The organism is Pseudomonas sp. P5_A12, assembly GCF_056400685.1.
Genome location: NZ_JBFUKU010000015.1, coordinates 1 through 50,056 on the forward strand (window position 1 = coordinate 1; position 50,056 = coordinate 50,056).

Below are 50,056 nucleotides of genomic sequence, written 5' to 3' on the forward strand. Positions count from 1 at the left end.
CGCCTATTCCTATGGCAACGTCAGCGACACCGCGTATAAGGCGCTGGCCCAGTCAGGTGCCAAGGCGATCATCCACGCAGGCACCGGCAATGGTTCGGTTTCCTCGCGCGTAGTCCCTTCCTTGCAAGCCTTGCGCAAGGACGGCGTGCAAATCATTCGCTCGTCCCACGTCAACGCCGGCGGTTTCGTGCTGCGTAATGCCGAACAGCCTGACGACAAATACGACTGGGTTGTCGCGCATGACTTGAACCCGCAAAAAGCCCGCATCCTGGCCATGGTTGCACTGACCAAGACCAACGACAGCAAAGAGCTGCAACGGATGTTCTGGGAATACTGATTCACGCTCGCCCGACCAGCTCTGGTCGGGCACTTTCTCAATCACTCGTCAGCGTTGACGAGTGATTCACGTCTTGCGCAAAACTCCGATAAAAGCCTCCCTTCTTCCTACACCAAACGGGGAAAACGGCTGTCAGGGGACTTTCTTGAGTTTTAAGCAGTTGCGAAAATGCTTACAGTTAAATACTGTATGCACGTACAGCTAAATAAGGAAAATCCTATGGCCACCACCTCTGCCTCTCCTGACACCTATGCACGCATGGGTCTGCGCGTGCAGAAAATCATCAATTCCCCCACCGCTCAAAAAGCCAAAGCCGCACTGATCTTCCGCCTGCCGGACGAACCGGTGGATGAGTGGGAACAATTGCTCGAAGAAATCGACGAGAACGATAACGTCACCCTCGCCTATCGTGACGATGGCGGTGTGCAGATTTTCTGGGTTGTGCCGAAGGAAGATTGAGTCAATGAGTGTCCGCTGGTTTGCTTTGCTGTTTCTGCTCATCACCCAAGGCGCCCAGGCTGGTGCCCCGCGCACCTTCGACGAAGCCAAAAAAGTTGCCTGGACGCTGTACGCACCGCAATCCACGGAGTTCTATTGCGGCTGCAAATACACCGGCAACAAGGTGAACCTGGCGGCCTGTGGTTATGTGCCGCGCAAAAACGCCAAACGCGCGGCGCGCATCGAGTGGGAGCATATTGTCCCGGCGTGGCAGATCGGCCATCAGCGCCAGTGCTGGCAGAAAGGTGGACGCAAGAATTGCACCCGTTACGATCCGGTTTACCAGAAGGCCGAGGCCGATTTGCACAATCTGGTACCGAGCATTGGGGAGGTGAATGGTGATCGCAGTAACTTCAGTTTTGGTTGGCTGCCGGTGCAGACCGGGCAATATGGCTCGTGCCTGACTCAGGTTGATTTCAAGGCGAAGAAGGTCATGCCCCGCCCTTCCATTCGCGGCATGATCGCCCGGACTTATTTTTACATGAGCAATCAGTACGGTTTGAGCTTGTCGAAACAGGATCGCCAACTGTACGAGGCCTGGAACAAAACCTATCCAGTTGAACCCTGGGAGCGTCAACGCAACCAAAGCGTGGCGTGCGTCATGGGTCGCGGTAACGATTTTGTCGGGCCGGTGAATATGAAAGCCTGCGGTTGATCAGCCGCTGAAAAGCAAAAAGGCCTTGGTGTAGTACCCGAGGCCTTTTACGTTTCTGGCTGCCTGCGTTACCGGACCGCAGGACGCTCAAGCACTACCACTTCGATGTTCTGTTTCTTGGCCCGTACAAGCGCCGCAGCCACCTCAGCCTGCTTGGTATCAGCCTCGGCTTTCGAACTGAATGGCCCCATCAGAATGCGCGTCTTGCCGTTTTCCATGACGACGTTGGAAACGAAGCTATGCTCGATCAACCAGCCACTCAGATCGCTGACGGCCTGGGGTGTTTCGCCTCGCACTTCGAGATCCCATTGCGGCCCGCTAGCCGCCACGGGGGCGGAAACGACTGCCGGTTTAGACTGTTGAGCGTCAACACCCTTGCCCTCACCGCACCCTGCCAGCGTCAATATAGCGATTACCAAGACCATTTTGCGCACAACGGTTCCCTCTTAATGCTGAAAGCGGCGATTTTAACATTCATGAATACTTCCCGAGTGCCGCAAAATGGGCACAAAACAACGAGAATGATAGTGGCGGCCTCTGTATAGTTACGCCTTGGGAATTAATGCAGCATCTGCGCGTCAGAAAGAGGCACCCAAACCGTGAGACTTCGCACTAATCTATACGTACCACCGACCTCTGCACTGTTCAAATCAGGTGCCCTACAAAGCAATCAAGGAGAAGACCATGCTGATACTCACCCGCAAAGTCGGTGAAAGCATAAACATCGGTGACGATATTACGATCACTATCCTGGGCGTGAGCGGCCAACAAGTCAGGATTGGCATCAACGCCCCGAAAGACGTTGCAGTGCATCGTGAAGAAATCTATCAACGCATTCAGGCTGGCCTTACCGCGCCGGACAAGCCGCAAACTCCCTGAATCCCGTTGCAATCAGTAGCCAGCCCGTTCGCCCAGAACATCGGCTGGCTAAAGATTCGAGCGCCATATTGCCCGCCGTTTACTCGTTACCCTCTGTCGACAAAAGTTGCAGCCGATAGTACCGGCCTGCCCAGGCCCTGGCTGTCAGACGTTTCTGATTTGCCCCGAGGAAGGACCAACCGCAACCGGCTAACCAAAGGTCACCCCACGTGCCATGCCGGTCGCCGCTATGACCATCAGCAACACCAGCAATGCCTCGATATGACTGAAGCGGGCAAACAGTTTTGCGTGCACGGTATCAATTGCCGAGCCACGGCCAAGCGCAATTCGCCACTTGATCAGCGCCACCATTGGAGCGACCTCAAGCAGCAGAATCAGTATAAAGAGCGTCATTTTGAGATGGAAAAGTGGCTGATGAAGGTAGTAATCGGTACCTTTTTCGTACCCACCAAAGGCTCGCAGCCCGCCGGTGACCAGGAGGATGGCTGCGCTGATCCCCCACAGATTATCGGCCATCAGCACGCGACGAGCCTCCCCCGTCCCGGCCGCCAGTCGACTGAATGCAGTGCCTCGGGTCAAAACCGCCCAGAAGCCCAACGCAAAAGCCAGCAAATGAATTGCCGCAAGAGACCAATGAACCAGCATCGATAGACTCCCATCAGACCGAGATTGAGTTTGGCCAGTCAGTAATAGCCCAAAAACGCGGGATCTACCCGATTTGAGCGGACGGCGCATTGGTAGGAGTCGAGTAGGGTCGGCAACAAGCGCTCGCGCTTGTGTGACTACCGGCGATGGACGGCATTCGAAGGGCCCAGGAAAAATTTCAGGCAAAAAAAATCCCAAGCAGCTGATGGAAGCTTGGGACTTAAAAATGCATAAACCGTGGTGGTGAACGCGGGGCGATAATATCCCAACAGCTTACTTGTAACAATATATTTGTGCTCACCATTCAGTTAATAACAGTCGTAACTCTTTAAATATCCACACTATTTCTATGGTTCCTTGGAAATCGATAGCTGAGACAAGCCATCGCACGCCAAATCAGCAGACCTGATTGCCTGATTCAGAAACCCACATCGCCCGTCATTGAGGTCGCCAGATGTGACGAGCCCAGCGCGACGGCTGGGCTCCGGTTATTTTCTGTTTTCCATCATCTTGTCAGCGAGGGCCTTGGCTCTTTCAATCAACAGGTTCTGCCTGTCTTCGTGAGTAGCCCCTCCTACGATCGGTGCCGTCAGATTGCTTTCCGCAATCAACGCAGCGCAGAAATATTGATCCCACACAGCCCTGCTTTCAGATGCCTGCTTGTTCATTTGATCGGCGATCATATGCGGCTCCTTTTGGTGAGGTAGCACCGTTATCTTACGCCCGAATCGTGAACAACCTGTGCTACTGAAGCCATTTTGAAAAGCAAGAGTGCCAGGGTGAAGTGGGACCGACCAAAGGGAAACACATCAGGGATGATCAGAGCGGTTTAGTCATCTCTATCGTCACGATCACGATCGTGATCGCGCTCATACCCCTGATCATTGTCGCGACGATCATATCTGCGGTAATGCCCTCGATCATCGTCGTAACCTCGGTCATACCCCCTACCATGATCATAACCCCTATCACGCCCGTACCTTTCTCCATCGTCCCAGTGAGGCCCGCAACCGCTCAACAGGAGAGCGCCTGAAATAGTCATGAACATTATTACTGCACGCTTCATTTCATCGTCCTAAAAGCAAAAGTCGGCGATATGACCGTGAGTCTGTTCAATGATTCACTGGTGAGGTTCAGCAAAGCAGCCACGAGAGCCGGCCATTTAAAAACGAATAAACACAGGTCCAAACGGTGGCATATCAGAGAAGAATTGCCCGCAGAGAATCCCGCCTCCGGCGTTCTGCCGACTAAACACAATCCACCTTGCGCAGTAGTGAACCACTAACGCATCGCTGGAAATCTCGCCACCAGGTTCGCATCAATAACTAGTCCAACACTAAAAAACGCCTATCGTTATATGTATCAGCCCCGCCAGCGCCGCCGAGTCCTTCGTCCACAACCTCAGCTGATCCGGAGGGCCATTGAGCCAACCGTTGATTCGCCGACTGATGAATTCGAACTTGTCGGCATCGGCCGAGGTGTTCAGCCCCTGGTCGCCCAGAAGAAGGCGGCCGACAGGCAGGCATACTGCGGCGGTTCCAAAAGCTCCGACTGAGCAGGTTGTCGGTGAGTATCTGCGTTCACCGCTGGTGTCGCCGTACCTGGCCCACTACAAGTGCAACGGCTAATTTGTCCATGCCATCGCGCTTAAAACGCCACCTACAGGCGCTAAGGCGCCCTCCTACCTGCAACATCCCTCCCTCACCCGTGCCAATGCCGATGCCGATGCCGATGCCGATGCCAATGCAGAGAGCCACTTTTCTACTGCTATGCTGATAGCATCTATTTCCCAAACTAGAGTCGAGGAGCATGGCAGCAGAAGGCAAGCGATCCCCGCTCACTTTCAAGGCTATGGCCTACTCGGCCGGAGGCCTCCTTGTCGCGTGGGCAGTCGCAAAGCTGCTCGACACTTACTTCGCCCTGACGTTGTTGGCAGATACCAAGGGCAGGCTGCTACGTGTTTGGGATTGGCTTTCGCTGGAAACACCAATGCCGAATTGGGCGCTGCTGATGATTATCGCGGCTTTAATCAGCACTCTATCTGTAGCGATTTACTACACCCGCACCACTGACGGAACACACGGCGAGTTACATGAGATAGAGCGGAAAATCTACAAAAAGAACAACCCTCAGTTTCCACAATTGACAGATAACCAAACGCTACTGATGGAAGCTTTAGCCTATCATGCAAACTTTAGAAAGATTGCAAACCTAGACTCGGTCTGCAAACTTGTCTCACTCAGCACATTGGAAGTTGAGGTTGGCCTAAGGCAACTCGAAGCTAAACATCTTGTGAAGCGAAGTGTGACGCGGGGTACGTTCGGCGCCACCACTTTTTCACTTACCTTGGCAGGCAAGGATTATGCATTAGAGCGATTCGAGCTAACGTAATAAAGACGCACGGGACCCAGCCATCCAGCTCCTCAAGGGGTCGTTTGTTCTGGCTAAGCTTGAAGTAACCCGTCCAACCTCGTAGCACCGGATTGATCCGTTCGATGACGCTTGTCAGCTTGTGGCCCCGTGCTCCGCGCAGCAGCTCTCTGAGCCGGTCGCGCAAGCAATTCAAACTCATCGTGGCCACTTTTATCTTCGGCTGTTTGTGCAAGCTCATCCCATAACCCAAGTAATCACAGACCCTAGGCCGTGCTACGCGGCTATTTTCCCGACCAGCGTCAGTTTCAGCCACTGATTCAGGAAACGCTCAATTCATGCCAGCACTCGTCCGCCCGCACGGCGACTGCACACATAGATGTTTGCATTGTTGAGCAAGACGTTCGACAGCAACGGCGAGAGCGGGCCGCCTTTGCGGATGGATCGATCCGACAAAGGCCGGAAATGTGAGTCTCGATACACTCTACAACTACGCTTGGCCCGACGTCGCCAACCACTCCAGTACGATCAAGAAACGTCGTACAACTGCTCGCGGGTCATTAGCTGAGTTAACCGCGATCGGCTGGACTCTGGACGAATACTCCAGAGGAACATAAAGGATTCGCCGGATGCACAGAGGAAGACAATGGAGATCAAAGTCAAGGTCGACGTGTCCGAGTTGCGGTGTGTGTGAGCCAGCAGCGATCAACAGGGTGCTTGTTTCTGGGCACGCTCCAGGCCACGTCCAGCCTTGGTATTGGCAACGACATGCATCAAGCCAGAGCATGAATGGATCTATCAGACAGCTTGCAGGATGATCGAACAGCACTTGGCAGATACATCGTTAAACGTAGGTGCCGTCGCGCGGTTGATCAATTGTTCACGCACCACTGTATACCGTGCCTTTGCACAGCGCCGACAGACAGTGGCCGAAACAATTCGCATGCTGCGCCTGTTACGTGCCAGCGAAATGTTGGGCGTACCGCCCTACAGCATTCCAATCGAAACAATCGCATACCGCTGCGGCTTCGAGGAGGTCAGGACGTTCAACCGCTGCTTCAGCAAGGTCTTTGGCATGTCCGCCGGCCGCTACCGCCAGGCACGAGTCGACGAGAGTCTGAAGGTGCTGCACGAACTTGCTGATCCTTGAGCGGGGCCGTCGGCATTGAAACCGGCGGCCTGCTCAATGCCCGCATCAAGGATGGGCGAGCAACCAACCCTCGTTAAACGCGTATTTGCGGTCCTTGCCCGAAGCAATCTCGGCCGTCAAAGGCGCAATGTAAACCTCGTCGTATTCGTATTTGTGCTGATCACCAACGGGCACCAGCCCGCCGCTGTACCAAAGGATATTGCGAGGCCCGTAGACCTTGATGTCCAGCCCTGCCTGGAGCAAGTGAAAGCGCAAGTCATTGACGAAGCGGCTGATGCTGGCCGGCCCTGGCTGCTGCTTCTGCAGTGCCACACTGCACGCGGCCACCCAGATTTCCCGGGTGCCGGCTTCGCGAATACCCAAGGTTTCGAGCATGGTCGCTACCTGTTGACCGGAATAGCCGTTGAACACCGTCTCGTTGCCGTGGGCGTTTAGCACCAGTATCGACGAGTCACCGCTGTAATTGCTCAGGTACTTGACGGGCGCTTCGTCAAGGGCATTGAGCATTTGCTGGATGGCATGGGGCTGGAACGACGCGTCCGGTGCGAACTCCTTCCACTTCTTCCAGGCGTAGAAATGGCTGCGCAGCGCTTGCAGGCGGCCTGCACGGGAGGCGTTTTCGTCGCTGACGTCTGCACTGCCTTTGGGTTTGCCGAAAAACAACATCATGATGAAACTCCTTCTTCTCGATCAGTTGGCCTGGGCTCTCATCATTCGCAGAATGCCGAGCACAGTGGTCAGGTAGAGGCGCGCGTTTTCAGGCGTCGTCGACGACGCCAAACGGTCCTCGTTATTCAAGTAGCCCTTGAGCAACGCTTGCTGGTTGATCACCCCCTGGAGCCCCTCGGCCATGGCGCTGAGCAGGCTAAGCAGTTGCTCGCACACATCGCTGATACGGATCAGGTTGCTCGCGTCACGGCGTTTGTCACCCAACTCTCGAATCGCATCCTCCAGCGCCGCCTCGGTTGACTTGCCGTGTTGGCACAGGCTAACCAACTCATCGATCGCCTTGGCCGGCGGGAATATCCACGTCCAGGTCGAGCGATTGCGCAACTCCTGGGCCTTGCTGGACAACTCCCGTTGCCGCTCTTCCAGCGCCTTTATTCGCGCGCGTGCTTGCATGGCCTCGCTCTTCAGGGCGCCTGAGTCCTGGCCGAGCAGGTTTCGGAAGTTGCCAATTGTCTGCATCACGCGTTGCAACTCACCGCTGACCAGCTCAATTTCGGCACCTGCCTGTGAGGTGTAGGACTGCAGGGCATTGTTGCTGTCGGTGGTGCTTTGAGTGCTGTGCAACAGTGCTGTGTTGATCAGCTCGGTGGAGCGTTCAATGTGCTGGATGATGCGATGTTGAACGCCCTCCACCTGTTGCATGGCCGCGGGCAACTGATCAATATGCTTCTTGACCTCGCCCAGTTGGCCGGGGGGAGCTGGCAGAGAGCCGGTTTCGTGCACCACGTCGTTAATGTGAGCCGTAATTTCTTGCCACATGATGAACTCCTTGTGTGATCCGTAATGATGCAGTCAGGCTGCTTCTTCCAACGAGCCGGCTTGTTCGGTGATCAGGTCAGCGATGCGTTTTTTGGAGTCGATGCTGGCCCGCGGAGTGGTCATTTGCCGTTTGATCGTGTCAGCATCGGCCTGGACCAGGCGCACGCTGCCCTGGCTTGCGCGGATCAAGAGTTCACGCAACATCGGACTGTCGATCTGCCCGCGCTTGAGTTGGTCACGCAGTGTTTCCAGGTGACTGCCCATGAAGCCCCAGGCGTTCGCCATCAATTGCGCGCCCTCCTGGGCCTGCCCGGCACTGACGCCCAGCTCGCCGAAGCCAGAAGCAATGCCGGTGGCGACCGCGACTTCGGCATTGAGCCGTTCGCGCCGAGTGATCAAGTCGCTTTTCAGATTGAGCAGGCCTGCCAGCGCGATAGAAGACCCCACCGCTCCGGCCACACCACCGATCAACAACGCGCTGCCACCGACGCATAGCGCAGTGGCGGCGCCCCCAGTGACGACGGAACCCACCGCCCCGACCAAGATCAACACGACGCCACCGATGGCCGCTAATCCGCTGAGGGCGATGCCAGTTGCCGCTCCAGCTATCTTGCCGTTGATACCCGACAGCTCGCTGTTGATGCTCGCCAGCACGCCTTGGTCACCATTTACCAGAGCATTGAGATCGATGGTGCAGCGATCGAAAAATGCCTTGTCGTCGCTAAACCCGGTGCGCATTTTCGACAAGTCTGTCTGGATGATGGACGCCTGGCGACGGTACACCTCGACGTTGCTTTCCATTTCCCGCAGCATGGCGATGGCATCGGCGGTGGTTGTGTTGGGCAGCAACATTTGAGGCAGCACGTTGTGCAGTTCGAAGAAGACCTCGATGTTGGCCACCGTGGTGATGATCCGCGGTTGCAGGTCATCGAGGTAGTACACCGCGTTCTGTTTCGCCTTGACCAAGCCACTGTTGATGTCGTTTTGGAGGGGTTTGAGACGTTCATGGTTGCCGAAGTCCACAAACATCTGGTTCTGTACGCCCATGCAGTGGGCTTGAACCAGCATGGCGGCGGAGGATTGGCCCTTGAGCGCGGTGCGTGTCTGGCCGTAGTCTGCATCTTGGGTGGCAATTTTAATGTCGTTCATTTTGTAACTCCTTGGGGTAAAACGACGAGGGCAGCCTTGCGTTGCAACCGAGGGATGTGCCCCTCGGTGCCGGTCAGGGAGCTTTTGATTCTGTCCACCCGCTCGGGTATACGCTCCCAGCCGGCGTCGAGCAGGTGATCATCCACAGCACTGCTGTCCTTGGCCGCTTGCTGCCAGCTGTTATCGAGCTGAGTCCAGGCTCCATTCAGGGTTGAAGCGGCCTCGCTGAATCGCTCGATAGCCACCTGATGATCCAGGCCTTGTTGCTTGATCACGATCGCGACCGACAGTGCAGCTTTCTGGCGGTAGAGTTGTTGATATTGGTCCTGAAGCACATCGGTGAAGGCGCTGAAACTGTTGATGGCATCCACTACTTCAGTGGCGCCGATCGCGATCTCGCCAATTGTCTCGACCGGAAAGGACTCGGTCTTGCCGGGCTCGCCGGGCGTGTCATCTTCAGCCGATGGCTGTTTGTCGCCGGCCTTGGTCTTGGTCTTCTTCGGTTCATACTTGGTCTTCTTCGGCTCATCCTTGGCCCCGAAAAGCGAAAACACCCAGGTGGCAATGGCCTTGGTACTACCCCCAATCGACTGTGAGGCCAGCAGCATCCGGCTGACGGCCTCGTCCATGTCCCGGCTGGTCTTCTGGATCGCCGCTTGAATGCTGGCAATCTTGCCTTTATCACCGGCAAGCTCGGCGGTCAGCGCGTCGATACTTGCTTGCAACCGGTTAATGACCTTGTCCGTTTCTTCCACCCACTGCGCAGTGCGCTCTACCAGTACCGCGATGTTCTGGTGGGCGCGGGAAATATCGGATCTGATCATTTGATAGAACTGCTGCGCGGCAATGGCCATCTCATCGTCGCCGCCAGTCTGTCGAGACGCGCGCAAAGTGCTGATCAACTGGCTGAGGGCTTCAACGTCGACGATGCTGGAAATGGAAGCGGGCATCAGGTTGTCGAGGTAGTCCCTGGCGTGATCCTGCAGCCGACCCTGCAGGCCGCTGATCAACGTTCGTGTGGCGGGGTCATCGATAAAGGCACTGGCGTCTTGCTGACGCTGGGTGACCAGTGCTCGCGCCTGGCCATACAGAGCACAGGTGGCGAACTTCTCGAGTGAAGTGATCAGAAGTAACGAGCCGATGGGTGTGTTCACAGCAACCTCTCCTTTGGTGGTGAGGCTTCATCTTCAAGCGGCATACTCGGCGGGGTAAGGACATGGCGTCCCAAGGCAGGACAATTCGTCTCGTGGTGTACGAGGCCGAAGCTGAGGTGATTGGTCCTTTCAGTTCTGGTTTTGGAGCCCTCGCGAATCCAGAAATCAATAACCGCAGGGGTATCATGGTTGCTCATTTTCAGCGCACCAAAGGCCCATGAGCGAATCCACACCCCTTCCCTAAACCGAGGAGTTCAAATCTCTTGTTCAAACTGCGTGGGCCGGCACAGGCATCGCGGCTGAGTCAATTACCACGACTTTTGACTACCTGAAGGCGATCGATCGGGCGCGCAGCCCCTTCCCTAGGACCTGGACCAACCAGATGAACACCTCAGACGAGTGGATTCATGACGATGTCGATATCAAGGTGACACCATAATCCTGCTCACAGCGCCAGCCCTCGCCTGGATCGCGAACGTGTATTGCTACAGGGGGAGGCGGTGATGATTCCGTCCAAAAAACAGCGCCGGGCGCTGGAGAAAGAAAACGCTGCCGCCGTACCTCCAGCAGGTTCCCGTCGATCAATGGGAGAACTTCAGGCCGCCTGACCTGATCGAGGTTTGGCGGTCGCGGCACTGCCTGATGCAGATTTACATGGAGCCGAACGACTACCAGCGCATGAGCGTCTGCCGCTCGGCTCATAACGGTGAAAGCTGGGTCGACCAGGTGACGTGGGACAAACTGATGCTCCTCAAGCGCGAATGCGGCCGAGGTGACAGGGATGCCATCGAGGTCTTTCCGGCTGATCGCGACATCGTGAACGTGGCGAACATGCGCCATTTGTTCTCCCCGCCGACGGACCTGCCCTTCAAGTGGAGGAAGCCATGACACACCAACACAAAGGCGGCATGTGCACCACCTGCGTTCACGCCCACCGCGATTGCAGCTACCTGCCATTCAGCACCATGCCGGCGCTGGCCCGAGACGCTCAAACCGTGATCGTCTGCTGCACTGACTTCCAGCGCAGCAATCTCCGGCTCACCCCGCCAGTCACCCCAGGAGAGCACGCGGGGTGTAACGCTACTGACGAGGTGAACCATTAAATTTTAGTTCACCGGATCAGCCTGCTTTCACCCCCTCATCTGATTTCATAACCCGCCTATCAGCCGGCGGATGAGGAATCCACATGCCTGAAGAAACTATTTTGGAAATGCTACATGGTCGGTGACTGCGATTGACAAGGCTCGCCCCGACAGCCACCTCAGGGGGGGAGTGTTGCGCAACTGGCGAGGCGAGCCGCTGAACCATAGTTCACCGATTCAACTTGCCTAATGCCTTTCATCTGATTTCCACAACCCACCTACCCGCCTGCCGGTGAACGGCTGGCTACTTATTCCTCTGCCTCCACCCAACTGCCAATAAAGTGCACCCTGAGACGAATAAGCCAAAAGCCAAGTAACCGACCCTGTCGCCCCGAAGCAAATGGTTCAGGCAAACGCCGAACCCGAAAATCGCCAATAGAACCCCAGTGAAAAATATGGGGTTTCGAATCGCCTTATTCATCGCCGCCTCCTGCTCAAGACCTACTTCATTAAACCATAAGCCTGCCGGTGAACGGCGGGGAGGAATCCCTATGTCCCAAGAAACCCTCAAGGCCTATCAGGTTGGTGACAACGACATCGTTGCAGCCTTCGACCCAGCCGGTGCAATCAAAGCGCTCTGCGACTTCAGCGGATACCCGTACAGCGAGTTTGATCTGGAAGACGTGGACCTGGCCCACGAAAACATGCTCGACAACAAGGAGGCCTTTGATCAGGACGAAGGCAAAACCGTCACCCTGGATAAAACGCTGCGCCAAGAGCGTGAAGAACTGACCGAGCCGGCCTACCTGCACGGCTGGGAATAACCCCTCCCCACCTTCTGCCTCCACGCGCGGCATGGAGCATCACAATGGCAAAAATTCTGGCCAAGATCACGGTCAAGTTGCCGCGCCTCATGGAGGCGGGCGAATATAAGAAGCTCCGGTACGCTGGCGGAAAGCCGAGTCTGCAGCTACTGAAAAAATGGATTGAGGACGGGGAAGTGGTAGGCGAGATAAAAGGTGGGATGTATTTCGTCGAAGTGCAGGCAGCAGTGATGGGGTCGAGCGATCCCCTGCTGGCTCAAATGATGGAGATAGGCTGATGGCTGCCCGGCCGCGCACGATCAAAAACAGGAAGTTGCCACCGAACCTTTACCCCAACGAGAATTATTGGCGATACCGCAACCCGATCACCGGCCCGGTGACCAGCATCAACCGGCCGCTGGAAGAGGCAATCAAGCTGGCCCGGGCGGCAAACCTCAAACTAGCTGCGCTGGTTGTCGACGACGGCGCTCTGCTCACCCTGCTGACTGGCGACCGCCTGCCGACAGTGAGCAATCTGCTGCAGCGATTCAATGACGAGTGGCAGGTGGACAAGGGTTACGCGGCGCGCACCTTGGAAGAGATCAAGTTCAAGCTTGAGCGGTACCGGCAGGATCTCGGAAACCGACTGATCGGCCAAATGGACGTACTGACCATGGCCGAATACCTCGACCAGTTCAGCTTGCAATACTTCCGCTCAAAGAACAGTAAACCAAAGCACCCAACATTAAAATGCACCGACAACTTACCGAGAAGTCGATACTAGCAAGCATTGTAAATTTATTCGTACAAAGAGATGACTCCTTTCAACTGATCTGCAAATCCATAGATATCATCCACGGACGCAATTGGATGCCGCGTCTCGTTCTTCTCAGCATCGAAGATACCTATATACTTCTGACTGCGATTGAAGTGAAGACGGCAAATCGGCTTACGGTTGTTATCATCAAGCAAGATCCCGAAATAACTTTTGGTATCACGATGTGCGATTCGCTTAACGTCCACAACTGCCCTGACTATCGCCTTGACTATATGGAAGCCCTCCAACTCTTCAAGAGTAGTTTGGATACGATCCTCACCATCATCAGCAGGCTCAGCTGGCGAGGTAGCTTGAACCGCAGTCACAGCAAACGACGGCTCGACGGCACCGCTCATTGCCGACTTCAGACGATCATTTACTTGATCACCGAGGAACTGGATTGCTGCCTTGCGGGTCAAGGTGGTGAACTGATCCCTAACCTTCTGCGTGATGATCCCGTCGTAAGCACGAACTGCGAAGAACTTAACGAAGTCATCACACGGCTGGCTGAATTGCGTGGCCATCTCTTTCTTGATTTGACCAACGTACTTAAGCTCACCAGCGGCACTGATAATTGAATCAACGTCGAAGGCGGACTTGGTCAACTTCTGAAGCTCAGGTAGCGCGTGCTCGTCCAGATCGAGGAGATCCAACTCTAGGAAGGGCTTCTCATCCATCTTGTTGGGAGCGTCGAGGTCGGTGAAGAACCGGTACACCTGACCATTGGTGAGGATTGAGATGCGAGCGCTGGTGACGTGGAAATAACGGAAGAGCTGGCTAGCATGGTTGATGTGCAGCGGCTCGCCGATCTTCTTGCATTCGATGAGTATCTGGATCTCGCCATTCTTCATGATGGCGTAGTCAATCTTCTCGCCTTTCTTCGTACCCACGTCGCAAACGTACTCTGGAGTGACCTCAGAGGGGTCGAAGACATCGTAGCCCAGGACGGAGTTTATGAAGGGCATGACAAAGGCGATCTTGGTCGCCTCTTCCGTTTGAATTGCCGGGCCCTGCTGGCGGATTTTGGCGGATAACGCGTTCAGTCGCTCTTGAAATTCCATGTCAGACTCCTCGCTCGGAAGCCTGAGCGTAGTAGCAGCCCGCACTACTAGCAAATACCACTCACACCCTACCTGAAATAGCAGTTCAGCAGAGCACCCGACGAATTAATAGCAAGAGACGGCCAACGCATAGACATGCTTGGAGGAAGGTTTATAGCGAGCTTGAATGCAACGCAAGGCTGCACCACTTAGGTGTACCTAAACGCTGTTCCACTTCGAGATTTTTTTACTGATAACGCGTTGATTTACAATGGTTTTTTAGAGAGACGGTAACCCCGCCAGCCACAGCCCGGCACACAATGTCACCGCTGTGGCTAGCCGCCATCACATCACACGCTCACCAAGACCTCTCGACAACACAACGCCCCATTCCCCTCCTGCGACATATAGAAGAATCACAGGTCAGAACAGGTCTTGTAGGCGTTCACATTGCCCAGTGTGAACGAACCTTAATTTTTTGAACGTTCTGCATGAAATCCAGACAACAAAAAAGGGCCCATCTTTCGATGAGCCCTTCTAGACCGCCCAGCAGAGCGGATTTTGTTTGGTAGGCGCGATTGGACTCGAACCAACGACCCCCACCATGTCAAGGTGGTGCTCTAACCAACTGAGCTACGTGCCTGCTGTGAGGCGGCATTCTACGGAATTCCGGAGGGGTGTCAACACCTTTTTTCGAGCTAACCCTATGAATATGCAAAATATTTAATTTTGAGGTTACGAAGAAGATTTTCCGGTGGCTGGCGGTCGATTTTTAACTCGAGTAGGATCAATGCACTCGTAAAATATATTAAACAGAGGCAGCAGGATGGAGAACACTCCCTACCCAGAGTCCTATTACGCCGCATCGGCCAATGCGGTTCCGCCGCGCCCGGTTTTGCAGGGTGAAGTAGAGACTGATGTCTGCGTGATCGGCGCCGGTTACACCGGTCTGTCCTCTGCCCTGTTCCTGTTGGAGAACGGTTTTAAGGTAACGATCCTGGAAGCGGCCAAGGTGGGTTTTGGCGCGTCGGGCCGTAACGGTGGTCAGATCGTCAACAGCTATAGCCGCGATATCGATGTGATCGAGCGCAGTGTCGGCCCCAAGCAGGCTCAGTTGCTGGGGCAAATGGCGTTCGAAGGTGGACGGATTATTCGTGAGCGGGTCGCCAAATATAATATCCAGTGCGACTTGAAGGACGGTGGCGTGTTCGCTGCTATCACTGCCAAGCAGATGGGGCATCTGGAATCGCAGAAGCGCCTGTGGGAACGTTTCGGCCATACGCAGCTTGAGCTGATGGATCAGCGTCGAATCCGTGAAGTCGTGAATTGCGATCAGTACGTCGGCGGCATGCTCGACATGAGTGGCGGGCACATCCATCCGCTCAACCTGGCGCTGGGTGAAGCCGCAGCCGTTGAGTCGCTGGGCGGCACAATCTATGAACAGTCGCCAGCAGTGCGTATCGAGCGCGGCGCGAACCCAGTGGTGCATACACCACAGGGCAGGGTCAGGGCCAAGTTCATCATCGTCGCCGGCAACGCCTACTTGGGCAACCTGGTGCCGGAACTGGCGGCCAAGTCGATGCCCTGCGGGACTCAGGTCATCACCACCGCACCGCTGGGCGAGGAATTGGCAAACAACTTGCTGCCACAGGATTACTGCGTCGAGGACTGCAATTACTTGCTCGACTACTACCGCCTGACGAGCGACAAGCGTCTGATCTTTGGCGGTGGTGTGGTGTATGGCGCGCGAGATCCGGCGAACATCGAAGCGATCATTCGGCCAAAGATGCTCAAAGCGTTCCCAAGGCTCAAGGACGTGAAAATTGACTACGCCTGGACCGGTAATTTCCTGCTGACCCTGTCGCGCCTTCCCCAAGTCGGGCGATTGGGCGACAACATTTACTATTCACAGGGTTGCAGTGGTCATGGCGTGACGTACACGCACCTGGCGGGCAAAGTATTGGCCGAGGCGCTGCGAGGTCAGGCCGAGCGTTTCGACGCGTTTGCCAACCTGCCCCACTACCCATTCCCCGGCGGACAATTGCTGCGCACACCGTTCGCGGCGTTGGGCGCCTGGTATTACGGGCTGCGGGACAAGTTCGGATACTGATACAAAAAAAGGGGCCGCTGAATGCGGCCCCTTTTGTATCAGCTACCCATGTAGGAGTGAGCCTGCTCGCGATAGCGGTTTTCCAGTCGGTATTTCACAGGCTGTCACAGCGCTATCGCGAGCAGGCTCACTCCTACAGGGGGAATCGGTGGTTAGAGTCGATCCCGCGCAATGCCGCTGCGGATTCGCAGAATGTCGGCGAGTACGGCGAGGGCAATCTCGGCAGGCGTCTTGCTGCCCAGATTCAAACCGATAGGCGCATGAATCCGCGCCAGCTCGGCCTCCCCCAAACCACCAATCCTGCGCAACCGCTCGAAGCGTTTTTGCGACGTCAACATGGAACCCATCACACCGATATAAAACGCCTCGGTGCGCACCGCTTCCATCATCGCCAGGTCATCGATGCGCGGATCGTGGGTCAACGCCACCACCGCTGTGTCGCTGTGGCAGCCGCCGTCGGCAATGAACACTGAGGGCAGCTGACGACGAATCTCGACGTTTTCCAGCACCACGCCTTCCAGCACCTCGTCACGCGGATCGCACAGAATCACTTCGAAACCCAGCCCGACGGCAAACTCTGCACACGCCTGAGCGACCGAGGAATACCCGGCCAGCAACAAGCGCTGGGCCGCGCCAATCCGCACGCGCACCCGATCGATTTCACGTTCGATGCGCACACCCTGTTCGCGATCATCGAACAGGCTGCGTGCACCGCTGGACAAGTCAACCTCGCGGATCAGACGACGCTGACCCAACAGCGCCGACTCCAGTTCCCGCAGATGCGCCTGAACCTCGCAAACCGGTTCAAGCTTCTCCACCAGTACATCGAGCACACCGCCACAGGGCAGACTCACCCGGGAACGCGGATCGTCGCCCTCGCCATAACGCACAACGCTGACCGCTTCAAGAAACGCACCCTCGGCGACCCGTTCGAGAAAATCCTCCTCGACACAGCCGCCCGAAAGCGAGCCGATCCATTGGCCGCCGGCATTCACCGCCAGCAGCGAACCCGGCGCACGAGGCGCCGAGCCGTAGGTGGCGAGCACCGTGCAGAGCCAGAGGCGCTGGCCGGCCGTCGACCACTCCAGCGCCCGGCGCACCACTTGCAGATCGAGATGCTGCATGTCAGTGCGCCTTGTGCTCAAGCGGCGGTGCATCGGCCCGCAACGTCTGCACAGCGTTCACCGCCAGATCACCCGGCTGACCACCCCAGCTCTGACGCAGGTAGTTCAGCAGATCAGTGAGCTGCTCGTGACTGAGCTTCTCAGCGAACCCAGGCATCGGCTGCATGTGCTCGAATCCGGAAAACTTCTGCTCACCGATACCGTCATCAATCACCCGCACCAGGTTGCGCGGATCTTCCAGGCGCAGCGTGGTATTGCCGCGCATGGCCACAGCGATGTGCGGCTTGCCGTCACCACCCACCTCATGGCATCCGGCGCAGACGTTCAGGTATTCCTGACGGCCACGCTGGGCACTTGCAGTGAGCTTGTCGAACGGCACGTCAGCCACCATCTTCGCCGCTGGCGGTTGATCGCCCAGCAGGTAGGTCGCCATCGCCGCCAGATCCGGGTCAGTCAGGCCCTGGGTGCTGTTGTGGAACACTGGGAACATCTCGTTGAACATCGTGCCCTGAGCGCTCATGCCGTGCTTGAGGAATGAGCTCAGGTCTTGATGGTTCCAGCCGCGAGCCGCCAGGTCATCGGCCAACAGGCTAGGAGCCAGATAGCCGTTGAGCACGCCGCCGGTCAGGCGCTTATCCTGTTGCATCGCACCCGGCAAACCACGCGGGGTATGGCATTCGCCGCAATGACCGAGCACATCAACCATGTACTGGCCACGCTTGAAGGCTTCGCTTTTGCCCTCGGACGGCGTCAGCTTCACATCCTTGCCATACAGCATGTTCCAGCCCATCAGGCCCAGGCGCACGTTGAACGGAAAGCTCAGGCTGGTGACCGGCGCTGCACGCTCAATGGGCTCGAACGTTTTCAGATACGCGTGAATCGCGTCGGAGTCGTCGCGAGGTATCAGGTGATACGAGGTGTACGGCATTGCCGGGTACAGATTGGCGCCATCACGGCGCTTGCCTTCAGTGAGTGCAGCGAAGAACTCTTCATCGGTGTAGAGGCCGATGCCGTGTTCTTTGCTCGGGGTGATATTGGTGCCGTAGATCGTACCGAACGGCGAGACAATCGGCAGACCGCCCGCGTACGGCGCGCCACCCGGCGCGGTGTGGCAAGCCATGCAGTCAGCGGCACGGGCAAGGTATTCGCCGCGCTTGACCTGATCGTCGGCATGAGCCAGCAACACCGGCGCAGCCAGACCAACCGCCACAGCCAGGCGGGAAAGTAGTTGCTTCATGCTTAACCCTCCTTGACCAGGCCGAGATCGGTCAGCACATTGCGCGTCGCGCTGTAGTAGCGCACGTAGCCGGTGCAGCGGCAGATGTGGTGACCGAGGCTATCCTCAATGACTTTTTCCAGCTGGCTTTTGACGATGGGCTGACGTTGCAGCTTTTCCACCAACACGGTCGCGGCATTCACGAAACCCGGCGCGCAGTAGCTGCACTGGAAGGCGAATTCGTCGACAAAGCGCTGCTGGATCGGGTTCAGCTCAGTGACTCTTCCTTCCTCATCGCGTTTCGCGTGGCCTTCGATGGTCCGTACTTTTTTTCCCTCAAAGTAATGCGCGCCGGTGATGCAGGTGCGCACTTCTTCGCTGGTGCCGTCGGGGTTGTCGACGATCACCACGCAGGCGTGACAGATGCCCTGACCGCAGCCTAAACGAGAGCCGGTGAGGTTTTTGTATTCGTGCAGGTAATCGATCATCGGCAGGTCATCAGGGATGTCCACCGGGCCGACGGTTTGACCGTTGAGGGTCAGTTGGAGCGGACGGTTAGCCATTGAGGGCCTCCTTGATGCGTGCAGAAGTGATAGGCAGGTCGCGGACCCGTTTGCCGATGGCGTGTGCCACAGCGTTACCGATGGCACCAACCACCGGGATCATCACCACTTCGGCAATGCCCTTCGATGGATCGCTCGGCGACAGCGGCGGCAGGATTTCAGACGTCTGCTTCCAGACCGCCACATGGCGCGCCATCGGCAAGCGGTAACGGTTGAAGTTCCAGTCACCCTCCCCCGGCCCGCCTTCGTACAGCGGCATCTCTTCCATCAACGCATGACCAATGCCCATGGCGATCCCGCCTTCGATCTGGCCCTTGACCAGTTCTTCCACCAGCACCCGACCGCACTCGACCCACGAATGATGGTTAAGCACTTGTACTTCGGCCGAGCCTTTGTTGACTTTTACTTCCACCAGCGTCGCGACCGGGCTGTAGTAAGTCACTGCCGCGTTGTTCAGCTGAGTGTCGGGGTAATGCACGTTCTGACGATCCAGCAGATGGAAACCGGCGCTGTTCATCTGCGCCTTTTTCACGCGCGGAGCGCCGTCGCCGTACTTGACCGCCAAGCCATCGAGCGGCAGACGTTCGCGCACGCCGTCGATGCTGAACTCGGCATCGGCCCAGCTCCAGCGGTTGAAACCGTGCACGGTCGCACCAGTGACCAGGCCACGCTCATGGGCGTGCTTGGCCAGCTGCTCAAAGCTCAGCGGCTGCATGCCGTTAGCGGTGAGTTTGCCGTCGACCCAGTGCGCATCTTCGCGACGCACCACGTAAGGGTTGGCCGCACCGCCGTAAGGACCCTGACTCCAGATCTGCATCGCCGCCGGCCACAAGCCGTGGTTGAACAGTACGCGTGCCGCTTCACGGGTGGCGTGGCTGAAGTAGTAGGCGGAGTTGGTGGCCGACGAGGCCGAGGCGATCTTGCCGACCCAACGCGGGTTACGCAGCAAACTGTCTTGCTCGGCCTGACTCATGATGTAGGGGTTGCCGCCGCTGATCAGCTGCAACTCTTTCCATTCGGTCTCGCCGGTCTTCACTTCAGTCGCCGCAACGCCGAGGAAATCGGCCACGACCAAGGCTTGAGAGGTGGACATGCCGGTGCCGATCTCGATACCGATGTGGCGCAGAGTGATGTGCCCTTGCGCGGTGAACTCGACGCTCGCCATCGGCGCTTCGGAACCGGTGCCGAAGTCTTTCTGGCAGATGGCGAAACCGACGCCGTACCAGTTGTCCGGGTCCTGCGCTTCGCGTTGCTTTTTGATCGCATCGCGGTTTTTCCAGACGTCGTGAACGGCGGCCTTGTCGAGAATTTCGTGCAAGCGCAACGCACCCGCTGGCACCGCGCCCTGGGTGTTTTTCATGCCCGAGACCATGGCGTTTTTCTTGCGCAGGTCAATGGCATCGATGCCGAGGCGACCGGCGATTTCATCGACCATCATTTCGGTGGATGCCATGCTTTGCAGGGTGCCGTAGCCACGCATCGAGCCAGCTTCAACGGCGCGTGAATGATAAGCCGTAACCTGCAAGTCGTTCTGTGGCATGTAATAGATCGACTGCGCCGCTGTGGCACCAACTGCCGCCACGGATGGGCTGTAGTTGATCCGGCCACCGCCGTCGACGCTCATTTCGGCGCGGAAAATCTTGAAGCTGTGATCGGTCTTGTCCACGGCCAATTGATAGCGGATGTCGAACGGGTGACGCTTGATACCGCTCTGGAATTGCTCGTAGCGGTCGTTGGCCAGACGCACTGGCACACCCGCGCCGTACAACGCCGCAAGGGCGGCGTAGTAGACGAAAATGTTGTGGTCCTTGGAACCGTAACCCACGGTGTAACCCGGGTGCATATTCAGGTTGGCCAGGCCGAAGCGCGACGGCGCGATCATCTTCGCGGTCTCGGTCGCCGCTTCCAGTGGGCACTGGGTCGCCACCACGAAATGCAGGGTCTTGGTTGCCGGGTCGTACCAACCGTTGCCGTTGTCCGGCTCCAACGCGGCCGGTTCAATCGATGGCGTCTTGTAGCGCTCGTCAAACACCAGCCAGTTGTCCGGCGGCGTGTCGATCTGCTGCTTCATGCGATCAGCGTAAAACAACCCGCGCTCGGTCAGATTACCGTGCAAGTTCGGCTGGGAATTCCACACCGGGCGACGGTTTTTCAGCATCGGGAACAGAATCGAGTCCTTCAGGCTGGCGAATTCATCTTCGTCCGCCGAGGTCGCACCGCCCACACGCACATAGCGAAAGCTGCCGTAGGGGTCGCGTTCGTAGAACGGCGCTTTATCACCGTAGCGGATTGCTTTGTCATTGAATTTCAGTTTGGCCTTGGCCTGACGGAAACGCTCGAAGTCGTTCCAGATAAGGATCGCCACCGGATGACCGATGAACATTGGCACCTTGCCTTCTGGCAGCAGCGGATCCGGCGCGTGTTCTTCCGGGAAGACGATGCCGTCTTTCTCCAGGTCGGTGGCGGTGACGATGCGGTCAGGCTGCAATTCGGCGCCGAGCCACGACAGGTCCATGCCCGCGTAGATGCGGTCGGCCTTGATGGTTTTCAGCAGCATGGCGTGGCCTTGCTGCTGCGGCCAGCCCGGCATGTCCTTGGCGCGGATGTCGCGGGCAAAGACTTTGCTGCCGCAGACCTTCGACAAGGCATCGTTACGCGAGCGCGCCTTGCCGTTGTTGCCGAGCCATTGCTCGGACGGCACGGTCACGCTGTTTTCCATCAAGGCGGCGAGCGCCTGACTGCTGAGCGGTGTGAGCGTCACGCTCACACCCGCCACCAGCCCGCCCTGAAGGAACGAGCGCCGGGATATATCACGGTTGGACATGGATCATCCTCTGGACGGTTAGGGACCCGCCCTTTTGATTATGTACTGGAAATCTCGAGTCGTGCAGAAACCCTAATTGACGAAACAAAGGGCTGAAATGACAGTGCAAAGCTGACCGAAAGGTTAAGTTTATAGGCTTATGCGCTTGCGGCAAACAGCCCAAAGCAAAAAACTGACCAGCGAATCAAAATACTGTGATTATTTATTACAAGAATTGATGAGATCAGCAGGCGTGAGGCCAAGACCCACCCTGCAAGACGTCGTCATCGCGAAAGACCTACAGGCGGTCAAGGAGAAAGGTATGCAGAAAGCCCTGGCAAGGGAGAGTACAAGAGGAGGAAAAGCCAAATTTCAGACACAAAAAACCCCGGTCTTTCGACCAGGGTCTTTGCTATCGACTCGAAGTAAACACCGGCATAACCAGTGGCTTTCTTCGTAGCTCCAAGGCGTTCAGTAGGCCTTGTAGCAGATATGGCGCAGCGGACGGGACTCGAACCCGCGACCCCCGGCGTGACAGGCCGGTATTCTAACCGACTGAACTACCGCTGCGTATCGCTTTGGACTTTCGCCCAAGTAACTCGTCTGATTGAAAACTCAGAAGCTTTTCAATCTCGAACCAGATAACTCTGACCCGGAAAATATGGCGCAGCGGACGGGACTCGAACCCGCGACCCCCGGCGTGACAGGCCGGTATTCTAACCGACTGAACTACCGCTGCGCGTCGGTGGAGGCTTTTTACAGCTTCCATCTTGCTTACGCAAGACTCTCGGAAGTGGTGGGTGATGACGGGATCGAACCGCCGACATTCTGCTTGTAAGGCAGACGCTCTCCCAGCTGAGCTAATCACCCGTTTGCATCTCCGAGGCCGCGAAATTTACGCAGGTACCGAACCTAAGTCAATAGCAGGATTGAAGTTTTTTCAAAACAGCTGCAAGAGGCAAGCTTCAAGCCACAAGCGGAAGCCGTCACGCGTGCAGCCGGCATAACACTGTCGAGCTTTAACTTGCAGCTTGAAGCTTGAAACTGCTTTTCACTGCTCGTATATCATCTTCTTGGTCATGCCGCCATCGACTACAAATTCCTGGCCCGTAACAAAACCGGCATTCTTCGACAGCAACCACGCCACCATCGCCGCGACATCTTCGACCGTCCCTACCCTGCCCGCCGGATGCTGGGCATGATCGGCATCCGTCAGTGGCTCGGCACGCCGCACAGAAGGGTCTCGCGCATCGATCCAGCCAGGGCTGACCGCATTCACACGTATTTCCGGCCCAAGGCTGATCGCCAATGCGTGAGTCAGCGCTAATAAGCCGCCCTTGCTGGCCGCGTAAGCCTCTGTGTCAGGCTCCGACTGCCCGGCACGGGTCGAGGCCAGGTTGACGATTGCACCGCTGTGCGCGCGCAGGTACGGCGCACAGTGCTTGGCCAATAGCATCGGCCCACTGAGGTTCACCGCCAACACGCGGTTCCAGTAGGCCAGATCGAGGCTTTCCAGCGTAATGTTGTGCGGATCGGCCACCGCCGCGTTGCACACCAGCGCATCCAGGCGCCCGAACTGGCCCAGCACCTCGGCAACACCCAACGCCACCTGCCCTTCATTCGAGACATCCATGGCGATAAACCAGGCATTGTCGCCCAGCACCTTCGCCACTTTCGAACCGCGCACCCGATCCAGATCGCTCAGCACTACCTGCCAGCCTTCGCTGATCAACCAGGCCGCAATCCCCAACCCAATGCCGCGCGCCGCACCGGTGACCAGTGCAACACGACCATTGGCCCCGGCTGTCGGCGTGGGCAACTCAATCACAAGGCCGCCAACCCGCGCGCCAGGTCGGCTTGCAGGTCAGCCACGTCTTCCAGGCCGACCGCAATGCGGATCAGGCTGTCACGAATGCCCGCCGCTTCACGCTCTTGCGGCGCCAGACGGCCGTGGGAGGTGGTGCTCGGGTGGGTGATGGTGGTCTTGGTATCGCCGAGGTTGGCCGTGATCGATATCAGGCGCGTCGCATCGATAAAGCGCCAGGCGCCCTCTTTGCCGCCCTTGACCTCGAAACTGACCACAGCTCCGAAACCTTTCTGCTGACGTTGAGCCAGTTCGTGCTGTGGATGGCTTTTCAGGCCGGCATAATGGACCTTCTCGATGCCGTCCTGCTGCTCCAGCCACTCAGCCAGTTGCTGGGCATTGGCGCAATGTGCCTTCATCCGCAGGTTCAGGGTTTCGAGGCCCTTGAGGAAAATCCAGGCGTTGAACGGGCTGAGGGTTGGCCCGGCGGTGCGCAGGAAACCGACCACTTCTTTCATTTGCTCGCTGCGACCGGCCACGACGCCGCCCATGCAACGACCCTGACCGTCGATGAACTTGGTTGCCGAGTGCACGACAATGTCCGCACCCATTGTCAGCGGCTGTTGCAATGCCGGGGTGCAGAAGCAGTTGTCGACCACCAGCATCGCGCCTTTGGCGTGAGCGATTTTTGCCAGCGCGGCGATGTCCACCAGCTCCGCCAGCGGGTTCGATGGCGACTCGACAAAAAGCAATTTGGTGTTGGATTTGATCGCCGCGTCCCAACCGGACAAGTCCGCCAGAGGTACGTAATCGACTTCGATGCCGAAGCGCTTGAAGTACTTTTCGAACAGGCTGATGGTCGAACCGAACACGCTGCGAGAAACCAACACATGGTCCCCGGCGCTGCACAGGCTCATCACCACCGCCATGATCGCGGCCATGCCGGTGGCAGTGGCTACGGCTTGCTCGGCACTTTCCAGGGCGGCAATACGCTCTTCGAACGCACGCACGGTCGGGTTGGTGTAGCGCGAGTAGACGTTGCCCGGCACTTCACCGGCAAAGCGTGCCGCCGCGTCGGCAGCGGTACGGAAGACGTAGCTGGAGGTGAAGAACATCGGATCACCGTGTTCGCCTTCYGGCGTGCGGTGCTGACCGGCGCGTACGGCCAGGGTATCGAACGCTACGCCCTCAAGGTCGCTGTCCAGCCGACCGGCATCCCAATCCTGACTCATGCTTTCACTCCTTGCCTTGCTTCTTGATATAGAGAGTCTTTAGTAGATACAAAACCGGCCCCTCAGGGCCGGTAGAAACTCAGTTGTTGTACAGATCGATGATCGCACTGACTGCCTGCGTCTTGACCTTGGAGGCATCGTTACGTGCCTGCTCGATCTTGTTCAGGTATGCCTCGTCGACGTCGCCGGTGACGTATTGGCCATCGAACACCGCGCAATCGAACTTGTCGATCTTGATCTTGCCGCCACCGACCGCTTCGATCAAGTCAGGCAAGTCCTGATAGATCAACCAGTCAGCGCCGATCAGGTCAGCCACGTCCTGGGTCGAACGGTTGTGGGCGATCAGCTCATGGGCGCTCGGCATGTCGATGCCGTAGACGTTCGGGTAGCGAACGGCCGGTGCGGCAGAGCAGAAGTAGACGTTTTTGGCGCCGGCTTCGCGAGCCATCTGGATGATCTGCTTGCAGGTCGTACCGCGAACGATCGAGTCGTCCACCAGCATGACGTTCTTGCCACGGAATTCCAGCTCGATCGCGTTGAGCTTCTGGCGTACGGATTTTTTCCGTGCAGCCTGGCCCGGCATGATGAAGGTCCGGCCAATGTAACGGTTCTTCACGAAGCCTTCGCGGAACTTGACGCCCAAGTGGTTTGCCAGCTCCAGGGCCGCCGTGCGGCTGGTGTCCGGGATCGGGATGACCACGTCGATGTCGTGATCAGGACGTTCGCGCAGGATCTTCTCGGCGAGTTTCTCGCCCATGCGCAGACGGGCCTTGTACACCGAAACACCGTCAATGATCGAGTCCGGACGCGCCAGGTAGACGTGTTCGAAGATGCACGGGGTCAGGGACGGGTTGGTCGCGCACTGACGGGTGTGCAGCTTGCCGTCCTCAGTGATGTAGACCGCTTCGCCTGGTGCCAGGTCGCGAATCAGGGTGAAACCGAGCACGTCCAGGGAAACGCTTTCGGAGGCGATCATGTACTCGACGCCTTCGTCGGTGTGACGCTGACCGAAGACAATCGGGCGGATGCCGTGCGGGTCCCGGAAACCAACGATGCCGTAACCGGTCACCATCGCCACGACTGCGTAGCCACCGACGCAACGGTTGTGTACGTCAGTTACAGCAGCGAAAACGTCTTCTTCGGTTGGCTGCAACTTGCCGCGCTGGGCCAGCTCGTGAGCGAACACGTTCAGCAGGACTTCCGAGTCGGAATTGGTGTTGACGTGGCGCAGGTCAGATTCGTAAATCTCCTTGGCCAGTTGTTCAACGTTGGTCAGGTTACCGTTGTGCGCCAAGGTGATGCCGTACGGCGAGTTGACGTAAAACGGTTGAGCTTCGGCCGAGGTCGAGCTGCCCGCGGTCGGGTAACGCACATGGCCAATACCCATGTGACCGACGAGGCGCTGCATGTGACGCTGATGGAACACGTCACGCACCAGTCCGTTGTCCTTGCGCAGGAATAACCGGCCATCATGGCTGGTCACGATACCTGCAGCGTCCTGGCCGCGGTGCTGGAGGACGGTTAGCGCGTCATACAGCGCCTGATTGACGTTCGACTTACCGACGATACCGACGATGCCACACATGCGACGCAACCCCTACTTAATGGATCTGAACTGAACAACACTCACTGAGGCGTTTTGGCCATCGGCAAGAGTTGATCCTTGAACGGTATCTCAGCGGGTACGCTGATACCGCTGGCAAGCCACTGACTGCTCCACCCGAGAATCAGGTTTTTGGACCAGTCTGCGACCAATAGAAATTTTGGCACGAGCTGCGACTCTTTCCACCACCCGTCCTGCTGTACCGGCCCCAGGCTCAACAGCCCGACCGCCACGACCACCAGCAGCACGCCACGTGCGGCGCCGAAGGCCATGCCGAGGAATCGATCGGTCCCGGAGAGCCCGGTAACGCGAACCAATTCGCCGATAAGATAATTGATCATTGCGCCTACGATTAACGTGGCGACAAACATGATGGCACAGCCCGTGATCACACGAGCCGACGGCGTTTGGATATATCCGGCGAGGTACTCGGACAATGAACCACCGAACATCCAGGCAACGGCTCCTGCAATGATCCAGGTCACCAGCGACAACGCTTCTTTGACGAAGCCGCGGCTCAGACTGATCAATGCGGAGATGGCGACGATTGCAACGATCGCCCAGTCAACCCAGGTAAATGGCACAGTGCAGCCTACAGACGGATAAGGCGGCGCATTTTAGCAGAGCCCATGCTGATCGGTAAGCGGCGATTGTCAGTGCATTTCAAATCGGGGCGATAGTTTTTAACCGCGCTCAGGCTGGAAACGCACGACAAAACCCTTGAGGTTATGTTGGCGGCTCAACAAGTCGCGCAGACGATCGGCTTCGGCACGCTCGATCAACGGCCCGACGAACACTCGATTCTTGCCATCGGCCGAGCGGATGTAGGCGTTATAGCCTTGGCTGCGCAGGGTTTTCTGCAGGCTTTCCGCGCTTTGGCGATTCGACAGGCTGGCCACTTGAATCGACCAGCTGATCGACAGGCCATTGGCATCGATGCGACTTTGCGTGGTATCCGGCTTGGCCGGTGCGGCCCCGATGGGCTGCGCGGGTGGCGTCGTAGACTTGGCAACTGGCGCAGGTGCCGGAGCGACCGGTTTGGCGACAGGCGCCGGAGCCACAGGTATTGCCGGGGCAATGGGCGTCGACGGCGCTTCCTGCTGAGCGATTTCATCATCACTCGGCACAGGCTCTTGAGGCAACGCCTGCGGCTCAGGCACCGCTACTGGCTCGACCTGCACTTGCGGCAGCTCCGGTGCGTGCGGCATCGCCGGTGCATCGACCGTCACCTGACGCTGCTCATCCTGACGGGAAAACAGCATGGGCAGGAAAATCACCGCCAGCGCCACCAGCACCAGCGCGCCGACCATGCGTTGTTTGTAGGCCTTATCCAGCAATGCCATTTGCCGCTTCCTCCGTGGAGCGCCGGGCCAACCATTCAAGAGCCTCGGCGACACAATAAAATGATCCGAACAACAGTATCTCGTCGTCGCTCGTCGCCAGCGCGCTCTGCCCTTCCAGGGCTGCCGCCACGCTGTCATAGGACGTTACCGACGCGCCAAGGTTCTGCAACGCAGCCTGCAAATCGGCAACCGGGCGCGCACGCGGCGAGTCCAGCGGCGCGACCGCCCAATGCTGGACACTAGCACTCAATTCACCGACAACACCATCCAGATCCTTGTCCGCCAGCAAACCGAACACTGCCAGACGCTTGCCGATCGGCGGTTGACTGGCCAAGCGGCGAGCCAGGTACTCGGCGGCGTGCGGGTTATGCCCCACATCCAGCAACAGGTTCAGGCGCTTGCCCTGCCAGTCGAACTGCCGGCGGTCGAGACGCCCGACCACCCGCGTCATTTTCAGCGCATCAATAATCTGTGTGTCCACCCACGGCAAGCCGAGCAGCAGATAAGCCTGCAGGGCCAATGCGGCGTTTTCCATCGGCAGATCGAGCAACGGCAGATCGTGCAACTCGACCGCTCGCCCTTGAGCGTCGAGCCCGCGCCATTGCCAGTTGTGATCCGTCACGCCGAGGTCGAAATCGCGGCCACGCAGGAAAAACGGGCAAGCCAGCTGGCGCGCCTTGTCCAGCAGCGGTTGTGGAGGATTCAGATCACCACAGAGCGCAGGCGCGCCCTGACGGAAGATGCCGGCCTTCTCGAAGGCCACAGATTCACGGGTATCACCCAGATAATCCGCATGGTCGACGCCGATGCTGGTGACCAGCGCCATGTCGGCATCCACCACATTGACCGTATCCAGACGCCCACCCAGACCGACTTCAAGCACCACGGCATCGAGACCGGCCTGTTGAAACAGCCAGAACGCTGCCAGGGTGCCCATTTCGAAATACGTCAGGGACGTGTCGCCACGACCAGCCTCGACTGCAGCAAACGCTTCGCACAGTTCGGCATCCGTGGCTTCGACGCCGTTGACCTGCACCCGCTCGTTGTAACGCAACAGGTGCGGAGAATTGTAGACACCAACGCTCAGGCCCTGCGCCCGCAGCAACGAGGCCACGAATGCGCAGGTCGAACCCTTGCCGTTGGTGCCGGTGACCGTAATCACCCTGGGCGCCGGCTTGCCCAGCCCCATGCGGGACGCTACCTGTTGCGAACGTTCCAGGCCCATGTCGATGGCCGAAGGGTGCAACTGCTCAAGGTAGGCGAGCCACTCGCCAAGGGTGCGCTCAGTCATACGTTCGCAGGTACCGGCGGAACCACGATTGGCTCGATTGGCGCAGCGACGAATTGCGGCGTCGGCAGACCCATCATTTGCGCCAGCAGGTTGCCCAGACGCGGACGCAGCTCCTGACGGTGAATGATCATGTCGATGGCGCCGTGCTCCAGCAGGAATTCGCTGCGCTGGAAGCCTTCCGGCAGCTTTTCACGCACGGTTTGTTCGATCACGCGTGGACCGGCAAAGCCGATCAGCGCTTTCGGCTCACCGACGATGACGTCACCGAGCATCGCCAGGCTGGCGGAAACACCGCCGTAGACCGGGTCGGTCAGTACGGAGATGAACGGAATGCCTTCTTCACGCAGACGCGCCAGTACCGCCGAGGTCTTGGCCATTTGCATCAGGGAGATAAGGGCTTCCTGCATCCGCGCGCCACCGGAAGCGGCAAAGCAGATCATCGGGCATTTCTTTTCCAGGGCATAGTTGGCGGCGCGAACAAAACGCTCACCAACGATGGCGCCCATCGAACCACCCATGAAGGAGAATTCGAACGCAGATACCACAACCGGCATGCCCAGCAAGGTGCCGCTCATGGAGATCAGCGCATCTTTTTCGCCAGTCTGCTTCTGGGCAGCGGTCAGGCGATCCTTGTACTTCTTGCCGTCACGGAATTTCAGACGGTCAACCGGCTCCAGGTCCGCGCCCAGTTCGGCACGGCCTTCAGCGTCGAGGAAGATATCAATGCGGGCGCGGGCGCCGATGCGCATGTGGTGGTTGCACTTGGGGCAAACATCCAGGGTCTTTTCCAGCTCCGGACGGTACAGCACAGCCTCGCAAGACGGGCATTTGTGCCACAGACCTTCAGGCACCGAGCTCTTCTTGACCTCGGAACGCATGATCGAAGGGATCAGTTTGTCTACTAACCAGTTGCTCATGCTTTCTTTCTCCAGTACCGGCGGCCCGAACGCTCTGGTTCGCAGCCCCGCGTATGCCCTTGAGCTAAATTCATTTGTGTGGCGATGATCGTTCGGGTGGCCGGGTCAGTGAAAGCGACCTGCGTACAACCCGTAAATCCTCAGCCATGCCTGCTTTGTGCAGGTGCACCTCTTTTGTACACAGCAGTGGACGGCGGCAGTCTGCCAGCCGTCACATCATCGGCTGGTTCAAAAAATCGCAGCCTCGTTTCACTCGACAGCTCCCACAACCGCCTTGATGAATGCCTGAATCTTTGCGTGATCCTTGATGCCCCTGCTCGCCTCTACCCCACCGCTGACGTCCACGGCGTAAGGCCGGACCCGGGCAATCGCCCCGGCGACATTATCGGGGGTCAAACCGCCCGCCAGAATGATCGGCTTGCTCAAGCCTTGCGGTATCAGAGACCAGTCGAACGCCTCACCGGTTCCACCGGGTAAGCCTTCGACATAGGCGTCCAACAGGATACCGCTGGCGCTGGGGAACGCATCGCAGGCTGCCGCGATGTCGTCACCTGCCTTGACCCGTAGCGCCTTGATGTACGGCCGATGCCAGCCTTCGCACTCGGCAGCCGTTTCGTCGCCATGGAACTGCAACAGGTCCAGCGGCACGGCATCGAGCAGCTCGCCCAACTCGCAACGACTGGCATTGACGAACAAACCCACGGTGGTGACGAACGGCGGCAGCGCCTTGATAATCTCGCGCGCCTGCTGAAACGTCACGGCCCGGGGGCTTTTGGCGTAGAACACAAACCCGATGGCATCGGCCCCGGCCTCGACCGCCGCCAACGCATCTTCTATGCGGGTGATCCCGCAAATCTTGCTGCGAACGGCAGACATGTCGATAAATCCTCTGGGCAAATCCGGGGAAGTCCCGGATGGTAACAAATGCGTTCGAGGGCGTCAGCCGTCAAGTTCTGTGAAACCGGTCAGGAAGTGTGGACCAATGTAACGCTCGGGCAATTGGAACTCATCACGGTACTCGACCTGCACCAGATACAGGCCGAACGGATGCGCCGTCACCCCGCCGGAACGGCGAATGCGGCTTTTCAACACCTCCTTCATCCACTCCACCGGGCGCTCGCCGGTACCGATGGTCATCAGCACGCCCGCAATGTTGCGCACCATGTGGTGCAGGAACGCACTGGCACGGATGTCCAGCACGATCATCTTGCCGTGACGCGTAACCCGCAAATGATGCAGTTCCTTGATCGGCGACTTGGCCTGGCACTGCCCGGCGCGGAACGCACTGAAATCATGCGTACCCACCAGGTACTGCGCCGCTTCAGCCATGCGCTCGACGTCCAGCGGGCGGTGATTCCAGGTGATTTCTTCATTGAGGTGCGCCGGACGGATCTGATCGTTGTAGATCACATAGCGGTAGCGCCGTGCGATGGCTTTGAACCGCGCGTGAAAATGCGCCGGCATCACCTTGGCCCAGCTGACGCTGACGTCATGCGGCAAATTGATGTTGGCACCCATGACCCAGGCCTTCATCGAACGTTCGACCTGCGTGTCGAAATGCACCACCTGACCGCACGCATGCACCCCAGCGTCCGTTCGTCCGGCGCACAGCAGCGACACCGGTGAATCGGCGACTTTGGACAAGGCTTTCTCAAGGGTTTCCTGCACCGTGAGCACGCCGGAGGCCTGGCGTTGCCAGCCACGATAGCGCGAGCCTTTGTATTCAACGCCCAATGCGATCCGGAAAAAGCCATCGGCCGCCATTTCGGCAGCCGGATTATCTATATTTGCCAAGGGGTGACAGCCTGCTGATGTGCGCAAAGGCGGGCATTATAAGGCCGCTTGAGCGGGACGCCAGAGGCGTGTGTCTTTTGTTCATTGGCCTCCCACCCTGAAATGCATACCCCCTGTGTGAGTGAGCCTGCTCGCGATAGCAATAGACCGAACACCCTCAACTCACCGCGAAAACAAAAACGGCAGCCTCAATGGGCTGCCGTTATGTTTACTGCTGATTGATCACTCAAGCCAGATGCGAAAGCATTTCCTTGGCTTCGATCCTCTGCCCGGCATCCCCCTCGGTCAGTACCTCATTGAGGATGTCCCGTGCGCCATCTTTGTCGCCCATTTCGATGTAGGCCTGGGCCAGATCGAGCTTGGTAGCGACTTCATCCGTACCGGAGAGGAAGTCGAAGTCCGGCTCATCAGCTGCCGATGCCATAGCGTCTTCTGCGGTAAAGCTCGGCTCGCCAATGCTCTGGGACAGACGCTCCAGCTCGGCGTTGACGTCACCCAACTCAGATTCAAAGGCGTCCGGAATATCAGCGATGCGAGGCTCGGCCGGAGTCACGTCTATTTCATCAGCCAGTGACAGGTCAAAATCGGCAGGCAGATCCAGATCGTCCTGCGGCACTTCAGGCACGACAGGCAAATCCTTCACACCCTCGCCCAGTTCCAGCAAGAAGTCGTCTTCAGCAAGGATGCCCGGCGACGCCTCTGCGCCCAGATCCATGTCCAGATCGAAGTCCGACAGGTCGTCGAGGTTTTCCTTGATGTCAGTTTGCTGCTGCAACACCGATTCAAAGCTCAAATCGTCATCCAGCGGGAACTCGTCCAGCTCGGTCGACGTGTCTGCTTCTGGCGCAACCACGGCCGGGGAAGCAGCTTCCAGGTCGTCCAGGCTCAAGTCGAAAGCGCTGTCGAAGTCGTCATCGACAGGTGCCGGGGCTTGCGGCTCGTCCAGCAGCAGGTCTTTGACGTATTGAGCGTCCAGTTCTGCGGCGATGGCCGCTGCGGCCAGACCACTTGCGGCGACCACAGCCATGGCCGGGAAGCGTGCCTTGAGTTTTTCGACCTGGGCGAAGTTATCGCCGTTGGCGACCAGCTGGCGCTCCTGGCCAACGAATGCATCACGATCGCCCTGCTGACCGTAAACCTCCATCAGCTTCAAACGCAGCTCACTGCGTTGCGGTTCTTGCTTGATGCCGTCCTCCAGCAACGCGGCAGCCTGGTTCAGGCGACCGGCAGTGATATGCGACTGTGCTTTGCTCAGCACATCGTCATCAGGCTCGGCGGCAGGCGACACCAACGGTGCGGCTATTGGTGCAGTGACTACAACCGGCGCAATCACTGGTGCGGGTGCAGGAGCAGGAGCAGGAGCAGGGATTGGCGCAGTGGCGAGTTTTACGCTCGGAGGCAGAACTTCCAGCCCGTCRAAACTGCTATCCGACAGGTCGCTGTCAAAGGACAAGTCCTGCCCTTCTGACAAGGCACGGGCCATGCGCAGGTGTTTCTCGGCTTCTTGCTGAGCTTTGCGGCGACGCGCCAGCAACAGCAGCAGGAGCGCCAGAACCACCGCACCACCACCGATCAGCCCCAACAGGACAGGGTTGGCCAGCAGCTCGTTGAATTTCTGGTCACCGGAGACAACCGGTGCCGGCTCGGTTGTCGGTTCGGCAGGCACGGAAGCGGCTTCTGGCGCAGGTGCTGCCGGCGCTACGTCAGCCGGCGCCGTCGCAGGGTCGGTTGCCAACTCAGCCGACATGGCCGGAGCGGCCGTTGCAGCAGGTGCACTCGCCGCACCTTCGGCCTGCAACTTGGCCAGTTGATTGTTCTTCAGCTCGATCAGGCGTTGCAGCTTATCCACCTGACTTTGCAGATCAGTCATGCGGCTTTTCAGTTCAGCGTTGTCGCGACGCGTCGTGTCGAGGCTTTCCTGGGTCACGGCCAGCTTGTTGCTCAGGTTCTTGGCATCGCCCGCAGCGCCTTTACCACCCGCCTTGCCGGTTTCGGCCGAGACCAGGCTCAGTTTGTCGTTGGCGTCTTGTGCAGCACCGGCGTCAGCGTTACCACGTTTGGTGGCATCAAGTTGTTGCTGGCCGGTGCCGGGTTTCGCCACATAACGACGACCCTGGCGCCACGCGGTGTTCTGCGCGGCCACTTCAGCGATTGCCTTGGGGTGTGGCAGGCTGGTGGCTTGCGCCTGATCCGGCAGGCGCAGCACCTGACCGGTTTTCAGGCGGTTGATGTTGCCGTCGATAAAGGCATCCGGGTTGAGCGCCTGGATCGCCAGCATGGTTTGCTGAACCGAGCCACCGTTGCGCGCCTTCGCGGCGATTTCCCACAGGGTGTCGCGCGGCGAGGTGGTGTGTTGAGTCGGTTGGGTGGCGCCGGTCACGGGGGCCGTGACGGTCTGAGTCGGCGCGGGCTGCGCAGCCGCTTCAGCGGTCTGCGGCGAGAATTTGGACGGATCGAGCAGCACACTGTAATCGCGTAGCAGGCGACCGTTAGGCCACATCACCTGAACCAGGAATTTCACCATCGGTTCGGACAGTGGCTTGCTGGAAGTCACACGCAGGATGCTTTTACCACTGGCGTTGAGCACCGGTGTGAAGGTCAGGTCATTGAGAAATGCCTGGCGGTCGACACCGGCCTTGGCGAAGTCTTCGGGCGAGGCCAGGCTCGGCACCACTTCAGCAACCGTAAGGTCCTTGACGTCCAGCAGCTCGATTTCCGCTACCAAGGGTTGGTTCAGCGTCGACTTCAGGGTCAATTCCCCGAGCCCGAGGGCATGTGCCATGCCGGAGGACAGCGCAGAGGCGGCCGCAATTGCTAACACCAGTTTGCGAACTTGAACCATAGCCTCATCCTTTGTTTGAACATTCCTCGGCCAGCGAGAAGGTCTTGAGAGTCGCTGCCGTAAGGCATTGCGCGCGGCGTCGACGTGTCATCGCGCGCGATCGTATCTTGCATGCTCCGCAAAGCCTCGCAAGGTGGCTTTCCTTCAGCACCGCGGCGAAGCATAGCGCCCGGCTAGAATCATTCTGCAAATTGCTGCCAAGTATCTTTTACAGCAGGTCTTTTATCAACAATTCAGCCACCTGCACAGCATTCAGCGCGGCGCCTTTGCGTACGTTATCTGACGTCAGCCACACATTAAGTTCCGACAGGTCGTCGATACCGCTGCGAACCCGACCGACGTACACCACGTCCTGCCCCACCGCATCACCCACTGCGGTCGGATAATCGCCGGCCTCGACCAGTTCGATACCGGGCGCATCTTCCAGCGCCGCGTTGACTTTCGCCAGGTCGACAGGACTCGCTGACTGCAAGGTCACACTAAAGCTATCGCCAAAAAATACCGGGGCTTGAATGCAAGTAACGGAAATCTTTAATGACGGCAGCGCCAACACCTGCCGCAACTCGCGCACCAGGCGTTTTTCCAGCAGCGTATGGCCTTGCTCGTCCGGTTTGCCGACCTGAGCCAGCAGGTTGAAGGCCATTTGCCGATCGAAGAACGTCGGCTCCAGCGGACGCACATTCAGCAGCTCGGYGGTTTGCCGGGCCAGCTCCGTCACCGCTTCGCGCCCTTGGGCAGAGACCGCCAGACTGGCGGTCACGTTGACCCGCTGCAGGTCGATCACGCCAAGCAACGGCGCCAGCACCACGGCCAGGGTGGTGGCCGACGGGCTCGGACTGCTGACCTGGAAGGGTTTTTTCAAGCCTGCCAACACTTCGGCATTGGCTTCCGGCACCACTTGCGGCGCCTGATCGGCCGGCAAAGCGCCAGACAGATCGATCAACGAGCAACCGGCAGCGCTGGCGCGCGAGGCGAAACTGAGAGTGACCGCCGGGCCGGCCGCGAAGAACACCAATTGGACTTTACTGAAATCGAATTCATCGACTTCCCGCACCCGCACATTCTTGCCGCGAAAAGGCACCGAGTGCCCGGCCGATTCGCTGCTCGCCAGCAAGTGCAGATTTGCGACCGGGAAGTCGCGYTCTTCAAGAATCTGCACCAGCGTTTCGCCGACAGTACCGGTGGCGCCGATCACGGCAATATCAAAGGACTGGCTCATGGTTCTACCTCAGGCGAAACGGGGGGAGCGGCACTTTACCGGGTGGGTGGCGTGCAGGCAATTCGCACCTCCCCTGATCATTCCCACGCTCCGCGTGGGAATGCATCCCCTGACGCTCTGCGTCACATAAAGAACCGGGACGCGGAGCCTCCCAGGCGGCATTCCCACGCAGAGCGTGGGAACGATCGGAGGAATAAAAAAACCCGTACCTCTTTCAAGGCACGGGTTCTTTTATTGCTTCAATCGATCAACGCTCAAGCAGAATCCGCAGCATGCGACGCAGCGGTTCGGCTGCGCCCCACAGCAGTTGGTCGCCGACGGTGAAGGCACCGACGAATTGCGAACCCATGTTCAGCTTGCGCAGACGGCCAACCGGCACGTTCAGGGTGCCGGTGACCTTGGTCGGGCTCAGCTCCTGCATGCTGATGTCGCGGTTGTTCGGCACCAGCTTGACCCAAGGGTTGTGCTGGCTGATCAGCCCTTCGATGTCGGCGATCGGCACGTCTTTGTTCAGTTTGATGGTCAGCGCCTGGCTGTGGCAGCGCATGGCGCCGATGCGCACGCAGATGCCGTCGACCGGGATCGGGCTCTTGAAGCGACCGAGGATTTTGTTGGTCTCGGCCTGGGCCTTCCACTCTTCGCGGCTCTGACCGTTCGGCAGTTCCTTGTCGATCCACGGGATCAGGCTGCCGGCCAGCGGTACGCCGAAGTTTTCGGTCGGGTACGCTTCGCTGCGCATGGCTTCGGCCACACGACGGTCGATGTCGAGGATGGCGCTGGCCGGGTCAGCCAGTTGATCGGCGACAGCAGCGTGGGTCGCACCCATTTGCTTGATCAGTTCACGCATGTTCTGCGCGCCGGCACCGGAGGCCGCCTGATAGGTCATGGCGCTCATCCACTCCACCAGACCGGCTTCAAACAGACCGCCCAGGCCCATCAGCATCAGGCTGACGGTGCAGTTGCCGCCGATGTAGTTCTTGGTGCCCGCATCCAGCTGCTGGTCGATAACCTTGCGGTTGACCGGGTCCAGGACGATGACTGCATCATCCTGCATGCGCAGGCTGGAAGCGGCGTCGATCCAGTAACCCTGCCAGCCGGCTTCACGCAGCTTGGGGAATACTTCGCTGGTGTAGTCGCCACCTTGGCAGGTCAGAATCACGTCGAGGGTTTTCAGCTCTTCAATGCTGTAAGCGTCCTTGAGCGGAGCAATGTCCTTGCCCACGGACGGGCCTTGGCCACCGACATTGGAAGTGGTGAAAAACACCGGCTCAATAAGATCGAAATCCTGCTCTTCCAGCATCCGCTGCATGAGCACGGAACCGACCATACCGCGCCAACCGATCAGACCTACACGTTTCATCGCAACTACACCTTCTTAAAAAAGTGGGCCGCTGCTTTCGAAGTTGAAAATGGCAGCGGGCCCGAGAGATTACAGATTCCGCAGCGCGGCGACTACTGCGTCGCCCATTTCCTGCGTACCGACTTTAGTGCAACCCGCCGACCAGATGTCACCTGTGCGCAGGCCTTGGTCMAGCACCAGGCTCACGGCTTTCTCGATGGCATCGGCTGCGGCCTGCTGGTTGAAGCTGTAACGCAACATCATCGACACCGACAAAATGGTCGCCAACGGGTTGGCAATGCCCTTGCCAGCGATGTCCGGCGCCGAACCGTGGCACGGCTCATACATGCCCTTGTTGTTGGTGTCCAGGGACGCCGACGGCAGCATGCCGATGGAACCGGTGAGCATCGAGGCCTGGTCGGACAGGATGTCGCCGAACATGTTGTCGGTGACGATCACGTCGAACTGCTTCGGTGCACGCACCAGTTGCATGGCGGCGTTGTCGACGTACATGTGGCTCAGTTCGACTTGCGGGTAATCCTTGGCCACTTCCTCGAGGATTTCACGCCACAGCTGGCTGGACGCCAACACGTTGGCCTTGTCCACCGAGCACAGCTTCTTGCCACGCACCATGGCCATGTCGAAACCGACGCGGGCGATGCGGCGGATTTCGCTTTCGCTGTAGGGCAGGGTGTCGTAGGACTGACGCTCGCCGTTTTCCAGGGTGCGCGTGCCGCGCGGCGCGCCGAAGTAGATACCGCCGGTCAGTTCACGGACGATCAGGATGTCCAGGCCGGCCACGATTTCCGGCTTGAGGCTGGAAGCCTCGGCCAGTTGCGGGTACAGGATCGCCGGACGCAGATTGCCGAACAGGCCCAGTTGCGCACGGATTTTCAGCAGACCACGCTCAGGGCGGATGTCACGCTCGATGGTGTCCCATTTCGGGCCGCCCACGGCACCCAGCAACACAGCGTCGGCTGCGCGGGCACGCTCCAGGGTTTCGTCGGCCAATGGTACGCCGTGCTTGTCGATGGCCGCGCCGCCGATCACGTCGTGGCTCAGTTCGAAGCCCAGGCTGTACTTGTCGCTGGCCAGTTCCAACACCTTGACCGCTTCGGCCATGATTTCCGGGCCAATACCGTCACCTGGGAGAATCAGAATCTGCTTGCTCATGCTTTCCTCGTGTCATCAGTCGGTGCGCCCCTTGGGCACACCCGGAAAAATTCTATCGCTCGGCCATCAGAACCAGCACATCGGTGCTGAACGAACCATCGGCCTCAATCTCGAAATATTCGCGTACTTCGTTACCCATCGATCGCTGCAACTCGCGGATGGCAGCGCGCATCACTTCAGGTGTACGCATGCGCTCAACCCAGCTGTTGTACTCCAGACGCAGACGTTGACGCGTGGTGCTGCGGGTATTCAGCCCCGCTTCGCTGACCTGACGCAACCACTCGCCGGCGGAATAATCGCGCACATGGCTGGTGTCGCGCAGCACTTCGACGCTTTGCAGGTAAGTGTCGAACAACGGACTGCCCGGTGACAACACATCGATAAACGCCGCCACGCCACCCGGCTTCAGCACCCGACGAACTTCCCGCAGCGCCAGGCCGAGATCGCTCCAATGGTGCGCCGAATATCGGCTGAACACGAAGTCGAACTCGCCATCGGCGAACGGCAGGCGCTCGGCGGCACCGAGGACCGTCGATACGTTGCTCAACCCACGATCAACGGCCGCACCGGCTACCACGTCGAGCATCTGCCGGGACAGGTCGTAGGCCACCACTTCCTTGACCAGCGAGGCGACGTGAAAACTCACATGGCCGGCGCCGCAGCCCAGGTCCAGTACTCGGGCATCGCCCTGCCCGGCCAGTTCAGCCTGTAGCAGCGCAAATTCGGTGCCTTGAGCGTGAACGGCGCTGCTCAGGTAGGCCGAGGCCTGTTCACCGAATTGCTTTTGGACGACCTGGGTGTGCTGGGCGGTGCTGGTCATAGTCATGTCCCTGATATTTGTGGTGTCTGGGCTCGCGATGAGGCCGGTCCTATCTACATAAATTTCAGCTCAATCAAGCGTCGCGAAACAACCAGGGCTGGCTCGCACGGTGCCTGGCCTCGAACGTCGCAATCGCCTCATGGTCCTGCAACGTCAGGCCGATATCGTCCAGACCGTTCAACAGACAATGTTTGCGGAACGCATCAATCTCAAAGTTCAGCACCTTGCCATCCGGGCGGGTCACGGTCTGGGCTTGCAGATCAACCTGCAACTGGTAGCCAGGATTCGCTTCAACCTGTTGGAACAGCTCATCCACTTCAGCGTCGCTCAAAATGATCGGCAACAAGCCGTTCTTAAAGCTGTTGTTGAAGAAAATGTCGGCGTAGCTCGGCGCGATGATGCTGCGGAAACCGTATTCTTCCAGCGCCCACGGCGCATGTTCACGGCTGGAGCCGCAACCGAAGTTCTCGCGTGCCAACAAAACGCTGGCGCCTTGATAACGTTCGGCGTTGAGGACGAAGTCCTTGTTCAGCGGACGCTTGGAGTTGTCCTGGTACGGTTGCCCCACATCCAGGTAACGCCATTCATCGAACAGATTCGGGCCAAAACCCGTGCGCTTGATCGATTTCAAGAACTGCTTTGGAATGATCTGATCGGTATCGACGTTGGCACGATCCAAAGGCGCGACAAGACCAGTGTGCTGGGTAAAAGCTTTCATGCTGCGCTCCTTTAGATCAATTCACGGACGTCGATGAAACGACCGTTTACAGCAGCGGCGGCGGCCATCGCCGGGCTGACGAGGTGAGTACGACCACCGGCGCCCTGACGGCCTTCGAAGTTGCGGTTGGAGGTCGAAGCGCAATGTTCGCCCGACTCCAAACGGTCCGGGTTCATCGCCAGGCACATCGAGCAACCCGGCTCACGCCATTCAAATCCGGCTTCGAGGAAGATCTTGTCCAGCCCCTCCGCTTCGGCCTGCGCCTTCACCAGGCCCGAGCCCGGCACCACGATGGCCTGCTTGATGGTCGATGCAACTTTGCGGCCCTTGGCGATCACGGCGGCTGCGCGCAAGTCCTCGATCCGCGAGTTGGTGCAGGAGCCGATGAACACCCGATCCAGCTGAATGTCGGTGATCGCCTGATTGGCGGTCAAACCCATGTACTTCAAGGCGCGCACGATCGAATCGCGTTTGACCAGGTCCATTTCCTTCGCAGGGTCCGGAACGTTCTGATCGACAGCCAACACCATCTCAGGCGAGGTGCCCCAGCTGACTTGCGGCTTGATCTGGGTGGCGTCGAGCTCAACGATGGTGTCGAACGTGGCGTCTTTATCCGACACCAGGTCTTTCCACGCTTCGACGGCCAAGTCCCATTCCGCGCCTTTCGGGGCGAATGGACGGCCCTTCACGTAGGCCACGGTTTTTTCGTCCGCTGCTACCAGACCAACGCGAGCTCCGGCCTCGATGGACATGTTGCAAATGGTCATGCGGCCTTCAACGGACAAGTCACGAATCGCGCTACCGGCGAATTCGATGGCATGGCCGTTACCGCCAGCGGTGCCGATTTTGCCGATAACCGCGAGGACGATGTCTTTGGCCGTCACGCCGAACGGCAATTGGCCTTCGACCGACACCAGCATATTCTTCATTTTCTTGGCGACCAGGCACTGAGTGGCAAGCACGTGCTCGACCTCGGAGGTGCCGATACCGTGAGCCAGGGCACCGAACGCACCGTGAGTCGAGGTATGGGAGTCGCCGCAGACCACAGTCATGCCCGGCAAGGTCGCGCCCTGCTCCGGGCCGATGACGTGGACGATACCTTGGCGAATGTCGTTCATCTTGAATTCGACGATGCCGTATTCATCACAGTTGTCGTCGAGGGTCTGAACCTGCAAACGCGAGACCTGGTCGACAATGGCTTCGATGCCGCCCTTGCGCTCCGGAGTGGTCGGTACGTTGTGGTCCGGGGTCGCGATGTTGGCATCGATGCGCCAAGGCTTGCGCCCGGCCAGACGCAGGCCTTCAAAGGCTTGCGGCGAGGTCACTTCGTGGATGATGTGACGATCGATATAAATCAGCGCCGAGCCATCGTCGCGCTGTTTGACCAAGTGCGAATCCCAGAGCTTGTCGTAGAGCGTTTTGCCGGCCATCAGACGGTTCCTCATCAGCTTGTTTCTATGCCCCGGGTCATGAGCGATTCAATAACCCCTTGGCTTGTGAGGTCGATCCTAGGGGGTTACATTAAATAACTCAAATTCATATTTTTTATGCTTTGGATAACCAACTGGAATACAACAATGGATCTGGCCAACCTCAATGCCTTTATCGCGATTGCCGAGTCCGGGAGCTTCTCCGGTGCAGGTGAACGGCTGCACCTGACCCAACCGGCGATCAGCAAGCGCATCGCCGGGCTGGAGCAGCAATTGAAGGTGCGGCTGTTTGATCGCCTGGGCCGCGAAGTCGGCCTGACCGAAGCCGGCCGCGCCCTGCTGCCACGGGCTTATCAGATACTGAATGTGCTGGACGACACCCGGCGCGCCCTGACCAATCTGACCGGCGAAGTGTCCGGCCGCCTGACCCTTGCCACGAGTCACCATATCGGCCTGCACCGTTTGCCCCCCTTATTAAGGGAGTTCACCCGACGTTACCCACAAGTGGCGCTGGATATTCAGTTCCTCGATTCGGAAGTGGCCTACGAAGAAATCCTCCACGGCCGCGCGGAACTGGCGGTGATTACGTTGGCGCCGGAGCCACACACGCTGGTCAAGGCGACGCCGGTGTGGGACGACCCACTGGATTTCGTGGTTGCCCCGGAGCATTCGCTGATCAGCAACGGCCCGGTGAGTCTGGCAGATATCGCCCTGCACCCGGCGGTCTTCCCCGGCGGCARCACCTTTACTCATCACATCGTTCAGCGGCTGTTCGAGGCGCAAGGCCTGACACCGAACATCGCCATGAGCACGAATTATCTGGAAACGATCAAGATGATGGTCTCAATCGGCTTGGCCTGGAGCGTATTGCCGCGCACGATGCTGGATGAACAGGTTGCGCGAATACCCTTACCCGGCATACAACTGACTCGCCAGCTAGGCTATATCCTACACACGGAAAGGACGCTATCGAATGCGGCAAGGGCGTTTATGGCTTTGCTGGATGCACAAATCGATTTGCCAGGGACTCATGGTTAACGTGCGCTACGCCTATAGAGCCGCAAAACCCTGCGCTTAACACCCATTTCCGCCCAAGGCCTGTTGCCAATGCCGAAATCTGTTGACCGTATTCCCTCGATGCCGCGCATTCAGGCACTTGACCCTAAACGGTCCGAGCTGAGCTGGGAAAGCGCGCCACAATTGCTCGCCGCCTTGAACGGCGCACGGCTGGGGGCCTGGTGTTGGGACATCGAGCGCGGGCAGATCAGCTGGTCGCGGGGGACACAGGCGCTGTTTGGTTTCGATCCGCATATGCCAATACCCGAGGACCTGGAGTACCTCGATTTGCTGCCACCGGAAGATCGCGCGAAAACCGTTCGTGCGTTCGATGCCGTGATTGCCGGCGCCCCCCTTGAGCAAGCGATGCACCACCGCATCCGCTGGCCCGATGGCAGCCTGCACTGGCTGGAAATCAGCGGCAGCCTGCTGCCGGACATCCACGGTCGGCCACGCATGATTGGTGTCATCCGCGAAATCACTCATCAGCGTCAGCGCGAACAAGCCCTGAGAAGCTCGGAACAACGCTTCGCCACGCTGTTTCACCTGTGCCCGAACATGGTGTTACTGACCCGCCTGGAAGACGGCCTGATCACCGAAGCCAACCAGTATTTTGAAAGCCTGTTCGGCTGGCCACTACAACACGCGATAGGCCGCACCACGCTGGAACTGGGCCTTTGGGTTCAGCCGGAGCAACGCGCCGAACTGGTCACTGCCACCAAGGTCAAAGGCGGGTTGATCAGCATGGAAGTACAGTTTCGTGCCAGCAACGGGCAGATCCACAATGGCCTCCTCAGCGCACAAAAAGTCGAACTCGAGGGCCAGCCGTATCTGCTGAGTACCTTCCTCGACACCACCGAACGCAAAATCGCCGATCAAGCCCTCAAGGACAGCCAGGAGCGTCTCGACCTCGCCCTGGACTCGGCGCAACTCGGCACCTGGGACTGGCACATTCCCAGCGGCATGCTCTACGGCTCGGCGCGCGCCGCGGAGTTGCACGGGCTGCAGGCCAAACCCTTCCATGAATCCTTCGACGATTTTTTCGAAGGCGTACCTGGCGAAGATCGCAACACCATGCGCGATGCCTATCGCAGCCTGCGCGAAGGCCCGGCTGGCAATTATCAACTGACCTACCGCGTACAACTGCCGGACGGCAGTTCGCGCTACCTGGAAAGCCGCGCCCGCCTCTACCGCGATGAAAACGGCTTGCCGCTGCGCATGGCCGGCACCCTGCTGGACATCACCGAACAGGTGGAGCGCGAACAGCGACTGGTGGCCTCCGAAGAGAAATTCGCCACGCTGTTCCAGGTCAGCCCGGACCCGATTTGCGTGACAGACCAGGACACCGGCCAATTCATCGAGATCAACTCCAGTTTCACCCAGACCTTTGGCTGGAGCGCCGCCGACGTGATTGGCCACAGCGCGGACGAGATTGGCCTGTGGGACGCGGCGGCGAACAGCCCTCAACGGATCGAACAGATCATCCGTGAACAAGGGCTGGACAATGTCGACATCGTCGCCCGGCACAAGGACGGGCAATCCTTGACCTGCGTGATTTCCAGCCGCCAGATCAACGTTGGCAACCAACCCTGCATCGTCACCACCTTGCGCGACATCTCCCACCAGCAACGCTCCGAAGCGGCGCTCAAGGCCAGTGAAGAGAAGTTCGCCAAGGCGTTCCACTCAAGCCCCGATGCCATCACCATTACCGAGCGCGATACCGGGCGTTACCTGGAGGTCAACGACGGTTTTTGCCGCCTGACCGGCTTCCGCGCGCAAGAAGTGATCGGTCGTACGGTGTATGAAGTGGGCATTTGGGCCGAAGAGAAACAACGTTCGGCGCTGCTGTCCGAGCTGCAGATCAAGGGCCGTGTGCACCACCGGGAAATGCTCGGACGCAATAAAGGCGGGGAGTTGTTGACCGTCGAAGTCTCGGTCGAGCCGATTACTCTCAACGAAACTGCTTGCCTGTTGCTGACGGCTCGCGACGTCAGCCTGCTGAAAAACGCCGAAGCGCAGATCCGTCACCTGGCCTACCACGACCCCCTGACCAACCTGCCCAACCGCGCCTTGCTGATGGACCGACTGAGCCAGCAAATCGCCTTGCTCAAGCGCCATAACCTGCGGGGTGCGTTGCTGTTCCTTGACCTCGATCACTTCAAGCACATCAACGACTCCCTCGGTCATCCGGTCGGCGATACGGTGCTGAAAATCATCACCGCGCGACTGGAAGCCAGCGTGCGCATGGAAGACACCGTTGCGCGGCTGGGCGGTGACGAATTTGTGGTGTTGCTCAGCGGCCTGGAAGGTTCGCGCAATGAAGTCAGCGCTGAGGTTCAGGCAGTGGCCGACACGTTACGAGAACTGCTGTCGGAACCGATGTTCCTCGATGGCCAGCGCCTGCAAGTGACGCCAAGCATAGGCATCGCGCTGATTCCGGATCATGGCTCGACCCCGACCGACCTGCTCAAACGCGCCGACATTGCGCTTTACCGCGCCAAGGACTCGGGTCGCAACACCTCGCAGATGTTTCACAACGCCATGCAGAAGGCCGCCAGCGAACGCCTGCGCATGGAAACCGACCTGCGCCTGGCCCTTTCCCGCGGAGAATTCCATGTGCATTACCAACCGCAGGTCGACGCCCGGGGCAATCGCATTGTCGGCGCCGAAGCGCTGGTGCGCTGGAACCACCCGGAACTCGGCGCGCAATCCCCGACCGAGTTCATCAAGGTGCTGGAAGACAGCGGCCTGATTCTTGAAGTCGGCACCTGGATAATCGACGAAGCCTGCGGGGCCTTCAAACAACTGGTTGCCAAAGGCCTGGTCAACCCGCTCAGCTTCAGCTTGTGCGTAAACATCAGCCCGAGGCAATTTCGCCAAACCGATTTTGTCGAGCGCATCGAAAACAGCCTCACCAGCCATGGCCTGCCGTGCTCGCTGCTGAAACTGGAAATCACCGAGGGCATCGTCATCCAGAACCTGGAAGACACCATCAACAAAATGCGCCGCCTGAAAAAACTCGGCGTGAGTTTCGCGATGGACGACTTCGGCACCGGTTACTCCTCACTGACCTACCTCAAGCGCTTGCCGGTCGACACCCTGAAAATCGATCAGTCGTTCATTCGCGACGCTACTACCGATCCGAACGACGCCGAGATCATCCGCGCCATTGTCGCCATGGCTCGCAGCCTGGAGCTGAAAGTGATTGCCGAAGGGGTAGAAACGCCGGAGCAACTGGAGTTTTTGCAGGGGCTGGGGTGCGATTTTTATCAGGGGTATTTACACAGCCCGCCGTTGCCGGTGGAAGAGTTTCAGAAACTCCTCAAGCAACCCCGGCCCCGGTAGCCGCTGCAGATGGCAGAAAATGGGTGCCCCTTTGAGCTCGTCCATTTTCTTTGGATGCCTGCTTAATGCCGAGTCACTGGCTCGCCGGCAGACGCATCGTCCCGCGAACCAAGATTGTCCCGCACTTGAGTCACCAACAACTCGGCGACCATCGCCAACTGCTGAATCGAAAACACTTCACCGCGGTTCGGTCCTTCCAGTTTTGCGGCAAAATTCTCGAGCAGGGCATTCAGTGACGCGAGGGTCTCGCAGGCTTGTTTTAGCAGGGTCAGTGTGTCGACGCCGGGGGCAATGGCGAATATCTGCTGGGGCGGGGAAACACGCCTGGGGCGTTGCGTGACCGCCACTTTTACGGTTTCGCACACCTTCGCGGGAGCGGAATGATCGGCATCGGTCGGGGTTTGCGGTTGTTGAGGCTTGCTGAACTTTTTCACAGGCGAGGCTCCTTTTTTCCACGGGTGTTTTCGTCCTTGGGTCCCTCAATATCGCGGACTCCCATGAAGGCTAGCGGTGCGCGCTGTAGGGCACCAGTTCATCAAGTGCTACACGACTTGAAGGAAATTTCCGAAGCCAATGAAGGCGGATACTTCACCGGCAAAAAAAATAGCCGATCACGACAGTCGGGTATCGCTATAACTGGTCATCACACAACCTGTGTGGCAAGCCTGCTCGCGATGGCGGCGTAACAGTTAACGAAGATGTTGAATGTTACGACCTCATCGCGAGCAGGCTCGCTCCCACACGGGCTCGGTGGAGTGTCAATCATCCGGCATTTCAGGAACTTTAGCGGCTTTACCCGCTTTGCCATGCTTGGCGGGCTTGGTGCCTTGGGCATCTTTGGCCGGATCAGCTGCAACCGGGACCGCTACCGTCGGCGCGGGCGCTTCTTTCTCCGCCGCGGGCAGGGCGTCGATGGTCGCGAAAATCTTCTTCAAATCGACCGACTTTGATTCTTCCCCCGAACTCTCAAGCTTCTTCTCGCCGTCCTTGCCGATCAGGATCACTTTGGGCAACGCCCCCGCACCGAGTTTCAGGGCGCGGATCAGTGCCATGGTGTCCTGCTGACCGAGATCCTTGCCGTCGAGCTGCCCGAACATGTTCAGCACGCTGTACACCCTGATGTTGCGTTGGGCGATACCCTCCTTGTTGGCCGGATCGTTCAGAGACGTTTTCAGACCCGTCCAGACGGGGTCGACGGTGCTGGTCGCGATGACAACCAATGGCCGGGATCGGCCTTTGTCCATGTCCAACGGTGAATCGCTTTCGGCTGCGAGCAAGGGACCGGCGAAAGCCAGCAAGGTTGTCAGGGTCAGAAACCTGATGAGCATGCGCATCTCCTTTTTGTTAACCACGCTCTAATGATTGCGCATCGCGGCGTTCGTTCCGGGTGACGCACCGCAATTATGTTTCGCCTTGACCCAAGCTTAGGTCAGGGCGGTCATTGCGCAACAGGCTGGGTTAATCTCAATGCCTAAGCCTCAACGGTCACCAACGCCGGAATGGAAAAAGTAAACACACTGCCCGTTCCCGGTTCGCTTTGCGCCCAGAGCTCCCCGCCGTGGGCCCGCACAATGGCGCGACAGATGTACAAGCCCAAGCCACTGCCGTTGGGGTTACCTTCACGCGTCGACCAGTAGCGTTCGAAAATGTGCGGCAAATGGGTGGTGTGGATGCCGCTGCCATTGTCGCGCACCGAAATCAGGACCTTGCCGTCCACCTGCCAGGCATTTAGGTCAATGCGCCCGCCCGCCGGGGTGAATTTGATCGCGTTTCCCAACAAGTTCGACAGCACTTGAAACAGCCGCTGGGGATCGGCGTCGAAGCTCAGCCCTTGGGCGCTGGTGCAGTTGAGTTCGATGTTTTTATGCGACGTCAGAGTTACCAGCAACGCACAGGCCTGCTCAAGCAACTCGACGACATCCAGCGGTTTGCATTCGAGCGGATAGTGACCGGCGTCGAGTTTGGACTTGTCCATCAGATCGGCAATCAGGGCGTTCATCCGGCCGGTCGCGTCTTCCATGGTGTCCAGGGCCGCGTTCATGCGCACGGTGTGTTTGCCTTCATCACGGGCGACCAGGCGCTGCATCATTCCGCATTGCATGATGATAATGGTCATCGGATTGCGCAGGTCATGGGACACCACCGCCACCAACTCGTCACGCTCGCGAACCGCTTCATGCTCGCGGTGGACCTGACGGGTCAGGTCATKTTCGATGGCGCTGCGGCGCAGCTCACTGGCCGCGTAATAATCCACCGTGCTCCACTCCCGCGCGCGCCCCTCCACCCACTGTTCCCACAAAGCAAACGAGGCTCGCGGTTGCAAGCGGTTGTCACTCCCGGCACTGAAGTGCTCATCAGGATTACCGCTCCACTTCATGCTGGAGCGCAATTGAGCCCTGAACCACATGACGCCGTTATCTACGGGTTTTGGCAGCACAAAGGCCAGCAGACCGCTGGCCACATCGCTGTAAAGCGCGCTGGATCCGTGGCAACGTTGCAAGGAGTCGGTCAACAGCGGCTCGCCGCTCTCCAGGCATTGCTCGCGCACCCACAAGTAAAGCGCTCGCACCTGCTCATCCGTCGGGCACTCACCAAACAGATGGAGACGGTCTTCGATCAGCACCGCAACGCCACTGGCGCCGGTCAGTTCCTGCAATGGCAGCGGGTTGTTGATCAAACCCTCCAATACATCGCCGTCAGCCCGGCGCATTGCCGCCGTCAGTTCATTGATCAAGCGGGACTTCTGTTCACGTTGCTGCTGTTCGTTTCGCGTTTGCAGTGCCGTGATCTGCATGCTGAGCAACTGGGCAATGGCGGCGCACAGGGTGCGCACCGAATGACTGACCAACAGCGGTTGCGAGTGAGCACAGGTGATCAGCCCCCAGAGCTGCTCGTTGGCCAGCAGCGACAAGCTCATGGAGGCCCGCACGCCCATGTTTTCCAGATACTGGCAATGCACCGGCGACACGCTGCGCAACAGCGAAAACCCCAGGTCCAGTGGCTGTCCGGTATCCGGACGCAACGCCGGAAGGATTGGCACCGGCACATAGCGCGCATCCGGAATCACCCGAATCCAGTTCAGGCGATACAACTCGCGGGCTTGCGGTGGAATGTCCGACGCGGGGAAACACTGGCCCAGATAACCGGGCAAAACGCCGCCCAGCGCTTCACTGATGACTTGCCCATGCCCCGCCGGCTCGAAGCGATAAAGCATCACCCTGTCGAAACCACTCAGCAGGCGGATTTCATCGACGCTGACGGTGTACAAGTCTTCCAGCGTGGTCGCCGCCTGCATCCGCCGCAGCGCCCGCAGCAAAATGGCGGTGTTGTCCTGAACGACGTCGAGCAGCGGTTCGAGTTCGAGAATGAGCACGCCGTCATGACGGCTGAGCGTTGCGTTGAAGCGCTGGGCGCCGATCTCCAGGACCACGGGATTGGCATCTTCCAGACAGCTGGACAACAGCGCCTGACGAACCTGTTCTGCCGCTGTGTTACTCGACAATGTCGCGAACGGTCGCTGCAGCAACGCGGCGGCGGTCTGATCGAACAYGGCGGCACAATTACGGCTGATATGCTGAATGATCAACTCGGGCTCACTCAACGTCAGCAATACGCCGTGTGGCTGAATCGCCCCCGGAACCCGGATCGCTTCGCTGGCGCATTGGGCGAGCGCAGCGTCGAGTTGTTCGTCGGTGAGGCGCTTCATATCAAGACCTCGCAGTGCTCAAGCCAGGCTTCGAAGGCATCAAATGTCGCTTGCGCAGCGACCACCGAGCCTGCCCGTTCAAGTGGATTGCGCATCTCATACAGACACGCCAGAAAAGCGCGCCACATCAGCCCGGTTGCGGTGCCATACACAGCAAAAAATCGACCGCCCTGGTGCTCATCGATTCCCAGGCGTGAGTACACCCCAGTGCGCACCGATTGCCCGCCCAGCGTTGCGCCCTCAAGGACATACAACACACCCAGCACAGCAGCGATGGCGTCGGTCCGAAAGGCAAATGTGCAAAGCGGAATGGCATCGATGGCCGCCGCATCGAGCCCCAAGGCATACAGGTCGGCTTCAAGCGACGGGGTTTTGGTGCGAATCAGCCAGTCCAGATCGGGAATGGTCATTGCCACCTGAAACAGCAGGCTTTCCAGCGGCCGATAGAAACCGTAATAGGCCTCGATCAGTCGGGTATACAGCAGCCGATCGGCCGTGAAGAACGGAATGCGCAGTTCCAGCGCTTGATGCTGTCGTGTAG

At 58.5% G+C, this 50,056-nt stretch carries 47 protein-coding genes, 4 tRNA genes and 2 pseudogenes; 15 read left to right on the forward strand and 38 right to left on the reverse strand.

What is annotated here, in order from left to right; translation table 11 throughout:
- From AC1DSG_RS03975 to AC1DSG_RS03985, 3 genes and pseudogenes are all read left to right on the forward strand, one after another.
- Positions 1-337: pseudogene (locus tag AC1DSG_RS03975) on the forward strand (L-asparaginase); the annotation flags it as partial.
- Between the two features lie 219 nt (positions 338-556).
- Positions 557-796 (forward strand): DUF1654 domain-containing protein, encoded by a 240-nt coding sequence (locus tag AC1DSG_RS03980; RefSeq protein WP_007946978.1) that lies wholly within the window; start codon positions 557-559, stop codon positions 794-796.
- Between the two features lie 4 nt (positions 797-800).
- The gene (locus AC1DSG_RS03985) at positions 801-1,490 is read left to right on the forward strand and encodes an endonuclease (RefSeq protein ID WP_477789693.1); all 690 of its coding nucleotides are present in this window, start codon (positions 801-803) and stop codon (positions 1,488-1,490) included.
- 68 nt (positions 1,491-1,558) lie between these two features.
- On the opposite strand, the gene AC1DSG_RS03990 is transcribed toward AC1DSG_RS03985, so the two are convergent.
- Complete coding sequence (locus tag AC1DSG_RS03990; protein ID WP_477789694.1) at positions 1,559-1,924, reverse strand: SPOR domain-containing protein; 366 nt, start codon at positions 1,922-1,924, stop codon at positions 1,559-1,561.
- A gap of 250 nt (positions 1,925-2,174) precedes the next feature.
- Here AC1DSG_RS03990 and csrA point away from each other — a divergent pair, with 250 nt between their 5' ends.
- The gene (gene csrA, locus AC1DSG_RS03995) at positions 2,175-2,369 is read left to right on the forward strand and encodes a carbon storage regulator CsrA (protein ID WP_007938114.1); all 195 of its coding nucleotides are present in this window, start codon (positions 2,175-2,177) and stop codon (positions 2,367-2,369) included.
- Positions 2,370-2,558: 189 nt separating this feature from the next.
- Here csrA and AC1DSG_RS04000 read toward each other — a convergent pair whose 3' ends face one another.
- From AC1DSG_RS04000 to AC1DSG_RS04010, 3 genes are all read right to left on the reverse strand, one after another.
- Entirely contained in the window at positions 2,559-3,014 is a 456-nt protein-coding gene (locus AC1DSG_RS04000; protein WP_477789695.1) for a DUF2214 family protein, read from the reverse strand.
- Positions 3,015-3,502: 488 nt separating this feature from the next.
- Positions 3,503-3,697: a hypothetical protein gene (locus tag AC1DSG_RS04005; RefSeq protein WP_477789696.1), complete on the reverse strand. Its 195-nt coding sequence runs from the start codon at positions 3,695-3,697 to the stop codon at positions 3,503-3,505.
- A gap of 136 nt (positions 3,698-3,833) precedes the next feature.
- Positions 3,834-3,956 carry a hypothetical protein gene (locus tag AC1DSG_RS04010; RefSeq protein WP_477789697.1) on the reverse strand — a complete coding sequence of 41 codons (123 nt, stop codon included), beginning with the start codon at positions 3,954-3,956 and terminating at the stop codon, positions 3,834-3,836.
- An 867-nt stretch (positions 3,957-4,823) separates the two neighbouring features.
- Here AC1DSG_RS04010 and AC1DSG_RS04015 point away from each other — a divergent pair.
- Entirely contained in the window at positions 4,824-5,405 is a 582-nt protein-coding gene (locus AC1DSG_RS04015) for a hypothetical protein (RefSeq protein ID WP_477789698.1), read from the forward strand.
- A gap of 13 nt (positions 5,406-5,418) precedes the next feature.
- Here the strand turns inward: AC1DSG_RS04015 and AC1DSG_RS04020 are convergent.
- Positions 5,419-5,819, reverse strand: a pseudogene (locus tag AC1DSG_RS04020) (group II intron maturase-specific domain-containing protein); the annotation flags it as partial.
- 32 nt (positions 5,820-5,851) lie between these two features.
- Here AC1DSG_RS04020 and repC point away from each other — a divergent pair.
- Complete coding sequence (repC, locus tag AC1DSG_RS04025) at positions 5,852-6,001, forward strand: replication protein C, IncQ-type (RefSeq protein WP_477789699.1); 150 nt, start codon at positions 5,852-5,854, stop codon at positions 5,999-6,001.
- Positions 6,002-6,198: 197 nt separating this feature from the next.
- Positions 6,199-6,534, forward strand: coding sequence for a helix-turn-helix transcriptional regulator (locus tag AC1DSG_RS04030; RefSeq protein ID WP_477789700.1), 336 nt, complete (start codon positions 6,199-6,201; stop codon positions 6,532-6,534).
- Between the two features lie 45 nt (positions 6,535-6,579).
- Here the strand turns inward: AC1DSG_RS04030 and AC1DSG_RS04035 are convergent, their stop codons facing one another.
- From AC1DSG_RS04035 to AC1DSG_RS04050, 4 genes are read right to left on the reverse strand one after another with little or no spacing between them, the layout of a single operon-like run.
- Positions 6,580-7,203 (reverse strand): hypothetical protein, encoded by a 624-nt coding sequence (locus AC1DSG_RS04035; protein ID WP_477789701.1) that lies wholly within the window; start codon positions 7,201-7,203, stop codon positions 6,580-6,582.
- Between the two features lie 21 nt (positions 7,204-7,224).
- Positions 7,225-8,022, reverse strand: a complete 798-nt coding sequence (locus AC1DSG_RS04040) for a hypothetical protein (protein WP_477789702.1) — start codon at positions 8,020-8,022, stop codon at positions 7,225-7,227.
- Between the two features lie 33 nt (positions 8,023-8,055).
- Entirely contained in the window at positions 8,056-9,171 is a 1,116-nt protein-coding gene (locus AC1DSG_RS04045) for an HBL/NHE enterotoxin family protein (protein ID WP_477789703.1), read from the reverse strand.
- On the reverse strand, positions 9,168-10,325 hold the full coding sequence (locus AC1DSG_RS04050) for a hypothetical protein (protein ID WP_477789704.1): 1,158 nt from the start codon (positions 10,323-10,325) through the stop codon (positions 9,168-9,170). Before AC1DSG_RS04050 ends, AC1DSG_RS04045 begins: the two co-directional genes overlap by 4 nt.
- Before the next feature lie 642 nt (positions 10,326-10,967).
- Here AC1DSG_RS04050 and AC1DSG_RS04055 point away from each other — a divergent pair.
- From AC1DSG_RS04055 to AC1DSG_RS04075, 5 genes are all read left to right on the forward strand, one after another.
- Positions 10,968-11,213, forward strand: a complete 246-nt coding sequence (locus tag AC1DSG_RS04055; protein WP_477789705.1) for a DUF7694 domain-containing protein — start codon at positions 10,968-10,970, stop codon at positions 11,211-11,213.
- Positions 11,210-11,428 carry a hypothetical protein gene (locus AC1DSG_RS04060; protein WP_477789706.1) on the forward strand — a complete coding sequence of 73 codons (219 nt, stop codon included), beginning with the start codon at positions 11,210-11,212 and terminating at the stop codon, positions 11,426-11,428. The genes AC1DSG_RS04055 and AC1DSG_RS04060 overlap by 4 nt, the downstream gene beginning before the upstream one ends.
- 530 nt (positions 11,429-11,958) lie before the next feature.
- Positions 11,959-12,231 (forward strand): hypothetical protein, encoded by a 273-nt coding sequence (locus AC1DSG_RS04065; RefSeq protein WP_477789707.1) that lies wholly within the window; start codon positions 11,959-11,961, stop codon positions 12,229-12,231.
- Between the two features lie 44 nt (positions 12,232-12,275).
- Complete coding sequence (locus tag AC1DSG_RS04070) at positions 12,276-12,509, forward strand: hypothetical protein (protein ID WP_477789708.1); 234 nt, start codon at positions 12,276-12,278, stop codon at positions 12,507-12,509.
- On the forward strand, positions 12,509-12,994 hold the full coding sequence (locus tag AC1DSG_RS04075; protein WP_477789709.1) for a phage integrase Arm DNA-binding domain-containing protein: 486 nt from the start codon (positions 12,509-12,511) through the stop codon (positions 12,992-12,994). Before AC1DSG_RS04070 ends, AC1DSG_RS04075 begins: the two co-directional genes overlap by 1 nt.
- A gap of 14 nt (positions 12,995-13,008) precedes the next feature.
- Here the strand turns inward: AC1DSG_RS04075 and AC1DSG_RS04080 are convergent, their stop codons facing one another.
- Both AC1DSG_RS04080 and AC1DSG_RS04085 read right to left on the reverse strand, forming a co-directional pair.
- Positions 13,009-14,088, reverse strand: a complete 1,080-nt coding sequence (locus tag AC1DSG_RS04080; RefSeq protein WP_477789710.1) for a type I restriction endonuclease — start codon at positions 14,086-14,088, stop codon at positions 13,009-13,011.
- A 545-nt stretch (positions 14,089-14,633) separates the two neighbouring features.
- Positions 14,634-14,710 (reverse strand) — tRNA-Val (locus tag AC1DSG_RS04085).
- A 183-nt stretch (positions 14,711-14,893) separates the two neighbouring features.
- Between AC1DSG_RS04085 and AC1DSG_RS04090 the strand changes: the two genes are divergently transcribed.
- Complete coding sequence (locus AC1DSG_RS04090; RefSeq protein WP_477789711.1) at positions 14,894-16,177, forward strand: NAD(P)/FAD-dependent oxidoreductase; 1,284 nt, start codon at positions 14,894-14,896, stop codon at positions 16,175-16,177.
- 152 nt (positions 16,178-16,329) lie between these two features.
- Here AC1DSG_RS04090 and AC1DSG_RS04095 read toward each other — a convergent pair whose 3' ends face one another.
- The 23 genes from AC1DSG_RS04095 to leuC all read right to left on the reverse strand — a co-directional run bounded on the left by AC1DSG_RS04095 (position 16,330) and on the right by leuC (position 41,408).
- Positions 16,330-17,301 (reverse strand): XdhC family protein, encoded by a 972-nt coding sequence (locus AC1DSG_RS04095; RefSeq protein ID WP_477789712.1) that lies wholly within the window; start codon positions 17,299-17,301, stop codon positions 16,330-16,332.
- Between the two features lies 1 nt (position 17,302).
- Complete coding sequence (locus AC1DSG_RS04100) at positions 17,303-18,538, reverse strand: c-type cytochrome (protein WP_477789713.1); 1,236 nt, start codon at positions 18,536-18,538, stop codon at positions 17,303-17,305.
- 2 nt (positions 18,539-18,540) lie between these two features.
- The gene (locus AC1DSG_RS04105; RefSeq protein ID WP_477789714.1) at positions 18,541-19,080 is read right to left on the reverse strand and encodes a (2Fe-2S)-binding protein; all 540 of its coding nucleotides are present in this window, start codon (positions 19,078-19,080) and stop codon (positions 18,541-18,543) included.
- Positions 19,073-21,904: a xanthine dehydrogenase family protein molybdopterin-binding subunit gene (locus tag AC1DSG_RS04110; RefSeq protein WP_477789715.1), complete on the reverse strand. Its 2,832-nt coding sequence runs from the start codon at positions 21,902-21,904 to the stop codon at positions 19,073-19,075. The genes AC1DSG_RS04105 and AC1DSG_RS04110 overlap by 8 nt, the downstream gene beginning before the upstream one ends.
- A gap of 472 nt (positions 21,905-22,376) precedes the next feature.
- Positions 22,377-22,453, reverse strand: a tRNA-Asp gene (locus AC1DSG_RS04115).
- Positions 22,454-22,545: 92 nt separating this feature from the next.
- A tRNA-Asp gene (locus tag AC1DSG_RS04120) sits at positions 22,546-22,622 on the reverse strand.
- Positions 22,623-22,677: 55 nt separating this feature from the next.
- Positions 22,678-22,753 (reverse strand) — tRNA-Val (locus AC1DSG_RS04125).
- A gap of 181 nt (positions 22,754-22,934) precedes the next feature.
- A complete protein-coding gene (locus tag AC1DSG_RS04130; RefSeq protein WP_477789716.1) occupies positions 22,935-23,711 on the reverse strand; it encodes an SDR family oxidoreductase in 777 nt (258 codons plus the stop codon).
- On the reverse strand, positions 23,708-24,919 hold the full coding sequence (locus AC1DSG_RS04135) for an O-succinylhomoserine sulfhydrylase (RefSeq protein ID WP_477789717.1): 1,212 nt from the start codon (positions 24,917-24,919) through the stop codon (positions 23,708-23,710). Before AC1DSG_RS04135 ends, AC1DSG_RS04130 begins: the two co-directional genes overlap by 4 nt.
- 79 nt (positions 24,920-24,998) lie before the next feature.
- Positions 24,999-26,504, reverse strand: coding sequence for an amidophosphoribosyltransferase (gene purF, locus AC1DSG_RS04140; RefSeq protein ID WP_007935163.1), 1,506 nt, complete (start codon positions 26,502-26,504; stop codon positions 24,999-25,001).
- Between the two features lie 41 nt (positions 26,505-26,545).
- Positions 26,546-27,106 carry a CvpA family protein gene (locus AC1DSG_RS04145; RefSeq protein ID WP_027921580.1) on the reverse strand — a complete coding sequence of 187 codons (561 nt, stop codon included), beginning with the start codon at positions 27,104-27,106 and terminating at the stop codon, positions 26,546-26,548.
- 99 nt (positions 27,107-27,205) lie between these two features.
- Positions 27,206-27,865, reverse strand: a complete 660-nt coding sequence (locus AC1DSG_RS04150) for an SPOR domain-containing protein (RefSeq protein ID WP_477789718.1) — start codon at positions 27,863-27,865, stop codon at positions 27,206-27,208.
- Entirely contained in the window at positions 27,849-29,156 is a 1,308-nt protein-coding gene (folC, locus tag AC1DSG_RS04155) for a bifunctional tetrahydrofolate synthase/dihydrofolate synthase (protein WP_477789719.1), read from the reverse strand. Before folC ends, AC1DSG_RS04150 begins: the two co-directional genes overlap by 17 nt.
- The gene (gene accD, locus AC1DSG_RS04160) at positions 29,153-30,073 is read right to left on the reverse strand and encodes an acetyl-CoA carboxylase, carboxyltransferase subunit beta (RefSeq protein WP_477789720.1); all 921 of its coding nucleotides are present in this window, start codon (positions 30,071-30,073) and stop codon (positions 29,153-29,155) included. Before accD ends, folC begins: the two co-directional genes overlap by 4 nt.
- A gap of 249 nt (positions 30,074-30,322) precedes the next feature.
- Positions 30,323-30,949 (reverse strand): phosphoribosylanthranilate isomerase, encoded by a 627-nt coding sequence (locus AC1DSG_RS04165; RefSeq protein WP_477789721.1) that lies wholly within the window; start codon positions 30,947-30,949, stop codon positions 30,323-30,325.
- Positions 30,950-31,012: 63 nt separating this feature from the next.
- On the reverse strand, positions 31,013-31,837 hold the full coding sequence (truA, locus tag AC1DSG_RS04170) for a tRNA pseudouridine(38-40) synthase TruA (protein WP_477789734.1): 825 nt from the start codon (positions 31,835-31,837) through the stop codon (positions 31,013-31,015).
- A gap of 256 nt (positions 31,838-32,093) precedes the next feature.
- On the reverse strand, positions 32,094-34,709 hold the full coding sequence (locus tag AC1DSG_RS04175) for a motility hub landmark protein FimV (RefSeq protein ID WP_477789722.1): 2,616 nt from the start codon (positions 34,707-34,709) through the stop codon (positions 32,094-32,096).
- A 208-nt stretch (positions 34,710-34,917) separates the two neighbouring features.
- On the reverse strand, positions 34,918-35,928 hold the full coding sequence (locus tag AC1DSG_RS04180; RefSeq protein ID WP_477789723.1) for an aspartate-semialdehyde dehydrogenase: 1,011 nt from the start codon (positions 35,926-35,928) through the stop codon (positions 34,918-34,920).
- Positions 35,929-36,175: 247 nt separating this feature from the next.
- Positions 36,176-37,288, reverse strand: a complete 1,113-nt coding sequence (asd, locus tag AC1DSG_RS04185) for an aspartate-semialdehyde dehydrogenase (protein WP_007944112.1) — start codon at positions 37,286-37,288, stop codon at positions 36,176-36,178.
- Positions 37,289-37,357: 69 nt separating this feature from the next.
- Positions 37,358-38,440 (reverse strand): 3-isopropylmalate dehydrogenase, encoded by a 1,083-nt coding sequence (leuB, locus tag AC1DSG_RS04190; protein WP_477789724.1) that lies wholly within the window; start codon positions 38,438-38,440, stop codon positions 37,358-37,360.
- Positions 38,441-38,492: 52 nt separating this feature from the next.
- A complete protein-coding gene (locus tag AC1DSG_RS04195; RefSeq protein WP_477789725.1) occupies positions 38,493-39,260 on the reverse strand; it encodes a class I SAM-dependent methyltransferase in 768 nt (255 codons plus the stop codon).
- Between the two features lie 73 nt (positions 39,261-39,333).
- On the reverse strand, positions 39,334-39,978 hold the full coding sequence (gene leuD / locus AC1DSG_RS04200) for a 3-isopropylmalate dehydratase small subunit (RefSeq protein ID WP_477789726.1): 645 nt from the start codon (positions 39,976-39,978) through the stop codon (positions 39,334-39,336).
- An 11-nt stretch (positions 39,979-39,989) separates the two neighbouring features.
- On the reverse strand, positions 39,990-41,408 hold the full coding sequence (gene leuC / locus AC1DSG_RS04205; RefSeq protein WP_477789727.1) for a 3-isopropylmalate dehydratase large subunit: 1,419 nt from the start codon (positions 41,406-41,408) through the stop codon (positions 39,990-39,992).
- A 147-nt stretch (positions 41,409-41,555) separates the two neighbouring features.
- Between leuC and AC1DSG_RS04210 the strand changes: the two genes are divergently transcribed.
- Positions 41,556-42,446 carry a LysR family transcriptional regulator gene (locus tag AC1DSG_RS04210; protein WP_477789728.1) on the forward strand — a complete coding sequence of 297 codons (891 nt, stop codon included), beginning with the start codon at positions 41,556-41,558 and terminating at the stop codon, positions 42,444-42,446.
- 69 nt (positions 42,447-42,515) lie between these two features.
- Positions 42,516-45,809: a sensor domain-containing protein gene (locus AC1DSG_RS04215; protein ID WP_477789729.1), complete on the forward strand. Its 3,294-nt coding sequence runs from the start codon at positions 42,516-42,518 to the stop codon at positions 45,807-45,809.
- Between the two features lie 62 nt (positions 45,810-45,871).
- Here AC1DSG_RS04215 and AC1DSG_RS04220 read toward each other — a convergent pair whose 3' ends face one another.
- From AC1DSG_RS04220 to AC1DSG_RS04235, 4 genes are all read right to left on the reverse strand, one after another.
- Positions 45,872-46,243: a DUF6124 family protein gene (locus tag AC1DSG_RS04220; RefSeq protein WP_477789730.1), complete on the reverse strand. Its 372-nt coding sequence runs from the start codon at positions 46,241-46,243 to the stop codon at positions 45,872-45,874.
- 324 nt (positions 46,244-46,567) lie between these two features.
- Positions 46,568-47,137 carry a DUF4174 domain-containing protein gene (locus AC1DSG_RS04225; RefSeq protein WP_477789731.1) on the reverse strand — a complete coding sequence of 190 codons (570 nt, stop codon included), beginning with the start codon at positions 47,135-47,137 and terminating at the stop codon, positions 46,568-46,570.
- Positions 47,138-47,280: 143 nt separating this feature from the next.
- Positions 47,281-49,515 carry an ATP-binding protein gene (locus AC1DSG_RS04230; RefSeq protein WP_477789732.1) on the reverse strand — a complete coding sequence of 745 codons (2,235 nt, stop codon included), beginning with the start codon at positions 49,513-49,515 and terminating at the stop codon, positions 47,281-47,283.
- The coding region (locus AC1DSG_RS04235; protein WP_477789733.1) for a biliverdin-producing heme oxygenase at positions 49,512-50,056 on the reverse strand (545 nt) is incomplete at its 5' end. The genes AC1DSG_RS04230 and AC1DSG_RS04235, both read right to left, overlap by 4 nt.

Coding starts and splice junctions, on each gene's coding strand:
- AC1DSG_RS04015 (WP_477789698.1), top strand. CDS start 4,824: ATGGCAGCAGAAGGCAAGCGATCCCCGCTCACTTTCAAGGCTATGGCC.
- AC1DSG_RS04105 (WP_477789714.1), bottom strand. CDS start 19,080: ATGGCTAACCGTCCGCTCCAACTGACCCTCAACGGTCAAACCGTCGGC.
- AC1DSG_RS04090 (WP_477789711.1), top strand. CDS start 14,894: ATGGAGAACACTCCCTACCCAGAGTCCTATTACGCCGCATCGGCCAAT.
- AC1DSG_RS04060 (WP_477789706.1), top strand. CDS start 11,210: ATGACACACCAACACAAAGGCGGCATGTGCACCACCTGCGTTCACGCC.
- AC1DSG_RS04000 (WP_477789695.1), bottom strand. CDS start 3,014: ATGCTGGTTCATTGGTCTCTTGCGGCAATTCATTTGCTGGCTTTTGCG.
- AC1DSG_RS04215 (WP_477789729.1), top strand. CDS start 42,516: ATGCCGAAATCTGTTGACCGTATTCCCTCGATGCCGCGCATTCAGGCA.
- AC1DSG_RS03985 (WP_477789693.1), top strand. CDS start 801: ATGAGTGTCCGCTGGTTTGCTTTGCTGTTTCTGCTCATCACCCAAGGC.
- leuD (WP_477789726.1), bottom strand. CDS start 39,978: ATGAAAGCTTTTACCCAGCACACTGGTCTTGTCGCGCCTTTGGATCGT.
- AC1DSG_RS04075 (WP_477789709.1), top strand. CDS start 12,509: ATGGCTGCCCGGCCGCGCACGATCAAAAACAGGAAGTTGCCACCGAAC.
- AC1DSG_RS04010 (WP_477789697.1), bottom strand. CDS start 3,956: ATGACCGAGGTTACGACGATGATCGAGGGCATTACCGCAGATATGATC.
- folC (WP_477789719.1), bottom strand. CDS start 29,156: ATGACTGAGCGCACCCTTGGCGAGTGGCTCGCCTACCTTGAGCAGTTG.
- AC1DSG_RS04035 (WP_477789701.1), bottom strand. CDS start 7,203: ATGATGTTGTTTTTCGGCAAACCCAAAGGCAGTGCAGACGTCAGCGAC.
- AC1DSG_RS04030 (WP_477789700.1), top strand. CDS start 6,199: ATGATCGAACAGCACTTGGCAGATACATCGTTAAACGTAGGTGCCGTC.
- asd (WP_007944112.1), bottom strand. CDS start 37,288: ATGAAACGTGTAGGTCTGATCGGTTGGCGCGGTATGGTCGGTTCCGTG.
- AC1DSG_RS04080 (WP_477789710.1), bottom strand. CDS start 14,088: ATGGAATTTCAAGAGCGACTGAACGCGTTATCCGCCAAAATCCGCCAG.
- AC1DSG_RS04055 (WP_477789705.1), top strand. CDS start 10,968: ATGCAGATTTACATGGAGCCGAACGACTACCAGCGCATGAGCGTCTGC.
- AC1DSG_RS04065 (WP_477789707.1), top strand. CDS start 11,959: ATGTCCCAAGAAACCCTCAAGGCCTATCAGGTTGGTGACAACGACATC.
- AC1DSG_RS04045 (WP_477789703.1), bottom strand. CDS start 9,171: ATGAACGACATTAAAATTGCCACCCAAGATGCAGACTACGGCCAGACA.
- AC1DSG_RS04110 (WP_477789715.1), bottom strand. CDS start 21,904: ATGTCCAACCGTGATATATCCCGGCGCTCGTTCCTTCAGGGCGGGCTG.
- AC1DSG_RS04095 (WP_477789712.1), bottom strand. CDS start 17,301: ATGCAGCATCTCGATCTGCAAGTGGTGCGCCGGGCGCTGGAGTGGTCG.
- purF (WP_007935163.1), bottom strand. CDS start 26,504: ATGTGTGGCATCGTCGGTATCGTCGGTAAGTCGAACGTCAATCAGGCG.
- AC1DSG_RS04165 (WP_477789721.1), bottom strand. CDS start 30,949: ATGTCTGCCGTTCGCAGCAAGATTTGCGGGATCACCCGCATAGAAGAT.
- csrA (WP_007938114.1), top strand. CDS start 2,175: ATGCTGATACTCACCCGCAAAGTCGGTGAAAGCATAAACATCGGTGAC.
- AC1DSG_RS03980 (WP_007946978.1), top strand. CDS start 557: ATGGCCACCACCTCTGCCTCTCCTGACACCTATGCACGCATGGGTCTG.
- AC1DSG_RS04195 (WP_477789725.1), bottom strand. CDS start 39,260: ATGACCAGCACCGCCCAGCACACCCAGGTCGTCCAAAAGCAATTCGGT.
- AC1DSG_RS04100 (WP_477789713.1), bottom strand. CDS start 18,538: ATGAAGCAACTACTTTCCCGCCTGGCTGTGGCGGTTGGTCTGGCTGCG.
- accD (WP_477789720.1), bottom strand. CDS start 30,073: ATGAGCAACTGGTTAGTAGACAAACTGATCCCTTCGATCATGCGTTCC.
- AC1DSG_RS04040 (WP_477789702.1), bottom strand. CDS start 8,022: ATGTGGCAAGAAATTACGGCTCACATTAACGACGTGGTGCACGAAACC.
- AC1DSG_RS04225 (WP_477789731.1), bottom strand. CDS start 47,137: ATGCTCATCAGGTTTCTGACCCTGACAACCTTGCTGGCTTTCGCCGGT.
- AC1DSG_RS04070 (WP_477789708.1), top strand. CDS start 12,276: ATGGCAAAAATTCTGGCCAAGATCACGGTCAAGTTGCCGCGCCTCATG.
- truA (WP_477789734.1), bottom strand. CDS start 31,837: ATGGCGGCCGATGGCTTTTTCCGGATCGCATTGGGCGTTGAATACAAA.
- leuC (WP_477789727.1), bottom strand. CDS start 41,408: ATGGCCGGCAAAACGCTCTACGACAAGCTCTGGGATTCGCACTTGGTC.
- AC1DSG_RS04150 (WP_477789718.1), bottom strand. CDS start 27,865: ATGGCATTGCTGGATAAGGCCTACAAACAACGCATGGTCGGCGCGCTG.
- AC1DSG_RS04005 (WP_477789696.1), bottom strand. CDS start 3,697: ATGATCGCCGATCAAATGAACAAGCAGGCATCTGAAAGCAGGGCTGTG.